At 55.5% G+C, this 57319-nt stretch carries 54 protein-coding genes, 1 tRNA gene, 1 other RNA gene and 2 pseudogenes (1 of these 58 cut by a window edge); 32 read left to right on the top strand and 26 right to left on the bottom strand.

Features of this window, described 5'->3' with window-relative positions; translation table 11 throughout:
* Both CMN55_RS07025 and CMN55_RS07020 read right to left on the bottom strand, forming a co-directional pair.
* Positions 1 to 1329 carry the 5' portion of an extracellular solute-binding protein gene (locus tag CMN55_RS07025; protein ID WP_293948861.1) on the bottom strand. Its footprint begins 522 nt before the window's first position, so the window shows 1329 of its 1851 coding nt (coding positions 1-1329); it begins with the start codon at positions 1327 to 1329; its stop codon lies beyond the left edge, outside the window.
* 248 nt (positions 1330 to 1577) lie between these two features.
* Complete coding sequence (locus tag CMN55_RS07020) at positions 1578 to 2228, bottom strand: c-type cytochrome (protein WP_293948859.1); 651 nt, start codon at positions 2226 to 2228, stop codon at positions 1578 to 1580.
* A 145-nt stretch (positions 2229 to 2373) separates the two neighbouring features.
* Here CMN55_RS07020 and CMN55_RS07015 point away from each other — a divergent pair, with 145 nt between their 5' ends.
* The 4 genes from CMN55_RS07015 to CMN55_RS07000 all read left to right on the top strand — a co-directional run bounded on the left by CMN55_RS07015 (position 2374) and on the right by CMN55_RS07000 (position 5738).
* Positions 2374 to 3120 (top strand): 3-deoxy-manno-octulosonate cytidylyltransferase, encoded by a 747-nt coding sequence (locus CMN55_RS07015; protein WP_293948858.1) that lies wholly within the window; start codon positions 2374 to 2376, stop codon positions 3118 to 3120.
* Between the two features lie 18 nt (positions 3121 to 3138).
* Positions 3139 to 3999 (top strand): prephenate dehydratase, encoded by an 861-nt coding sequence (locus CMN55_RS07010; protein WP_293948856.1) that lies wholly within the window; start codon positions 3139 to 3141, stop codon positions 3997 to 3999.
* A gap of 83 nt (positions 4000 to 4082) precedes the next feature.
* Entirely contained in the window at positions 4083 to 4661 is a 579-nt protein-coding gene (locus CMN55_RS07005; RefSeq protein ID WP_293948854.1) for a queuosine precursor transporter, read from the top strand.
* A gap of 219 nt (positions 4662 to 4880) precedes the next feature.
* Positions 4881 to 5738 (top strand): DMT family transporter, encoded by an 858-nt coding sequence (locus tag CMN55_RS07000; RefSeq protein WP_293948852.1) that lies wholly within the window; start codon positions 4881 to 4883, stop codon positions 5736 to 5738.
* On the opposite strand, the gene nudC is transcribed toward CMN55_RS07000, so the two are convergent.
* Complete coding sequence (nudC, locus tag CMN55_RS06995; protein WP_293948850.1) at positions 5735 to 6667, bottom strand: NAD(+) diphosphatase; 933 nt, start codon at positions 6665 to 6667, stop codon at positions 5735 to 5737. The two genes, CMN55_RS07000 and nudC, sit on opposite strands and share 4 nt — an antisense overlap.
* A 145-nt stretch (positions 6668 to 6812) precedes the next feature.
* Between nudC and ffs the strand changes: the two genes are divergently transcribed.
* The 4 genes from ffs (at position 6813) to recR (ending at position 9809) form a co-directional block, all read left to right on the top strand.
* Positions 6813 to 6908: signal recognition particle sRNA small type (gene ffs, locus CMN55_RS06990), an RNA gene on the top strand.
* A gap of 84 nt (positions 6909 to 6992) precedes the next feature.
* Positions 6993 to 8867: a DNA polymerase III subunit gamma/tau gene (locus tag CMN55_RS06985; RefSeq protein WP_293948848.1), complete on the top strand. Its 1875-nt coding sequence runs from the start codon at positions 6993 to 6995 to the stop codon at positions 8865 to 8867.
* The gene (locus tag CMN55_RS06980; protein ID WP_293948846.1) at positions 8864 to 9187 is read left to right on the top strand and encodes a YbaB/EbfC family nucleoid-associated protein; all 324 of its coding nucleotides are present in this window, start codon (positions 8864 to 8866) and stop codon (positions 9185 to 9187) included. The genes CMN55_RS06985 and CMN55_RS06980 overlap by 4 nt, the downstream gene beginning before the upstream one ends.
* Before the next feature lie 25 nt (positions 9188 to 9212).
* Entirely contained in the window at positions 9213 to 9809 is a 597-nt protein-coding gene (recR, locus tag CMN55_RS06975) for a recombination mediator RecR (protein ID WP_293948844.1), read from the top strand.
* On the opposite strand, the gene CMN55_RS06970 is transcribed toward recR, so the two are convergent.
* The gene (locus CMN55_RS06970; RefSeq protein ID WP_293948842.1) at positions 9806 to 10963 is read right to left on the bottom strand and encodes a DNA recombination protein RmuC; all 1158 of its coding nucleotides are present in this window, start codon (positions 10961 to 10963) and stop codon (positions 9806 to 9808) included. The genes recR and CMN55_RS06970 overlap by 4 nt on opposite strands.
* Before the next feature lie 108 nt (positions 10964 to 11071).
* On the opposite strand from CMN55_RS06970, the gene def reads away from it, so the two are divergent.
* Genes def through truA form a run of 3 tightly spaced genes read left to right on the top strand, consistent with a single transcriptional unit; the run spans position 11072 to position 13266 of the window.
* A complete protein-coding gene (gene def, locus CMN55_RS06965) occupies positions 11072 to 11593 on the top strand; it encodes a peptide deformylase (protein WP_293948841.1) in 522 nt (173 codons plus the stop codon).
* A gap of 18 nt (positions 11594 to 11611) precedes the next feature.
* Positions 11612 to 12526 (top strand): methionyl-tRNA formyltransferase, encoded by a 915-nt coding sequence (fmt, locus tag CMN55_RS06960; RefSeq protein WP_366932004.1) that lies wholly within the window; start codon positions 11612 to 11614, stop codon positions 12524 to 12526.
* On the top strand, positions 12526 to 13266 hold the full coding sequence (gene truA, locus CMN55_RS06955; RefSeq protein ID WP_293948839.1) for a tRNA pseudouridine(38-40) synthase TruA: 741 nt from the start codon (positions 12526 to 12528) through the stop codon (positions 13264 to 13266). Before fmt ends, truA begins: the two co-directional genes overlap by 1 nt.
* On the opposite strand, the gene CMN55_RS06950 is transcribed toward truA, so the two are convergent.
* The gene (locus CMN55_RS06950; protein WP_293948837.1) at positions 13263 to 13844 is read right to left on the bottom strand and encodes a hypothetical protein; all 582 of its coding nucleotides are present in this window, start codon (positions 13842 to 13844) and stop codon (positions 13263 to 13265) included. The two genes, truA and CMN55_RS06950, sit on opposite strands and share 4 nt — an antisense overlap.
* Positions 13844 to 15022, bottom strand: a complete 1179-nt coding sequence (gene dapE, locus CMN55_RS06945; RefSeq protein WP_293948835.1) for a succinyl-diaminopimelate desuccinylase — start codon at positions 15020 to 15022, stop codon at positions 13844 to 13846. The genes CMN55_RS06950 and dapE overlap by 1 nt, the downstream gene beginning before the upstream one ends.
* Positions 15023 to 15153: 131 nt before the next feature.
* Between dapE and CMN55_RS06940 the strand changes: the two genes are divergently transcribed.
* Complete coding sequence (locus CMN55_RS06940) at positions 15154 to 16035, top strand: DMT family transporter (RefSeq protein WP_293948833.1); 882 nt, start codon at positions 15154 to 15156, stop codon at positions 16033 to 16035.
* 51 nt (positions 16036 to 16086) lie between these two features.
* On the opposite strand, the gene dapD is transcribed toward CMN55_RS06940, so the two are convergent.
* Together dapD and CMN55_RS17110 are read right to left on the bottom strand one after the other, a co-directional pair.
* Positions 16087 to 16932 carry a 2,3,4,5-tetrahydropyridine-2,6-dicarboxylate N-succinyltransferase gene (gene dapD / locus CMN55_RS06935; RefSeq protein ID WP_293948831.1) on the bottom strand — a complete coding sequence of 282 codons (846 nt, stop codon included), beginning with the start codon at positions 16930 to 16932 and terminating at the stop codon, positions 16087 to 16089.
* A gap of 85 nt (positions 16933 to 17017) precedes the next feature.
* Entirely contained in the window at positions 17018 to 17710 is a 693-nt protein-coding gene (locus CMN55_RS17110; protein WP_366932003.1) for a pyrimidine 5'-nucleotidase, read from the bottom strand.
* A 144-nt stretch (positions 17711 to 17854) separates the two neighbouring features.
* Here CMN55_RS17110 and CMN55_RS17105 point away from each other — a divergent pair.
* A pseudogene (locus CMN55_RS17105) lies at positions 17855 to 19099 on the top strand (DUF2336 domain-containing protein).
* Between the two features lie 30 nt (positions 19100 to 19129).
* Here the strand turns inward: CMN55_RS17105 and argB are convergent.
* From argB to rpmH, 6 genes are read right to left on the bottom strand one after another with little or no spacing between them, the layout of a single operon-like run.
* On the bottom strand, positions 19130 to 20041 hold the full coding sequence (gene argB / locus CMN55_RS06930) for an acetylglutamate kinase (RefSeq protein ID WP_293948829.1): 912 nt from the start codon (positions 20039 to 20041) through the stop codon (positions 19130 to 19132).
* Positions 20042 to 20044: 3 nt separating this feature from the next.
* On the bottom strand, positions 20045 to 20707 hold the full coding sequence (gene yihA / locus CMN55_RS06925) for a ribosome biogenesis GTP-binding protein YihA/YsxC (RefSeq protein ID WP_293948827.1): 663 nt from the start codon (positions 20705 to 20707) through the stop codon (positions 20045 to 20047).
* 13 nt (positions 20708 to 20720) lie between these two features.
* Positions 20721 to 22466 carry a membrane protein insertase YidC gene (gene yidC, locus CMN55_RS06920; RefSeq protein ID WP_293948825.1) on the bottom strand — a complete coding sequence of 582 codons (1746 nt, stop codon included), beginning with the start codon at positions 22464 to 22466 and terminating at the stop codon, positions 20721 to 20723.
* Between the two features lie 16 nt (positions 22467 to 22482).
* Positions 22483 to 22767 (bottom strand): membrane protein insertion efficiency factor YidD, encoded by a 285-nt coding sequence (yidD, locus tag CMN55_RS06915; RefSeq protein ID WP_293948823.1) that lies wholly within the window; start codon positions 22765 to 22767, stop codon positions 22483 to 22485.
* Positions 22764 to 23138: a ribonuclease P protein component gene (gene rnpA, locus CMN55_RS06910; protein ID WP_293948821.1), complete on the bottom strand. Its 375-nt coding sequence runs from the start codon at positions 23136 to 23138 to the stop codon at positions 22764 to 22766. Before rnpA ends, yidD begins: the two co-directional genes overlap by 4 nt.
* Positions 23139 to 23141: 3 nt before the next feature.
* The gene (gene rpmH, locus CMN55_RS06905) at positions 23142 to 23276 is read right to left on the bottom strand and encodes a 50S ribosomal protein L34 (protein ID WP_293948819.1); all 135 of its coding nucleotides are present in this window, start codon (positions 23274 to 23276) and stop codon (positions 23142 to 23144) included.
* 265 nt (positions 23277 to 23541) lie between these two features.
* Here rpmH and CMN55_RS06900 point away from each other — a divergent pair, with 265 nt between their 5' ends.
* The 5 genes from CMN55_RS06900 to CMN55_RS06880 all read left to right on the top strand — a co-directional run bounded on the left by CMN55_RS06900 (position 23542) and on the right by CMN55_RS06880 (position 28622).
* Complete coding sequence (locus CMN55_RS06900) at positions 23542 to 24381, top strand: TVP38/TMEM64 family protein (RefSeq protein ID WP_293948817.1); 840 nt, start codon at positions 23542 to 23544, stop codon at positions 24379 to 24381.
* Between the two features lie 14 nt (positions 24382 to 24395).
* Positions 24396 to 25826 carry a dihydrolipoyl dehydrogenase family protein gene (locus CMN55_RS06895; RefSeq protein ID WP_293948815.1) on the top strand — a complete coding sequence of 477 codons (1431 nt, stop codon included), beginning with the start codon at positions 24396 to 24398 and terminating at the stop codon, positions 25824 to 25826.
* Positions 25827 to 25932: 106 nt separating this feature from the next.
* Entirely contained in the window at positions 25933 to 27303 is a 1371-nt protein-coding gene (locus CMN55_RS06890; RefSeq protein ID WP_293948813.1) for a sensor histidine kinase, read from the top strand.
* Positions 27304 to 27376: 73 nt separating this feature from the next.
* Positions 27377 to 27757 (top strand): hypothetical protein, encoded by a 381-nt coding sequence (locus CMN55_RS06885; RefSeq protein ID WP_293948811.1) that lies wholly within the window; start codon positions 27377 to 27379, stop codon positions 27755 to 27757.
* A 91-nt stretch (positions 27758 to 27848) separates the two neighbouring features.
* Entirely contained in the window at positions 27849 to 28622 is a 774-nt protein-coding gene (locus CMN55_RS06880; RefSeq protein ID WP_293948809.1) for a methyltransferase domain-containing protein, read from the top strand.
* Between the two features lie 3 nt (positions 28623 to 28625).
* On the opposite strand, the gene ggt is transcribed toward CMN55_RS06880, so the two are convergent.
* Positions 28626 to 30329, bottom strand: a complete 1704-nt coding sequence (gene ggt, locus CMN55_RS06875; protein ID WP_293948806.1) for a gamma-glutamyltransferase — start codon at positions 30327 to 30329, stop codon at positions 28626 to 28628.
* Positions 30330 to 30430: 101 nt separating this feature from the next.
* On the opposite strand from ggt, the gene CMN55_RS06870 reads away from it, so the two are divergent.
* Both CMN55_RS06870 and CMN55_RS06865 read left to right on the top strand, forming a co-directional pair.
* A complete protein-coding gene (locus CMN55_RS06870) occupies positions 30431 to 31417 on the top strand; it encodes a P1 family peptidase (RefSeq protein WP_293948805.1) in 987 nt (328 codons plus the stop codon).
* Positions 31418 to 31451: 34 nt separating this feature from the next.
* Complete coding sequence (locus CMN55_RS06865; protein ID WP_293948804.1) at positions 31452 to 32930, top strand: ABC transporter substrate-binding protein; 1479 nt, start codon at positions 31452 to 31454, stop codon at positions 32928 to 32930.
* Between the two features lie 124 nt (positions 32931 to 33054).
* Here the strand turns inward: CMN55_RS06865 and CMN55_RS06860 are convergent, their stop codons facing one another.
* Together CMN55_RS06860 and CMN55_RS06855 are read right to left on the bottom strand one after the other, a co-directional pair.
* Positions 33055 to 33783: a glutathione peroxidase gene (locus CMN55_RS06860; RefSeq protein WP_293948803.1), complete on the bottom strand. Its 729-nt coding sequence runs from the start codon at positions 33781 to 33783 to the stop codon at positions 33055 to 33057.
* Between the two features lie 218 nt (positions 33784 to 34001).
* Positions 34002 to 35192 carry a hypothetical protein gene (locus tag CMN55_RS06855; protein ID WP_293948801.1) on the bottom strand — a complete coding sequence of 397 codons (1191 nt, stop codon included), beginning with the start codon at positions 35190 to 35192 and terminating at the stop codon, positions 34002 to 34004.
* Between the two features lie 259 nt (positions 35193 to 35451).
* Between CMN55_RS06855 and CMN55_RS06850 the strand changes: the two genes are divergently transcribed.
* Positions 35452 to 35528: transfer RNA gene (locus tag CMN55_RS06850), tRNA-Arg, on the top strand.
* A 493-nt stretch (positions 35529 to 36021) separates the two neighbouring features.
* On the opposite strand, the pseudogene CMN55_RS17100 reads toward CMN55_RS06850, so the two are convergent.
* From CMN55_RS17100 to CMN55_RS06805, 9 genes and pseudogenes are all read right to left on the bottom strand, one after another.
* Positions 36022 to 37044: pseudogene (locus CMN55_RS17100) on the bottom strand (recombinase family protein); the annotation flags it as partial.
* 8 nt (positions 37045 to 37052) lie between these two features.
* A complete protein-coding gene (locus CMN55_RS06840; protein ID WP_293948799.1) occupies positions 37053 to 37313 on the bottom strand; it encodes a hypothetical protein in 261 nt (86 codons plus the stop codon).
* 530 nt (positions 37314 to 37843) lie between these two features.
* The gene (locus CMN55_RS06835) at positions 37844 to 38179 is read right to left on the bottom strand and encodes a hypothetical protein (protein WP_366931985.1); all 336 of its coding nucleotides are present in this window, start codon (positions 38177 to 38179) and stop codon (positions 37844 to 37846) included.
* Positions 38180 to 38189: 10 nt separating this feature from the next.
* Positions 38190 to 39797 (bottom strand): type IV secretory system conjugative DNA transfer family protein, encoded by a 1608-nt coding sequence (locus CMN55_RS06830; protein WP_293948797.1) that lies wholly within the window; start codon positions 39795 to 39797, stop codon positions 38190 to 38192.
* Positions 39798 to 39799: 2 nt separating this feature from the next.
* Complete coding sequence (locus CMN55_RS06825; protein ID WP_293948796.1) at positions 39800 to 40084, bottom strand: hypothetical protein; 285 nt, start codon at positions 40082 to 40084, stop codon at positions 39800 to 39802.
* Between the two features lie 2 nt (positions 40085 to 40086).
* A complete protein-coding gene (locus tag CMN55_RS06820) occupies positions 40087 to 40266 on the bottom strand; it encodes a hypothetical protein (RefSeq protein WP_293948795.1) in 180 nt (59 codons plus the stop codon).
* Positions 40267 to 40333: 67 nt separating this feature from the next.
* Positions 40334 to 40456: a hypothetical protein gene (locus CMN55_RS06815; protein WP_293948794.1), complete on the bottom strand. Its 123-nt coding sequence runs from the start codon at positions 40454 to 40456 to the stop codon at positions 40334 to 40336.
* A 20-nt stretch (positions 40457 to 40476) separates the two neighbouring features.
* Positions 40477 to 40764 (bottom strand): hypothetical protein, encoded by a 288-nt coding sequence (locus CMN55_RS06810; RefSeq protein WP_293948793.1) that lies wholly within the window; start codon positions 40762 to 40764, stop codon positions 40477 to 40479.
* Positions 40765 to 40888: 124 nt separating this feature from the next.
* Positions 40889 to 41329: a hypothetical protein gene (locus CMN55_RS06805; RefSeq protein WP_293948792.1), complete on the bottom strand. Its 441-nt coding sequence runs from the start codon at positions 41327 to 41329 to the stop codon at positions 40889 to 40891.
* Positions 41330 to 41448: 119 nt separating this feature from the next.
* On the opposite strand from CMN55_RS06805, the gene CMN55_RS06800 reads away from it, so the two are divergent.
* The 11 genes from CMN55_RS06800 to CMN55_RS06750 all read left to right on the top strand — a co-directional run bounded on the left by CMN55_RS06800 (position 41449) and on the right by CMN55_RS06750 (position 57288).
* The gene (locus CMN55_RS06800) at positions 41449 to 42585 is read left to right on the top strand and encodes a hypothetical protein (protein ID WP_293948791.1); all 1137 of its coding nucleotides are present in this window, start codon (positions 41449 to 41451) and stop codon (positions 42583 to 42585) included.
* The gene (locus CMN55_RS06795; RefSeq protein ID WP_293948790.1) at positions 42578 to 42931 is read left to right on the top strand and encodes an ankyrin repeat domain-containing protein; all 354 of its coding nucleotides are present in this window, start codon (positions 42578 to 42580) and stop codon (positions 42929 to 42931) included. The genes CMN55_RS06800 and CMN55_RS06795 overlap by 8 nt, the downstream gene beginning before the upstream one ends.
* Positions 42932 to 43465: 534 nt before the next feature.
* Positions 43466 to 43729, top strand: a complete 264-nt coding sequence (locus CMN55_RS06790; protein WP_293948789.1) for a hypothetical protein — start codon at positions 43466 to 43468, stop codon at positions 43727 to 43729.
* Positions 43716 to 46484 carry a class I SAM-dependent DNA methyltransferase gene (locus tag CMN55_RS06785; RefSeq protein ID WP_293948788.1) on the top strand — a complete coding sequence of 923 codons (2769 nt, stop codon included), beginning with the start codon at positions 43716 to 43718 and terminating at the stop codon, positions 46482 to 46484. The genes CMN55_RS06790 and CMN55_RS06785 overlap by 14 nt, the downstream gene beginning before the upstream one ends.
* Positions 46485 to 46487: 3 nt before the next feature.
* Complete coding sequence (locus tag CMN55_RS06780; RefSeq protein ID WP_008891778.1) at positions 46488 to 48539, top strand: pseudomurein-binding repeat-containing protein; 2052 nt, start codon at positions 46488 to 46490, stop codon at positions 48537 to 48539.
* A complete protein-coding gene (locus CMN55_RS06775) occupies positions 48532 to 49752 on the top strand; it encodes a GIY-YIG nuclease family protein (RefSeq protein ID WP_293948787.1) in 1221 nt (406 codons plus the stop codon). The genes CMN55_RS06780 and CMN55_RS06775 overlap by 8 nt, the downstream gene beginning before the upstream one ends.
* Positions 49745 to 50971 (top strand): antiviral reverse transcriptase Drt3a, encoded by a 1227-nt coding sequence (drt3a, locus tag CMN55_RS06770; RefSeq protein ID WP_293948786.1) that lies wholly within the window; start codon positions 49745 to 49747, stop codon positions 50969 to 50971. The genes CMN55_RS06775 and drt3a overlap by 8 nt, the downstream gene beginning before the upstream one ends.
* Before the next feature lie 52 nt (positions 50972 to 51023).
* A protein-coding gene (locus CMN55_RS06765) for an IS3 family transposase (RefSeq protein WP_293948785.1) occupies positions 51024 to 52171 on the top strand; the annotation gives its coding sequence in 2 pieces (ribosomal slippage) (positions 51024 to 51270 and positions 51270 to 52171; 1149 coding nt in all).
* A 155-nt stretch (positions 52172 to 52326) separates the two neighbouring features.
* Positions 52327 to 54459 (top strand): antiviral reverse transcriptase Drt3b, encoded by a 2133-nt coding sequence (gene drt3b, locus CMN55_RS06760; protein ID WP_293948784.1) that lies wholly within the window; start codon positions 52327 to 52329, stop codon positions 54457 to 54459.
* 188 nt (positions 54460 to 54647) lie between these two features.
* On the top strand, positions 54648 to 56057 hold the full coding sequence (locus tag CMN55_RS06755; protein ID WP_293948783.1) for a DUF2779 domain-containing protein: 1410 nt from the start codon (positions 54648 to 54650) through the stop codon (positions 56055 to 56057).
* Positions 56058 to 56388: 331 nt separating this feature from the next.
* Entirely contained in the window at positions 56389 to 57288 is a 900-nt protein-coding gene (locus CMN55_RS06750) for an ArdC family protein (RefSeq protein ID WP_293948782.1), read from the top strand.
* Positions 57289 to 57319 lie beyond the last annotated feature (31 nt).

Below are 57319 nucleotides of genomic sequence, written 5' to 3'. Positions count from 1 at the left end.
AAACTCAATCGTGAGCGGCTGCCCGCTGTGCGGGTTAATCAACTTTCCATTCTTTACATGCCATCCGGCGTCTTCGAGGATTTTCTTGGCGGTTTGCAGGGGTTCGCGATCCCGACCAGAACCATCCGTTACAGGCGCCTTATAGGCGGGCCCGAAAACACGCGGTGGCAACTGGTCGCGATAGGGTTCCAGTATGGCAAGCTCTTCCTCGGAAGGCTTTCCTTCGGCGGCCATAACGGAATTTTCAAAGTAACTGTTCGTCCGGCTGTATTGATCGAACATGATGTTCTTGTTCAGCCATTCAAAATCATAGGCATATCCCAAGGCTTCACGAAGGGCGGGATCCTGAAATTTTTCCCGCCGGAGATTGAAGGCATACCCCTGCATTCCGGCAGACCGTTCATTCGGAATTTCTTCAAGGACAACAAGCCCCTCCCGGACGGCCGGGAAATTATATCCGGTGGCCCAGTTCTTGGCGCTATTTTCCGAACGGTAATCATACTCCCCGGCGGCGAAAGCTTCGAGGCGGACGGATGAATCACGATAGTAATCATAGCGGATCGTATCGAAATTATAGCGCCCCTTGTTGATGGGCACATCGGTCCCCCAGTAATCGGGAACGCGTTCATAGGTGATATAGCGGTTGGCCTCAAAATCCTTTACGCGGTAGGGGCCGGACCCCAATATCGGTGTCAGGGTCGTTTCGTCAAATTTACGCGACTCAAAATGTTTTTTGGAAAGGACCGGCAGAAGCTGTCCGACGATTTGCGGCAATTCCCGGTTTGGCGGGCCGGAGAATATAAATTTGATGCGATGGTCGCCAATTTTCTCGGCCGATTGCACATTCGCATAGTAATATCGGAAAAGCGGTGCGCCCATTTCCTTGACCGCATCAAGGCTGAAAATCAGGTCTTCCGGCGTTATTGGCGTTCCATCATGGAAGCGGGCCTCGGGACGAAGATTGAAAATCGCGAAAGATAGATCCTCGGCAACTTCCACGCTTTCGGCGACGAGGCCATATTCCGCGCTGGGGTCGTCATAGGACTGGCTCATCAGGGTTTCAAATGTAAGCCCGATGCCGCTGGCAGATTGACCTCTGGCGATATAGGGGTTGAGATTATCAAATCCCCCTTCAGCAGACAGTCGGACACTTCCCCCCTTTGGGGCGTCAGGATTGGCATATTCAAGATGTGTGTAATCAGGGCCGTACTTTAGAGGTCCTGCCAGGGACAGCCCATGACTTTTGATGGTTTTGACATCCTCGGCAGTGGCGGGAAATGAGAGGCCCAGCAGCAGAATTGCAGTTGCGGCTGTTTTCAGAAAACCCATAAATGTCCTCACTGGATACCCCTTGTTGAACCTTAATGATCAAGATGGGCGGTTTGCCAGGGGACATCAAGAAAAAAAGCCGTGAACTGGCGGCTAGCTCTACATTTGTCTTGGTCCAGTTTAATGATTGGCCAAAAAAATAGGCAGGTCTGAGCGTGTGATCTTACGCAAAAAAAACACCGGATGTTTTACCATCCGGTGGGTATTGATTGTGGGCTCGGGTGCGCGTCTTGTCACCGGCCAGAATATCAGTTTGCGTCGCCCGCCGGTTTTTCTTCCGTTGCTGCTGGGGCTTCCGTCGCACCTTCTGTGTTAGTTTCAGCGCCTTCGCTTGCTTCAGCGGGCTTTTCTTCCTCGACAACAGGCAGGGGAGTATCGCTCTTGCCAAGGCTGCGGAGATAGAGAATCAGGTCGGCGCGCTCTTCCGGTTTTTTGATGCCGGGAAACGCCATTTTGGTGCCTTTGATATAATCGCTCGGCTTGGTCAGGAAATGGTTGAGATTTTCATATGTCCATTCGCCGCCTTTTTCATGAAGCGCGTTGGAATAGCTGAAGCCATCAACCGCGCCCTTCACGCGATCCAGAACGCCATAGAGATTGGGACCAATCTTGTTGGCGCCGCCTTCTTCAGCCGTATGGCAGGTGGCGCATTTTTTGAATGATTGCTTTCCGCTTTCAGCATCGGCAGAGGCCAGCAGGACGGCGAGGGACGGGCCCGTATCCTCTTCCTCGTCGGAGGCAACGTCCGTGGAGGTGATTGCGCTCGTATCAATCGCATAAGCGGGAGACTCTGGATATGTCGGATGGACCGCGAGCTTGGCGACCTCATTGACAACCAGCAAAATCAGAACGCCCGCCAGAACGGCGCCAATAATTTTGTTTAATTCGAAACTATTCATTGCTGCCCTCAGCTTTTTATATCCTTGCGGTACCTCTTACCAGCGACGATAAAAAATTGCGAGCGGAAATTAACTGCTTTCTCCTGCGGGGCGCAAGACGTATATACTCATTTTATTGTTAAAATTCGTCTTTTGGATCAAAATCATGGGATATGCACCGCAAAAACCGCTGATTGTCATTCCTGCCCGCATGGCGTCGAGCCGACTGCCGGGAAAGCCGCTGGCTGAGATTGGCGGCCTGCCGATGATTGTTCAGGTGCTCCGCCGGGCCGAGGAAGCGAATATCGGACCGGCCATAGTCGCTTGTGCTGAAAAGGAAATCGCCGATATCGTGGCGGCGGCGGGGGGAACGGCGATCCTGACGCGGCCGGATCATCCCTCCGGTTCCGACCGCGTGTTTGAGGCGGCGGAGATTTTTGATCCCGACGGGGCGTTTGATGCCATCGTCAATCTTCAGGGCGATCTTCCCGCACTTGATCCCACCGCTATTTCCGCCGTGTTCCAGCCGCTACAAAATGTCGCAGTCGATATTGCCACGCTCGTCGCCGAGATTACCGATCCGGATGAGCTTGCCGATGAAAACGCCGTCAAGGCCGTGGTGTCGCTGACAGAAGGGCAGGGGATTGGCCGGGCCCTGTGGTTCAGCCGGTTGAAAGCGCCCGGCGGGGCGGGCGCGCATTATCACCATATCGGACTGTATGCCTATCGCCGCGCGGCGCTCGCGAAGTTTGTGTCCCTGCCGCCTGCGCCGCTTGAACAGCGGGAGCGGCTTGAGCAGCTTCGTGCGCTTGAAGCGGGGATGAGAATTGACGCGGCCGTCGTTGACACGGTGCCGCTTGGCGTTGATACTCCCGAAGATCTGGCGCGTGTCCGCCGCATGTTTGTTTCCTAAGAATTTGAGAAGTTGAAGATGTCAGATATTGATCCCGACAATCGCATTGCCTTTCAGGGGGTTCCCGGGGCATATGGTCACCTGTCCTGCGCCACGGTTTATCCGGAGATGGAGGCGATTGCCTGTGATACTTTTGCGGATACCCTGGCGATGGTGCGCGACGGGGACGCGGCGCTTGCCATGATCCCGATCGAGAATTCCCTGGGCGGGCGGGTCGCTGACATTCACCATCTTCTGCCGGAATCCGGGCTTTATATCATTGGCGAGCATTTTCAGCCCGTGAAGCATCAGCTGCTTGGTGTTCCGGGGGCGACGCTTACCGATGTCAAATATGTACACAGCCATGAACAGGCACTGTCGCAATGCCGGGGACTGATCCATGATCTGAAGCTGGAGCCGATGATCCATGCGGACACCGCGGGATCGGCGAAGATGATTGCCGAACTCGGGGACAAGACACAGGCCTCCATCGCTTCCAGCCTGGCGGGAGAAATCTATGGATTGCAGGTCCTGCGGGACCGGGTGGAGGATCGCATCGGCAATACGACGCGCTTTGTCATCATGTCGGGGCAGCGTCAGGACCCGGACCCCAGAGCGGGAAGCTGTATGACCAGCTTCATTTTTCAGGTCCGCAGCCAGCCCGCGGCCCTTTACAAGGCGCTTGGCGGTTTTGCCACCAACGGCATCAACGTGACAAAGCTGGAAAGCTATATCACGGACGCGAGCTTTGAAGCCGCGCAATTCTATATTGATATCGAAGGGCATCCGGAGGAAGCCCGGGTAGCCCGTGCGATTGAGGAACTCCAGTTCTTTTCCGCCAAGCTCAAAATACTCGGTGTTTATCCAATGAACCCCTATCGGCGGCAGTATGGTGCCTGATTAGTCTTGATCAAGTCGATAGGATTGAATATAAGCGCTTGCATTTCCAGATGGGCGGATTGCCGGAATTGGAAGGGAAAGCAATGCTGAAAAACTATCTTGAGGCAGTGGCCTCCCTCAGTGGCGCCCAGAAGCTGTTTCTGCTGGCGGCGGTCGTCGCCATGGCGATTGTGGTAACGGCGTCAAACATTCTGGTCGAGATGCCCATCAACGACTGGCTGACCTGGGGCGCGCTGTCCTATCCGGTTGCCTTTCTTGTTACGGACATCACCAACCGCACTCTGGGCGTACGGGTCGCCCGTTATGTGGTTGTGGTTGGCTTTATTGCCGCAGTTATTATGTCCCTGCTGATTGCTGACTCCCGAATTGCCATTGCCTCCGGTTCGGCTTTTCTGGTTGCCCAGCTTCTTGATGTGACGATTTTTGATCGGTTGCGCCGACAAAGCTGGTGGAAGGCGCCGGTGATCTCCTCCGTCATTGCATCATTTGTGGATACGGTCATCTTCTTCTCGCTTGCCTTCGCCGGAACGGGCCTGCCGTGGCAGACTTGGGCAATGGGAGATTATGCCACCAAGCTGGTCATGGTGGTGGTTCTGATCCTGCCGTTCCGCGGTCTTATCCGCATTACCGATCCGCTAACGCTCGCGCCGCTGGCCCGTTAGGACATCGGACGCGGCGGGAGGAAACAGTCTTTCCCCTGACGCGGTCTTATGCTATCAGAAAAGAACCTATCTATGTGTGACTAGGGTTCCACCGCCTGCGGGTTCGGACCGAGCGTCATGTAAAGCCGAGAGCGGCAGACACCTTAAAGAATAAAAGGCTAGGGGGGATAGAGGGGTGTGCTTTTGCGCGCCTTTAACCTTGTCGATTGAGGTGTCTCTATGGATTTTGCCGCTATCTTTCTGATTCTTGCTGCCGCCGGTTGCCATGCGACCTGGAACTTCCTGATTAAAAAACTGAATGGCGGGCCGGAGCTGGTCTGGCTCTTTTCCTTCGTTACGTCCTTTCTTTATCTGCCGCTGGTGCTCGCGGTTATAGTTATTGAGCGCCCGGAATTTGGCTGGATTGAGTTCCTGTTTCTTGGGGGCAGCGGATTTCTCCATCTCGCCTATTTCCTGCTGTTGCAGCAGGGATACAGACATGGGGATCTGTCGGTTGTCTATCCAACGGCGCGCGCATCCGGTCCGCTGTTGTCCATAACATTCGCCGTTCTGATCCTGGGCGAGCATATGACCACGCAGATTCTGATGGGAGGCTTGGCCATCATCATCGGTGTGTTTTTTCTAACCGGCGGTTTCAGGGGGGGCGCGACGAACCTCAGGGCATCGCTTCTGTTCGGGCTGGCGACGGGCGTTCTGATCGGCAGCTATACGGCATGGGATGCCTATGCGGTCACGGCCCTGATGATTTCACCAGTAATTGTCGATTATGCCTCCGCCATTGTGCGCAGTGTTGCGCTGGCTCCCTATGCCGCCCTGCACAAGACCCGCGTCACCGGGCTCTGGCGGGATCATAAAGGATCCGTGATAGTGATCGCCCTTCTGAATTCGCTGGCCTATATCCTGTTTCTGATTGCAGTAACGCTGACACCGCTGGTTTATGCGGCGCCCGCGCGCGAGATCAGCGTGCTGCTTACCGTTATGCTGGGCACCTTGATCCTGAAAGAGGGGCGATTCCGCGACAGGATGATCTGGGCGGGGCTTATCCTGATGGGTATGGTGCTGCTCGCGACTGGTTAGTCCGCGGCGTCTTCCACCCAGGATTTTGCAAGCTGATGGGCAAGGGCTATGGGGCCGCCCATGCGAAGGCCGCTCGGCTTGCCGCTTTGCTGCATCATCATCCTGACATCGTCCTTGCTGAACCAATCGGCATCGGCGAGTTCTGTCCGGTCAATCACGATATCCTCATTCATTGCCTCGGCGAAACAGCCGATCATGAGGGAGGAGGGGAAGGGCCAGGGCTGACTCTGGTGATAACGGACATTTTTAACCCGAATGCCGGATTCTTCGAAAACTTCGCGGGCAACGGCCTGTTCGATGGTCTCTCCGGGCTCGATAAAACCGGCAAGGCAGGAAAAAAAGCCGGGCGGGAAGTTCGCTCCCCGGCCCATCAGGCATTTATCGCCGCGGGTGACCATCATGATGGCGACCGGATCCGTGCGGGGGAAATGCGATGCCTTGCAGTCGGGATCCTGGCAAATGCGTGAATAGCCCGCTTCCTGCGACCGGGTGGAGGCGCCGCATACGGCGCAAAAGCCATGCCGGTTATGCCAGTCGATCATGGATCTGGCCTGGGCCAGCGCGCCCGCTTCCCCAGGGCTTAGCTGCGGCGCGACTGAGCGCACATCAATGAACTTTCCCCATTCCGGGTTGGGGGGCTGCCGCGGGTTTTCCATTGCCGAGACATCAATGGCGAAATGACAGGTGTCGCCGTCATCGATGCCAAGGAAAACCATTTCCGCGCGATTCTCTATAAATTCGCGGACGTCCGCCTCCGGACGCCAGTCAATCGCCGCCATCCCCCGAAGGTTGATAAGAGCTTTCAACTGATGCAACGGAAGAAACCGGCTATTCGGATCTTTTATTTTTTGTTCTATCCAGTCCGGATCGTTCCGGACATGTGACGCGCGGTCGAGATTTCCACCGCCAAAGACAATCGGCTTATTCATGAATGCAGATTGTCATAAACTTTTGCGCCCCGCAATCTCCAAGACATTGCCCAGCCGTTAAAAAATTGCGAGGCGGGCGGCGCGGGATGAAAAAAATCACGAAAAGGGCTTGCTTCTCTCGCCTAACTGCATGATATAGGCGATGGAAGGCTGGCGATGGGCGTGCCTCTCGCCAACCCGGTCAGATCCGGAAGGAAGCAGCCGTAACGAGTTTCGGTGCGGGTTGTTGCCAGTCTTCTTCCTATTTCCCAAAATATGAGCTTAACGCTGAAATTAGCGCCGCTTTGGCTGGCGCTGGATAAAAGTTTTCTGCTATGATCCGGCCATGTCGATGGATCAAGCCAATACTCCCTACCGGGTTCTTGCCCGGAAGTACCGCCCTAAAAATTTCGATGAGCTGATCGGCCATGAGGCAATGGTGCGAACCCTTTCCAATGCGCTGGAAACGGGGCGGCTGGCCCATGCCTTTATCCTGACGGGAACGCGGGGGATCGGCAAGACAACGACGGCGCGCATTATTGCCCGCGGTCTGAACTGTATCGGTCCTGATGGGGATGGCGGCCCGACGGTGTCTCCCTGCGGTGTTTGCGCCAATTGCATCGCGATATCCGAAGACCGGCATCAGGATGTGCTGGAGATGGACGCGGCGAGCCGCACAGGCGTTGATGATATCCGGGAACTGATAGACGGGGTGCGCTATCTTCCGACCAGCGCGCGTTTCAAGATATATATCATTGACGAAGTGCATATGCTCTCGCGCAATGCGTTCAATGCCCTTTTGAAAACACTGGAAGAACCGCCGGAGCATGTGAAGTTCATCTTCGCAACAACGGAAATCCGCAAGATTCCGGTGACCGTTCTCTCCCGCTGCCAGCGGTTTGATCTCAAGCGCGTCGATGGGGAGACACTTGCTGCTTATTTCTCGACAATCGCCGAGAAAGAACAGGCACAGGTTGAGCCTGATGCGCTGGCGCTTATCGCCCGCGCGGCAGGCGGCTCAGTGCGGGACGGACTGTCCCTTCTCGATCAGGCTATTGCCCATGGGGATGGTGCGGTAACGGCTCTTCAGGTGCGCGACATGCTCGGGCTTGCCGACCGGACCCGCATCCTTGATCTTTTCACGCTCCTGATGGAAGGCAATATCAAGGAAGCGCTGGCGGTATTGCGCGGGCAGTATGACAGCGGCGCCGATCCGATTGTCATTATTCAGGACCTGCTGGAACTGACGCATTGGCTGACCTCGATGAAAGTCACGCCCGAAGCCGCGACCAATATCGCCTTGGCGGGGGGAGAGGTCAGGCGCGGAGAGGAACTGGCCGCGAAACTCTCCATGCCCGTGCTCGCCCGCAGCTGGCAGATGCTTCTGAAGGGGCTGGAGGAAGTCAGCCATGCACCTATGCCGCTTGCCGCGGCGGAAATGCTGCTTGTCCGCATGGCCTATGTCAGCGACCTGCCGACGCCCGGCGACATGGCGCGTCAGCTTGCCGATAATCCGGCGGCATCGGCGTCCGCTCAACCGACCGTCAATGGCGGCACGCCTTCCGGGGCTCGCGGCAGCACGGCGGGTTATGGCGCAACGGCATCCCGCGCTACTGCTGTGGCCCTGTCACGGGCAGAGGCCGCGCCCGAGTCGGGCAGAGAGGCGCGGGCACATCTGTCACTTGTCGCCAATAACGATCCTCAGCCGGACATCCGGCGAGAGGCGGAGGCTGATAGAGAGTCGAAGACCGAGGTTGCCGAAAGCGAGCCGGAAGCCGTCAAAGCGCCGCTGCAGTCCATGGAGGATGTGGTCAATTTGCTGATCGACCGGCAGGATATCAAGCTGAAAGCCGAGGTTCTGAATTTTGCCCGGCCTGTTTCCTTTGAGCAGGGCGTGATTGAATTCAGCCCGGCGCCGGGAGCCCAGCCGGACCTTGCCAGTCGGCTTGGCCGGCGCCTCAGAGAGATTACCGGGGAACTCTGGGATGTTCGCATGACCGCCCATGCCGAAGGGGCGGAAACGGTTGCGGAAAAACGCCAGAGTGACAGGGCGGCTGAAATTGCAGCGCTGGAGGCCCATCCGGTCGTGCGGAATATCAAGTCGCATTTTCCGGCAGCCATGATCCGGGAGGTCCGGCATCTTGGCCCTTCTCTTGACAGTATGCTTCCCGATGACATATCCGGTGAAGATGACATTGATGACGGAGATATTTTCGAATGAAAAACCTTGGCAACCTGATGAAGCAAGCCAAAGAAATGCAGGCCAAGATGGCCGAAATGCAGGCCGAACTGGAAAGTCATGAAGTGACGGGGGTCTCTGGTGCCGGAATGGTCAAGGTCACACTGAACTGCAAGGGCGAAATGCGCAAATTGAAGGTAGATACGTCGCTGGTCGATCCGGAAGACAAGGAAGTGATGGAAGACCTGATTGTCGCCGCCCATGCCGATGCGCGCAGCAAGGTGGATTCCTACACAGCCGAAAAAATGAAGGAAATGACCGGCGGATTGCAGCTTCCCCCCGGAATGCAGATGCCTTTCTGAAACGTCAGAACGTTATAGCCCTTCAATGAGCCAGTCCGAAATTGATCTGCTGATCCAGCTTCTCTCCCGTCTGCCGGGGCTTGGCCCCCGCTCGGCCCGGCGGGCAACCCTGCATCTGATCAGCCGCCGGGAAACCCTTCTGACGCCGCTGGCAACGGCGATGCAGGCGGCGGCCGACAAGGTGAGAATCTGCCAGACCTGCGGCAATCTTGACGTGACAGACCCATGCGGCATTTGCCGGAATGAGGAGCGGGAGAGGGGGTTGCTCTGCATTGTCGAGGATGTGTCGGACCTCTGGGCGCTGGAACGTTCCGCCGCATTCAAAGGATGTTATCATGTGCTGGGGGGCACATTGTCGGCGCTTGACGGGATCGGGCCAGAGGAACTGAATATTGAATCCCTGGTCCATCGTGTGAAGGAAGGCGGGATATCGGAGGTTATCCTTGCGCTGAATGCAACCGTGGAGGGGCAGACAACCGCGCATTATCTGTCGGACCGGCTCGCCGATTTAAATGTGCAGATTACCCGTCTTGCCCATGGGGTGCCCGTCGGCGGGGAGCTTGACTATCTTGATGACGGTACGCTGTCGGCGGCGCTGAAATCACGCCGCTCCATGAGTTAGGACTCCCGTTCCATCTGACGCGGGGCTTCCGGTGGAGCGGAGAGAAGATCACCTTCCACATCGCCAAGCTGTAATTCTTCTATCCTCTCGGCGCGGCTGCTGACTTTGCGGCTCGAAACCTTAATCTGCTCGATATCATTTCCCGCCTGAACGAAATGTTTTGACAGGTTGCCAACGCGCGCATCCAGCCGTTCGATGTCTTTCAACAGGATGCTGATTTCCTTCTGGATGACGCCTGCCTGCGCGCGCATCTGGCTGTCTTTCAGGACCGCGCGGACGGTATTGAGCGTCGCCATCAAGGTTGTCGGAGAAACAATCCAGACCCGCGATTTATAGGATTTTTCAAGGATCGCCGGAAATCCGGCATGCAGCTCCGCATAAACCGCTTCGGAGGGGAGAAACAGAAGTGCGGATTCCGCCGTCTCTCCCTCCAGAATATATTTCTCGCTGATATCCGCGATATGCTTCATCATGGCCGTACTGAAGGCGCGGGCGGCCTGTGTTTTTTCAGCCTCGCTTTCCGCCTGTCGCATCATATGAAAGCTCTCCAGCGGGAATTTCGCATCAACGACGATGGGTCCCGGCGGGTTCGGCAGTTTGATCAGGCAGTCCGCCCGTTTGTTATTGGGCAGTGTCACCTGAAACTCGTAAGCCGAGGGGGGCAGCGCCGATTTGACCAGATCATAGAGCTGGATTTCCCCGAACGCCCCGCGGGCCTGCTTGTTGGCGAGAATATCCTGCAATCCGACCACCTGTGTGGACAGTTCGGTCAGGTTGTTTTGTGCCTTGTCGATCACGGCGAGGCGAGCCTGCAATTCGGAAAGGCTCTGCCCGGTTTTCTCGGCAGACTGGTTCAGGCTGTCTCCCAGCCGTTTGGAAACTGAATCCAGCCGTTCGCTCAAAGTCCGGTTGATCTCCGCCCGGCTGGTGGCCGTGTCATTGGAAACCTGTCGGAGTTGGCCTTCAAGCTGCGCCTGACGGCTGAGAAGGTTTTCAGCGAGTCGGTTGAGGGTTTCACTGTTTGCCGAGGCCCTTTCCGCAAGCGTCTGCGCTTTCGACATTCGGAAGATCAGAACCAGAATAACGATAAAGAGCAGCCCGATAACAACAGCCAAGGCCATTTCGGGCTGAATTTTCTGGATAAACTCTTGCAAAACCGGCTCCTCCCCGGGGACCATTGGCCTTGACGAATGCAAATAGGCATAATACCTACTCATTTGTACGCCAAATGTACACCGTAACCTTATCACCAATGGAATGCCATGGCCCTTTTGCCTATATATACAGCGCCTGACCCGTTGCTGAAAACCATCTCGAAACCGGTTGCAACGGTGGATGCGGAGATCCGCAAACTGGTCGAGGATATGTTCGAGACCATGTATGCCGCGCCGGGCATCGGCCTCGCCGCCATTCAGGTGGGCGTGCCGAAGCGCCTGCTGGTCATGGATGTCGTCGGCAAGGGACGTGAGGATGAGGCGCCGCAGCCGCTGGCCCTGATCAACCCGGAAATCACCTGGGTGTCCGATCATGATGTGACCTATGAGGAGGGCTGCCTGTCCGTTCCCGAACATTATGCCGATGTGGTCCGCCCGGCCGAGGTGGAGGTAAGCTATCTGGATGTGGACGGGAATATGCAAACCCTTCGCGCCGATGGCCTGCTGGCAACCTGTGTTCAGCATGAGATGGACCATCTCGATGGTATATTGTTTCTTGATCATCTCTCAGCATTGAAACGCAACATGATCCTCCGAAAGCTGCTCAAGCAGAAAAAGCTGGCAAGCTGAGGGGGCGTCATGGCCGGATTGCGACTTGCCTTTATGGGGACGCCGGCCTTTTCGGCTCATATCCTGAAAGCCTTGATAGACTCTCAGCATGAGGTAATCTGTGTCTATTCCCAGCCGCCGCGCCCGGCGGGCCGGGGCAAGAAGCTGATGCCGTCTGCCGTTCACAAGCTGGCGGAGGAGGCGGGTATTCCCGTTCGCACCCCCTTGTCGCTTAAACCCGTCGATGTTCAGCAGGAATTTGCGGATCTCGGCCTCGATGCGGCGATTGTGGTTGCCTATGGCCTGATCCTGCCGCAAGCGGTGTTGGACGCGCCGGAATATGGTTGCCTCAATCTGCATGCGTCGCTTCTGCCACGCTGGCGGGGGGCGGCTCCGATCCAGCGGGCGATCATGGCGGGAGATGTTGAGACCGGCATTGCCGTCATGCAGATGGAGGCAGGGCTGGACACCGGGCCCGTGCTGGCAGAAACCCGCCTGCCCATAACGGAGGAGACAACGGCGGGCAGTTTGCATGACGAACTGGCGGCGGCGGCCGTGCCGCTCCTCCTCTCGACATTGGAACGGCTGGGTGATCCGGATTTAAAAGCGGTGCCGCAGTCAGACCGGGGCGTCACCTATGCGGAGAAAATCACCAAGGCAGAGGCGGCCATCGACTGGCCGCGCAGCGCGATTGAGCTGGATCGGCATATTCGTGGTCTTAACCCGGCCCCTGGGGCTTTCTTTGAATATCAGGGGCAGCGGATCAAGCTGCTGGCCGCCAAACCGGTTGAAGGGCGCGGGCAACCCGGTGAAGCGCTGGATGATCAACTCACCATCGCCTGCGGGGCGGGGGCCCTCCGCCTGATTACTTTGCAGCCTGCCGGGAAAGCGCCGATGAGCGCCGCCGCCTTTTTGAACGGCCGTCCCGTCCGCAAAGGGGACAGGCTGGCCTGATGCCCTTTTACCGTGTCACCATTGAATATGATGGCCGCGCTCTTGTCGGCTGGCAGCGGCAGAAAAATGGACCCTCCGTCCAGCAGCATATCGAAGAGGCAATCTTTGCCTTCTGCGGGGAAGAAGTGCGCATTCAGGGCGCCGGGCGCACCGATGCAGGCGTGCATGCATTGGGGCAGGTGGCGAATTTCGCCCTTGCCTCATACCGCAAGCCGGAGGTAGTGATGAATGCCCTTAATTTTCATCTGAAACCGGCGCCCGTCGCCATTCTTGATTGTGTGGAGGTGGATGAGGATTTCAGCGCCCGCTTTTCCGCGACCCGCCGGCATTATCTTTATCGCATCATCAATCGCCGGGCTCCGCTGACTGTAGATGCCGGACTCGCCTGGCATGTGAAACGGGATCTGGATACCGCGGCCATGGCGCGGGCGGCGTCCGTACTGGTTGGGCAGCATGATTTTACAACCTTCCGGGCCGCCGCCTGTCAGGCGAATTCGCCTTTACGTACTCTCGACAAACTTGAGGTTTCCCGGGCGGGGGAGTTGATAGAAGTGCGAACTTCTGCGCAATCCTTTCTGCATAATCAGGTGCGGGCCATGGTCGGCAGCCTGTCGCTGGTCGGCACAGGGCAGTGGACGGCGGGTGATCTTCAGGCGGCATTGGAGGCGCGGGATCGGCAGCGGGCGGGGCCCAACGCGCCGCCTTACGGGCTCTATCTCACACAGGTGGATTACAGCTAGAGCAGCGGTTCGGTAAACAGCCAGCCGGCAAAGAGTGACTGGACCAGAACAACCACGAGAAATTCAAGAAAGGCAAATCCGGCGGCAATCAGCCCGGTGGTGTTCAGCGTGACCTTCAGGATGTACCAGAGATAAGCATATGTCGCGATGATAAAGATGAGGTTGAGCAGGCTGCCAAATCCCGGCGGCAGGATACCGGCGGCAATAACCGTAACCGGCAGCCAGATCAGGATCAGCCCGAACTGGACCCAGTTATAGACAATGGCTAATGTGCCATAGTGTGCCCCGAGCCCCATGAAGCGCGTCAGTAGCCCCATGACGAAAAGATAGGTCCCCCAACTCACCCAAAGCGCAAGGCACAACAGCAATATGAAGGGAACGAAGGGGGTTGCGGTATCAAATGTCCGGTAATCGAACGCATTTTCAACAGCGAAAACCGGAGCCGCGAGCAGCATGGCGTAAAAGGAGCGATAAAACCCGTCCGTTGAAAGATTAAAGGCGGAAAGGGCATCCGGCGCGCGCTTTGCCAGAAGAAACGCGCCAGTGAGGGATGATCGGATTTCCTGAAGGCTGATCATCAGCGTTTCTGGAAATAGCTTTTCAGGATATCTGTATAGATATCCGCCAGCGCCTCAATATCGGCAAGGCTCGCCCGTTCGTCAATCTTATGCATGGTCTGGCTGATCAGCCCGAATTCGGCCACGGGGCAGAAGTCTTTTATGAAACGGGCGTCCGATGTCCCGCCCGTGGTTGACAGGACTGGCTTGATGCCAAGGCGCTTTTCAATTGCCGTCGAAATCAGGGCGCTGAATTCTCCTTCCGGCGTCAGGAAGGGTGCGGAGTTTTTCCGGCAGTCCAGTGAATAATGGCAGTTTCTTTCGATTGCGACTTTATCGAGGATATCGCGCACAGTGTCTTCCAGACTGTCGAGAGTATGTTCGGTATTGAAACGGATGTTGAATGTTGCCTGTGCGGTTCTGGGGATCACATTGGTGGCCGCATTGCCGACATCAATGGTGGTGAATTCCAGATTGCTTGGCTGGAAATGCTCGGTCCCTTCATCAAGGACATAAGAATCAAGCGCCGTCACCATGGCCGCAAGATGGGGAACGGGGTTGTCCGCCAGGTGCGGATAGGCGACATGCCCTTCCGTCCCGGTAACTGTCAGATATCCGGTGAAAGAGCCACGGCGGCCGATTTTGACCATCTCGCCCAGTTCGGACGGATTGGTCGGCTCGCCGACGATACAATGATCGATCACTTCACCCTTTTCAGACATCCAGTCCAGCACCTTACGGGTGCCGTTAATGGCCGGGCCTTCCTCATCGCCGGTAATCAGCAGACTGATGGAGCCGTTAAAATTTCCGCGGATTTCCGTGACAAAACGCTTTGCCGCAACGGCAAATGCGGCAACGGCGGCTTTCATGTCCGCAGCGCCGCGGCCCAAAATCATGCCGTCCCGGATCGTACCGTTAAAGGGATCGACGCTCCAGGCGTCCTTATCTCCGGCCGGGACCACATCCGTATGCCCTGCGAAACAGAAATTGGGAGCGGATGTGCCGAACCGGGCATAGAGATTTTCCACATCCGCCGTTCCCGCTTCGGAAAAGGTCAGGCGATGGCAGGTAAAACCGATTTCTTCGAGAGCGGCCTGCAACACATCAAGGGCACCTGCGTCAGCCGGGGTGACACTTGCGCAGCGCATCAGGGCCTGCGTCAGGGCGACGACATCGGAAATTTCTGTATTCTTGTCCATAGATGACCTTTACCGCCCGCCGGGCTGTGCGGTCAATGGGGAAAGGTGGGTGCGCGCGCATATTTGTCTTCATGATTGCCCTTTGGCGAAAGGCGGGATAATACTCGCTGGTTTGATTAGAAAGAAATCACATGCCGTTCGCCCCTTCGTTCAGTGCCGGGAATATTCGCGGGATCATGTTCATGATCGCCGGGATATTCTTTATGAGTTCCATGGATGCGGTTGCCAAGTTTCTGGTGCAGGCGGATTATTCCGTCCCACAGATGCTGGCAATTCGCGGCGCGGTCCTGATACCGCTGCTGATCGTGTGGATGATGATGCGTGGCGGGCCGGGTATTCTGCGTACGCGACAAATCGGAACGCATGGCATCCGGGTTGTTTTCGGCGTCCTCGCCCCGTTGCTTTTCTTCCTGTCGTTGAAGGAGTTGCCGCTTGCGGACGCGACGGTGATCTTTTTTATCTCACCCTTTGTCATGACGGCACTTTCCGTGCCCCTGTTCGGCGAGAAGGTGGGCATTCATCGCTGGAGTGCGATCATGCTGGGATTTATCGGGGTGCTGATCGTCATGCAACCGACCAGCGGCGTGCTCAAGATGGATGCGCTGATGGTCATCGGCGCCAGCCTTTGCTATAGCGGTGTCATGCTGACCGGACGGGTGCTGAGCAAGACAGAGACAACATTTACAATCATCTTTTACAGCAATCTGGGAGTATTGATTGCCACGGCCTGTCTGGCCGTCTTTTTCTGGCATCCTATACCGCTTCAGGATGTTGCGCTGGTCGCGCTAATGGCCCTGCTGTCGCTCGCCGGGAATATCTGTCTGGTGAAGTCATTTGCGCTGGGGGAAGTCGGGGTGATCACGCCCTTCGAATATACCGGAATCTTCTGGGCGGTGATGCTTGGCTATCTCATCTTCGGTGATTTTCCGGGCCTGCATGTCTGGCTTGGCGTTGTCATCATTGCCGGAAGCGGCCTTTACATGATCTATCGCGAAAACCGCAAGCGCGCATAAAAAACGGCGGGGAAGGACCCCGCCGTTTTCACGCTTCACACAGATCGGCGATCAATCGCGCAGCAATTCATTGATGGATGTTTTGGAGCGTGTCTGCGCATCCACGGTCTTGACGATGACGGCGCAGTAAAGGCTGGGCCCCGGCGTTCCATCTGGGAGGGGCTTGCCGGGGAGGGAGCCCGGCACCACCACCGAATAGGCGGGGACGCGGCCGATATGGACGTCGCCGGTTTCACGGTTGATGATCTTGGTGGAGGCGCTGATGAAAACCCCCATGGACAGGACGGAGCCTTCCTCGACAATCACGCCTTCCACCACTTCGGAGCGGGCGCCGATGAAACAGTTATCCTCGATGATGACCGGATCGGCCTGCAGGGGTTCCAGAACGCCGCCGATGCCGACGCCGCCGGAAAGATGCACATTCTTGCCGATCTGCGCGCAGGAACCGACAGTCACCCAGGTATCGACCATGGTGCCGCTGTCCACATAGGCGCCGAGATTGACGAANCTCGGCATCAGGACNACATTGGGGGCGATATAGGCGCTNTTGCGNACNACGCAGTTCGGCACNGCGCGAAAGCCTGCTTCGCGAAAGCGGTTCTCGCCCCAGCCNTCAAACTTGCTGGGCACCTTGTCCCACCAGCTCGCATTGCTGCCCGGTCCGCCCGGNACGAGTTCCATNTCATTNAGNCGGAANGANAGCAGGACNGCNTTNTTGGCCCANTGNTTGACNNNCCAGCCATCCTTGCCNTTTTCNGCAACNCGGAGGGANCCNTTGTCGAGCGCCTCAAGCGTGGCGTCAACGGCGTCACGAACCTCGCCNTTTGTCGANATGGANATCTGGTCCCGGTTTTCCCAGGCGGTNTCAACGACCGGCTGCAACTGCGCTACTGTCATGGTTNTCCCTGATATCTGGTCAATTTGCGTTCGCGAGAAGATACCCGGCTATCGCAGGATGTCAATCTGCGGGACGGCTAAATTTTCATGTGCCGNTGTTNCGNTCATCAAGCAGNCGNGTCAGCCAGTCNCCCAGATCGTCAGTCNNGTAGTGAATATGGGCGTCAACGCCGCCATCGGCGGACCAATAACGATCATTGGGAATCCACACTGTCTTCATTCCCATGTCATGCGCCGGAGCAAGNTTGACCGCCATATCCTCAAACAGGACCGCCCGNTCNGGNTTGATATCNAATTCTTTGACCAGCTTTTCATAAACCGGCTTGTGAGGNTTTGGAAGATAGTCCGCCGCNGCAATATCAAAGATATGNTGGAAATGANGGTCNATGCCGAGCTGGGTNGAGACATTCTTGGCATGAAACAGNGAACCATTGGTNAAGATGATCCGNTTGCCCGGCAGCNTTTCNAGCGCNGCGCCAAGTTCCGGTGCGGCGGCNAGGTCGGANACATCAATATCATGNACATATTCAAGAAAGTCNGTCGGGTTGATCCTGTGAACCTGCATCAGGCCCCGCAGGGTCGTGCCATGTTCATGAAAATAGCTTTTCTGGAGCTTCTTTGCNTCAAGCAGATCAATCTGGAGCAATGTCGANATAAANTCGCCCATCTTCNTGTCGATNCTGGCGAACAGATTGGTCGCGGAGGGATAGAGGGTGTTGTCCAGATCGAAGATCCAGCTATCGATATTTTCNAAATCCTGCCAGCGGGGTGATGTCATCATGNCCNGACTGTGCCGCCATGAGGCGTCTGCGGCAAGCTGAAAACGANAAAATCCTGTCAGAATCTATTAATANCCTGTTAAGNTTGGATTCTCTATGATGNNGAAGCTAAACGAATTNATAATCTGTCGGGTGTTGCAATCATGACAGNGCATTCCAAACGGAATACGGATATCTCTCTNCGATATGAGGAAAACAAGGCGCGGGCGCTCAGCANCGAACTGNCCGTGCGNNCCGAGNTGGCNGCCNGTCAGGANACAGAGCCGGAAATCCTCTATTATCTGACGGAAGANGANGCGGATGACGTGCGNAGGAATCTTGCCAGNAATCCGTCAACGCCGACACAGGCCNATCTTATCCTGGCAACGGATGAGGANCTGGANGTGCGGATNGANCTTGCGCGCAAGATCTGNCGGCTGCTTCCCGANATCTCCGGCGAACAGGCCGNNATTCTGTTGCANCGNACGATNGAAGTCATCGAGATTCTGGCAAGGGATCAGACAAGCGCCGTNCGGGCGATTGTTGCCGAAACCCTGAAAGANACNATACGGGCGCCGCAAAATGTCGTNCTCAGNCTGGCGCAGGATGTCGANGAAATNGTNGCNAGCCCGATNNTGGAATATTCCCCGCTTCTCTCNGACAATGACNTGCTGGAAATCATGGCCAGCGGAATAGCCGCNGGCGCCCTGCCGGCGATTGCGNGGCGTCAGGATATCGGTGAAGAAGTTGCNGATGCNGTCGTTGCGCAGCTTGAANTNCCGGCAATCTCNGCNTTGCTCGCCAATCCTTCCGCTAAAATCCGTGAAGACACNCTCGATAAAATCATCGATCAGGCNGAAANNGCNGNNCCNCTNCATGAACCGCTGGTCATGCGGCTTAACCTGTCANTGCGCGCCATGCGGCGGATTGCCGGNTTTGTNGCTTTCTCCCTGGTTGAGGCNCTNGCGCAGCGCCACAATCTGTCGGANGAAANNGAAANGGANNTGAAAGCCATTGTCCGCAGCCGGATTGATGAAACCCGTGAGTTTACGGGAATTCCGGATGAAAANGGGCGNNTGTCGGCGGAAAGGCTNTTCGCTGAAGNCGCGCTTGGGGAAGAGGCCNTCAGTGATGCCGTGGAGGCAAAGGATCAGGAATTTGTNGCNGCGGCNCTGTCGCTTCGCAGNAANTTNAGTCCANAAAANGTNGCAACAATGCTCGCNTCNCGTAANGGCAAGGTGATCATNTCGCTTTGCTGGAANGCGGNNNTGNGTATGCGGCTTGCCTTCAGAATCCAGACAACNATCGCCCATGTGGCGCGTAAGGANATCGTCAACGCCCGTAACGGGATCGAATATCCCTTCACGCCCAAGGAAATGGACTGGCAGCTTTCCTTNTATGACGAATGAGNNCGCGCCAGATGCCGCGCGCGCGGCGCNTTAATCCTCGACGTCGGTGATCATGGTGCCAACCCCATGCTCCGTGAAGGTTTCAAGNAGCAGAACATGCGGTATGCGGCCATCCAGAATGGTTGCCGATTCCACNCCTTCCTCCAACGCATAGAGACAGGTNTCCAGCTTGGGGATCATGCCGCCAGCGATGGTGCCATCCTTCTGTAATTTCAATACTTCNGACGGNCTNAGCCGNTTGATCAGCTTCTTGTTTTTATCCAGAACACCCTCGACATCCGTCATCATGATCAGCTTGGTCGCCCCGATGGCGGCGGCGATATGNCCGGCCGCNGTGTCCGCATTGATATTGTAGGTCTGGCCGTTCGGNCCGACCCCGATGGGNGCNATAACGGGAATAACGTTGTTTTCCTCGAANCTTTCCAGAATTTCNGGNTTNATGCGGGTTGGCTCGCCGACAAACCCNAGATCCAGGATGCGTTCAATATTGCTGTCGGGATCGCGTTTTGTGCGGGTCAGCTTTTGNGCTTCGATCAGCTTGCCATCTTTNCCCGACAGGCCNATGGCAAGCCCGCCNGCGGAGTTGATGGAGGTTACNATNTTNTTGTTCAGCGATCCGGACAGGACCATNTCGGCGATTTCCACCGTNTGCTGGTCGGTCACCCTGAGCCCGTCGATAAAGGAACTGTTGATTTGCAGCCGTTGCAGCATGCTGCCGATCTGCGGCCCGCCGCCATGGACGATAACAGGATTGATGCCCACCTGTTTCAGCAGGGCGACATCGCGGGCAAACATATGTGACAGCTCTTCATCACCCATGGCATGGCCGCCATACTTGATGACGAATGTCTGGCCGTTGAAACGGTGCATATAGGGCAGGGCTTCCGAGAGGGTTCGCGCCTTGGCAAGCTGTTCCTCTACCGTCAGGGAATTTTCACTCATCGTTTAACCCGCCTCCTCCGCCAATGCTGCAAGCTCCGCACGGAGCATCTCTATGCCGTATCCCTTTGCGGAGCTTGTTGCCAGTATTTCCGGATGCGATGCCGGGCGTTTGGCAAGTTCCTCCCCGATTTTTGTTGTCAGTGATTCCACGTCACTTTTATTGCCCTTGTCAACCTTCGTCAGGATGATCTGATAGCTGACCGCGGCGGTATCCAGCATATCCATCACCTCGCGGTCGGAGGATTTGAGGCCGTGCCGCGAATCCACCAGCAGCAGCACCCGGCGCAATGCCGCCCGTCCGCGCAGATAACTGTTCACAAGATCCGTCCAGATATCAATTTTTTCTTTCGAAGCCTTGGCGTAGCCATGACCGGGCAAGTCAACGAGATAGAGCCTGCCGCCGAGGTCGAAAAAATTTATCTGCTGCGTCCGTCCCGGCGTATTGGAGGTGCGGGCAAGGGTGTTGCGGTTTGTGAGCGCATTGATCAGGCTGGATTTCCCGACATTGGAACGCCCGGCAAAGGCGACTTCGGTAATGCCGGGCGGTGGCAGCATGTCAAAACTCGCCGCGCCCGCAATGAACCGGCATTCCCTGGCGAAAAGCAGCCGCCCGGCTTCGATAAACCGGGCATGGCCTTCATCGGCTGGGTCTGTCGGGGCTGTCATGGATGCGCCCTTGTCAGCTCTTGTCCCCGGAAACGGAGACGCCCATCCGCTTCATGATCAGCCACTGCTGTGCCATGCTGAGAATGTTGTTCCATGTCCAGTAGATGACAAGGCCTGCCGGAAAGCTTGCCAGCAGATAGGTGAAGAAGAAAGGCATGAAGAGGAAAATCTTCGCCTGCACCGGATCGGCCGGCTGCGGGTTCAGCTTCTGTTGCAGGAACATGCTGACACCCATCAGGATCGGCAGGAAGCCAATCATCAGGAATTGCGGCGGATCCCAGGGGATAAGGCCGAACAGGTTGAAGACGGTCGTCGGATCGGGCGCCGCCAGGTCCTTGATATAGCCGAAGAAAGGTTGGTGGCGCATCAGCAGGGTAACGAACAGCACCTTGTAGAGCGCGAAGAAAATGGGGATCTGCAACAGGATCGGCAGACAGCCCGCCGCCGGGTTCGCCTTTTCCTTTTTATACAGCGCCATCATTTCCTGATTGAGCTTCTGCTTGTCATCGCCATACTTGTCGCGAAGCTTCAGCATTTCCGGCTGCAGCTTTTTCATCTTGCTCATCGACACATAGGATTTATGGGCGAGGGGGAGCAGGATAACCTTGATGATGACGGTCAGCGCCATGATGGCAAGGCCGAGGTTGCCGATCAGCTTGTCCAGAAACTCAAGGGCGAAATAGATCGGCTTGGTCAGGAAATAGAACCAGCCCCAGTCAATGGCGAGATCGAAGCGGGAAATCTTATACTGTTCTTCATAGGCATCGAGAACGGAGACTTCCTTGGCGCCCGCGAAAATCCTGTTGGTTACACCGGCCGTTTCACCGGCGGCAATGGTCACGCCCTGCTGGTTCAGGAAGTCCGTCTGATAACGGGCGCCCTGCGGGGCATAGGACATGCGCGCCTTGATATTGGCGTTCTGATCGGGGACGAGGGCGGTCAGCCAGAATTTGTCGGTTATGCCCAGCCAGCCCCCGGTCGAGGTGAAGTTTTGCGCTTTGCCATCTTCAAGATCGTCATAATCCACTTCTTCCAGCGTGTCGTTGAAGACGCCGACCGGTCCTTCATGCAGGATGTAGAAACCTGTCGTATCAGGCGTACCGTGCCGGGAAATCAGGCCGTAAGGATAAAGGGTAACCGGGTTTCCGCTGTTATTTTCGACCGTCTGTTCAATGGCGAACATGTAATGTTCATCAATTGAAATGGTGCGATGAAAGATCAGCCCTTCACCATTGTCCCAGGTCAGCTTCAGCGGTTTTTCCGGGGTCAGCTCCTCGGCCTCCGTGCTCCAGAGGGTCTGCGCGTTGGGTAGAGCCACGGTTGTGCCAGGAGCCGGGCTCCAGCCGAATTCGGCATAATAGGGGCGCGGGCTGCCGGCCGGGGACAGCAGCTTGATTTCGGGGCTTGTCGGATCAACAGTCTCCCGGTAGTCGATCAGGGTGAGATCATCGAGCCGTGCGCCGGTCAGCGAAACCGATCCATGCAGTGTCGGGGTGTATATCCGCACCCGATCAGCTTTTTGCAGGCTTTGTTCCCGGCTCATGGTGTTTTGCGTAGCCGGAAGCTGAGCATTGGGTATGGCCGCATCGCCGCCAGAGGCGGAGGGGACAGGTGTCGACCCGTCAGCGGCGCCGGACTGGGCCTGTTCCGCCTGTTGCTGCTCCTGTTCTATCTGCGGACCTTCGACAAAATACTGAAACCCGAAAATGATCAGGAAACAAAGAACAATCGCGAGGATCAGGTTTTTCTGGTCTGACATGGTTACAGTCCCAATGTTAATCAGTATGGGCGCGGGATGTCAGGTCTACCGCGCCATGATGACAGTTTTTATGCTTTTCGGGGACGGGATCAAAGCCCTGCCCGCCGAAAGGGTGGCATCGCGCGATCCGTCGCAGCGTCAGCCAGCTTCCCTTCATCGGGCCATGTGTCGCCAGCGCCTCAATAGCATAGGATGAACAGCTTGGATAGTAACGGCAACTCGCCGGTAGCAGGGGCGAGATGACATATTGGTACGCCTTGATCGGCAGCATCAGCAGGAAGACAGCGGCTTTGATGATCACGCTGTCCCCCGGTCTGTTGCTGTGCTCGCGCCGACTTTCTCCAGCGCCCGTCTCAGATCGAATGTCAGATCGGTAAAATCCCGCCCGAGAGAGCCCTGGCGGCCAATCAGTACGAAGTCCCATCCGCTTTGGGCATGATGCGGGATAACCTGATCCGCCGCCGCGCGAAGGCGACGCTTTATCCGGTTGCGGACAACCGCATTGCCCACCTTTTTGGTCACGGTAAAGCCGACGCGCGAAACATCTGCTTCACTCGTTTGTGCGCCACGGGCGGCCTGCAGCACCATACCCGGTGCTGCCCATTTGCGACGAACAGAGGCAACACGGAGGAATTCCGCGCGTTTTTTCAACCGCTCGACGCCAATCGGCATGATTTAGGCTGACAGGCTCTTGCGGCCTTTTGCCCGGCGATTGGCAAGAACCCGGCGACCACCGACCGTTGCCCGGCGTGCACGAAACCCATGGCGGCGCGTGCGAACAAGTTTGCTCGGTTGATATGTACGTTTCAAGAGACTTCTCCGTCGATCATCCGCGCAGTCTCGCGCGAAGGGAAAACAAGCCCCGCTGTATAAGGTCTCTCCCCCATGAAGTCAATGCAGGAGATGAATTTTGCGCCTATCTGTCGCAGGGTCGAGGTCAAATCGGCTCACGTTCGCTTGAGGCCGGATTTACCCGGCTATCACCGGGCGTCAAGATCGGATAAGTTACGCATTATAAATTAAAGCAATATTCCGCCGGATCTCCGTTGCCATCTTCATTCACAGGGACATATTCATGGCAGGTTTCAACAGGGGAAAAGCCGATAGTGACGAAGGGAATGATTCGTCTAAATCGCCCCTGTCCGGGAATGGGGCGCGCGCGCCTAAAAAATTCAGCTTTGGGCGGCTGATCCCGTTATGCGCCGTTCTGGCCGCCATCGCGGCTTTTTTCATCTTTGACCTTGATAGCTATCTGACATTTCGCGCGCTCAGTGATCATCGCGACCGGCTGCTGCATTTTGTTGCCGATAACTATGTCATTGCGGCGTTGCTGTATATGGCGCTTTATGTAGTGGTTGTGGCGCTTTCATTGCCGGGCGGCCTTCTCATGACGGTAACGGGGGGCTTTCTGTTCGGCTGGATCGCGGCCGGCGCCATGACCGTCTTTGCCGCGACGGCCGGTGCAACGCTGATATTCATGATTGCCGCAACCTCGCTGGGGGCGCCGCTGCGTGAAAAGGCCGGACCATGGCTGAAAAAGCTTGAAGACGGCTTTGCCGAAAATGCCATGAGTTATATGCTGTTCCTGCGCCTTGTCCCGTTATTTCCCTTCTGGCTGGTCAATATCGCGCCGGCGTTTCTGGGGGTTGGTCTCGGGACCTATATCATCGGGACGCTGGTCGGCATCATTCCCGGAACATTCGCCTTTGCGTATCTCGGGGGGAGTCTTGATAGTATTATACGGGAGCAGCAATCCGTCTATCAGGCCTGTCTCGACGCGGACCGGGCGGACTGTGTGCTGGATTTTCAGATTTCCTCGCTGGTGACGGGGGAGATTCTCGTCGCGCTCGCCGCCCTCGGGGCTATCGCGCTGCTACCGGTCGTCCTCAAAAAGTTCCGCAGGCCCCGGCAATAGGAGAAAAGGTCGCCATGGGAAGAAAGATCAAAGCGGATATCTGTGTGATCGGTGCGGGATCGGGCGGCTTGTCCGTCGCGGCCGGGGCCAGCCAGATGGGCGCTAAAACCGTCCTTGTTGAGGCTGCGAAAATGGGCGGTGATTGTCTCAATTATGGCTGCGTCCCGTCCAAGGCGCTGCTGGCGGCGGCGAAAAAAACCGCCGAGGCGCAGAATGCCGGGCCTTTCGGAATCAGGATCGCGCCACCGACCGTGGATTTTCCGAAAGTCATGGATCACGTCGCTGCGGTCATTGCCGCGATTGCTCCTCATGATTCGGTGGAGCGGTTTGAAGGCCTGGGCGTTACGGTAATTGAGGGGCAGGGAAGCTTCGTCTCAGAACGCGAGCTTGCCGTCGGGGCGGATCGCATTACTGCACGCCGGTTTGTCATTGCCACCGGTTCCCATGCCGTGATCCCGCCCATTCCGGGGCTTGCCGATATCAGCTACCTCACCAATGAGACCCTGTTCGATCTGCCGGAACTCCCCTCTCACCTGATCATAATCGGCGGCGGGCCGATTGGGCTTGAAATGGCGCAGGCTTTTGTGCGTCTGGGCTCACGGATCACGGTGCTGGAGGCCGCAACGGCGCTCGCGCGGGATGATCCGGAGTTGACGGCAGTTGTTCTTGCAGCCCTCCGGCGGGAAGGGGGGGATATCCGGGAGGGGGCGCGCGTCTCGTCAGTGCAGCAGGACGCGGGCGGAGAATTGCGCGTTACGCTGGAGGGGACGGATGGAAAAGAAGTGCTGGCCGGATCGCATCTGCTGGTCGCGACCGGCAGAGGGGCGACAGTTGCGGGTCTTAACCTGGAAGTGGCGGGCATCGAATATTCGCGCTCCGGAATAAAAACCGATGCCAGGTTACGGACGACAAACAAAAAGATTTTTGCCATTGGCGATGTGGCGGGGGGTCCGCAGTTTACCCATGCGGCGGGGTATCAGGCAGGCATCGTGATCCGCAACGCCCTGTTCCGGCTGCCAGCGAAGGCGAGTTACGAGGCGCTGCCGCATGTCACCTATACCGATCCGGAACTTGCCAGCGTCGGTCTGACCGAAGATCAGGCGCGCGAACGTCATGGCGATAAAATCAGGGTTCTGACCTGCCCGTTCAGCGACATTGACCGCGCCCGGACCGACCGGCTGGAGACAGGACTGATCAAGGTCGTCACCGGCCGTAGGGGGCGTATCCTTGGCGCGGGCATCGTCGGAACGCATGCCGGGGAACTCATTCATCCCTGGGTGCTGGCCATTTCCGGCGGTCTGAAAATTTCCGCCATGGCGAGCTATATCGCGCCTTACCCCACGCTTGGCGAAATTGGCAAGCGGGCAGCTGGCTCCTATTACACGCCCGGTCTGTTCAGCCCGCGCACCCGGGCACTTGTCCGCTTTCTGTCTCTCTTCGGCTAAATGGAAACGGATGTTTCCGGACCTCCTCTTCAGGTAGAGGTATCATTAAGTTGATGCGGGCCGATGTTTTGATTTATCGTTGGTAATGGCATTCTGGGATAAAATATTGGCGCCTTTTCGCAGCCTCTCGGCACGGTTGCTGGTGTTGACGCTGCTGTTCGTTATGCTGGCGGAAATTCTGATCTTTGTGCCCTCCATTGCCTTTTTCCGTCTCAATTATCTTGAAAAAAAGGTCGATTTTGCCCACCTCGCCACCCTTTCCCTGCTGGCGTCGCCGGATAATATGGTATCCGAGGAATTGCGTGAGGAGCTGCTGTTCCGCGTTGGCGCCCGCAGCGTTGTCCTGCATGGCGCGAATACCCGCCTGCTGATCCTGCGCGAGAATATGCCCTATATCATCGACGCGGAGTATAACCTGGCGGAGGACAACCCCTTCGGCCTGATTGAGGATGCCTTTGCAAGCCTGATCCGCGGGCCGGGCCGGATTATCCGGATCCTGAGCCCGATTGAGAATGAACCCAATTCCCAGCTGGAAGTCGTGATTGATGAGGCGCCGCTGATTCGGGAAATGTATAAATATGCCTGGAATATTTTCTGGGTTTCGCTGCTGATTTCGACCCTGACGGCCATTCTTGTCTATTTCGCCCTGCACTGGCTGATGGTCCGGCCGATGCGCCGCTTGAGCGAGAGTATGATCAGCTTTCGCCGGGCACCGGAAGATGTGCGCACCGCTTTTCTTCCCTCCGGGCGGAGCGATGAAATCGGCATTGCAGAGCGGGAGCTTGAGATCATGCAGACCCGCCTTCGCGCCGCGTTGAAGCAGAAGCAGCATCTGGTCGCCTTGGGAACGGCGGTTACCAAGATCAGCCATGATCTGCGGAACATTCTGTCCACGTCGCAGATCGTCAGCGACAGCCTGGCCCGGATCGAGGATCCGAAAGTGCAGAAAATCGTTCCGCGTTTGATGACCAGTATTGACCGGGCGATTGACCTTTGCACGCAAACCCTCAAATTCGGCCGGGCGGATGAGCGGGAGCCACGCAAGGAACGGTTTCTGCTGGAACCGCTGGTCAATGAGGTGAAGGCCTCGGTGGGTTTGCGCGAGAGCGAGAGCATTGACTGGAGAAACAGAATACCGTCGGGCATGATGCTCAATGCGGATCGTGAGCAGTTCTACCGCATTCTTCTTAACCTCAGCCGCAATGCCGTTCAGGCGATGGAGGGGAAGGGGACGCTTGAAATACACGCGCTCAGGGCCGGATCGCGCACCCTGATCCGGATTATGGATACCGGGCCGGGACTCCCTGAAAAAGCGAAAGCGCATTTGTTCGAGCCCTTTTCCGGATCGGCGCGGGCCGGGGGGACGGGGCTTGGGCTTTCCATCGTGCGCGAACTTGTCATCGCGCATGGCGGGGAAATCACGCTGGAACGGACGGGGCCATCCGGCACCATTTTTTGCATTGATCTGCCCGATTAACACAATTTAAACGGCGTCAAAATAATCTGTTTGCGGTTCAATTGTTTATTTCCGCCTGACAGGGACTTTATATATGGGGAAATCTCGCTTATGGACAGTCGTCCTGCTACTGGCCTTTGCGATATCGACAGGGGGCTGTTCCAGCGACATGTTCAAATCGGCGGATCAGAAGGTCGCCGGTGCGTTCGGTGAAACCTGTTCCTTCACGCATCTGTCAAAGGGCAAGGAGTTCTGCCCCGAGGTGGAGGGTGAGGCCGTGGTTCAGGCACCACTCTATTGTTACCGGTCGCTTGGTACGGTGGATTGCTACAGTGAGCCGAACCCCTATCTGAATGAACGCTCGCCCAGGGTCCGGAAAGTCCCGCCGCTCGCCTCCATGGGCGCGCCTTATGTCAGCGCGTCGGAATATCAGCGTCTGAAGGCCGAGGAAATTGACTGGAAGACAGAGGACTGATTTGCCTCTTTATCGGTTTTTCAGGAAACCATCGTGAAATCCTCTCATAAAGTTGCTACCTTATGCACAGGCAGAAAAGGAGCAGCGCACAATGACATGGAACCCGGAACAATATAATCTGTTCTCTGATCATCGGCTGCGCCCGGCGTTCGATCTGTTATCGCAGGTGCCGCTGAATGCCCCGACATTCATCTATGACCTTGGCTGCGGCACGGGTCATATCACATCCCTTCTCTCGCAGCACTGGAACGAGGCAATCGTCACGGGCGTTGATAATTCCGCGGAAATGCTGGCGAAGGCACGGGCGGATCATCCGTCCCTTGAATGGAAGCAGCAGGATATCGGCAGCTTCAGCCCGACCAGCAAAGCCAATCTGATTTTCAGCAATGCCGCCCTGCAATGGCTGGATAATCATGAGATCCTGTTTCCAAAACTGCTGACGCAGCTTCGTCCGGGCGGGGTTCTGGCGGTGCAGATGCCGAATAACTTCAACGCCCCGTCCCATGAAAATCTCTACGATCTCGCGCGCTCCCCCGAATGGTATGATCGCCTTGGCTCCCTTGTCCGCCCCGCGCCCGTGCACAAGATCGACTGGTATTTCGAACTGCTCTCGCCGCTGGTCGAGAAAATCAATATCTGGGAGACAACCTATTTTCAGGTGTTGAAGGGAAAGGATGCGGTGCTGGAATGGACGCGGGGCACGGCGTTGCGGCCGTTTCTTGCCGCGCTTAAGCCCGAGGAAGCGGCGATTTTCGAAAGTCAGTATGCGGAGCGCCTGCTGCAGGCCTACCCGATGCGGCAGGATGGCGCGACCATTTATCCTTTCTCCCGCCTCTTTATTGTCGTTCAGGTGGCGGGCGGATAGGCCTTATCTGTCGAGAACGACGCCTTCACGTCGCGGATCCGCGCCGCCGGTCACGCCGTCCGGCGTGATGCGAATGGCGTGCAGCCCGCTGTTGAGGGGGCGGACATTGACTTTATATCCCATCTCTTCGAGCGCGGATTGCAAATCGGCGACGGGGGTGTCTTTCTCCAGTTCCAGGGCGCCATTGCGGTTGATAAAATGCGGCATGTCAATGGCGGCGCCGATATCCATCTTCCAGTCGAGCGCGGCGATCAGCGTTTTCAGAACATAGCCGATGATCCGCCCGCCGCCGGGAGAGCCGATGACCATTTCCAGATTGCCGTCGGCGTCAAAGACCATCGTGGGTGACATGGAGCTGCGCGGGCGTTTGCCGGGCTCAACGCGGTTGGCGACGGGGCCGTCTTCCGTTCTCGGGTGAAAGGAGAAGTCCGTCAGCTGGTTATTGAGGATGAAGCCTCCTGTCATCAGGCGGGAGCCGAAGGCATTCTCCACCGATGTGGTCATGGAAACGGCGTTGCCGAAACTGTCGAGGATGCTGAAATGGCTGGTGGAGGGGAGCTCGATGGCATCGTCGATCCCGAGAGACCCCTGCCTTTCCAGCGGTGTGCCGGCCGCAAAGGGGAGAGGCGATTCGCCCGGCTGGATCAGCGCGGCGCGCTGTTTGATATAGCCGGGCGCCAGCAATGCCGTGACCGGGACATCCACGAAATCCGCATCTGCGAGGTATTTCCCCCGGTCGGCGAATGCAAGCGCACTGGCCTGTGCAATCAGGTCAATGGCTTCGGCGCTGGCCGGGGGCAGAGCGCCGATATTCTGCCCCTCCAGCAGCCGGAGCATTTGCAGCAGCGTAACGCCGCCGGAGGTGGGCGGCCCCATGCCGCAGACTTGATAGGCGTGATAGGGGGCGCAGACCGGATCGCGCTTGACGGCGCGGTAGCTTGCGAGATCATCGAGAGAGAGAAGGCCGGGGTTTTCCGCATCCTGCTGCACGGTATCGACAATCGCCGCGGCAATATCCCCCTGATAAAAGGCCGCGGCACCTTCTTCCGCGATAACCGTGAATGTATCCGCAAGTGCGGGGTTTTTAAGCCGGGTTTCGACCGCTTTGGCCTTGCCTTCCCCGTCATAAAAGTAAGCGCGGGCGGCGGATTTTGTTTTGAGATGCTCATCCCGGTCGAGCAGGAAATAAAGCCGCGGCGAGATCAGAAAGCCATCCCGGGCCAGCCGGATTGCGGGCTCAAACAGCTCGCGCCACTCAAGTTTGCCGTGATCGCGATGGGCCATCTCCAGCAGGGCGAGGACGCCCGGCGCCCCGACGGAACCACCGCCGACGACGGCCTCATAAAATTTCTTCGCCTCCCCCTCCGCGGTCAGGAAATGATCTTCCCGGATGCTGGCCGGGGCGGTCTCCCGGCCATCATATGTTTCCAGTTTTTTATCAGCCGCATCGAAATGCAGCATAAACGCGCCGCCGCCAATGCCGGAGGATTGCGGCTCCACCAGCGTCAGGACCATCTGCGTTGCGATTGCCGCATCGACGGCGCTGCCGCCGCGCGCAAGGATATCACGCCCCGCCTCGGCCGCCAGCGGGTTGGCGGCCGCGATCATGAATGTCCCCGTCTCCGCCGCCACGGGGGCTTTGTGCAGGGCAACAAACAGGATCACGACCGGTAACAGCAGGCGGGGGGAGATATATCTGTTTCCCATAAAACAATCCTTTTCCTGTTTTTGCGGCAGGTGCGAAGATAAGTTGACCCGCTGGCATGCCAAGGCTAACGTTTCGGAAATAAACATAAAAGATGAAACACATGAGCAAGCCCGGCGCCAGAAATCTTATCACAGATGTGGACGGCATAAAAATCGGCAATGCCGAAGATGCGGAGGTTATGACCGGGGTGACCGCGGTCGTGCCGGATGCGCCTGCGGTTGCCGGGGTGGATGTGCGCGGCGGCGGTCCCGGCACGCGGGAGACGGAAGTTCTCAATCCCGATTGCCTGGTGGATCGGGTGGATGCCATCGTTTTAAGCGGCGGGTCCGTCTATGGGCTGGAGGCGGCCTCCGGCGCGATCATGGCGCTGGCGCGTCAGGGACGGGGGTTTGAGACCCGCAGCGTGCGTGTGCCGATTGTCCCCTCCGCCATTCTGTTTGATCTGGTCAATGCGGGGAACAAGGACTGGGGCGACATGCCGCCCTATCGTGAGCTGGGCAAGCAGGCGGTTGATACTGTTCGTGAGGATTTCGATCTTGGCAATATCGGGGCGGGCTACGGCGCCATGGCGGGCAAGCTGAAGGGTGGCCTTGGCAGCGCCTCGCTCGTTACGGAGGATGGCCTTCAGGTGGGTGCGGTCATCGCCGTCAATCCGGTCGGCAGCGTTCTCATTCCCGGCACCCGGCATTTCTGGGCCTGGCCGTTTGAGCAGCAGGGGGAGTTCGGCGGGTTCGGAGCGCCGGACTTGCGCGGGGATCTGCCGCTCGACATGCCCGCAGAATCACGCCTTGCGGAAAATACGACCATTGGCGTTGTGGCGACCAATGTCGCCCTTACGAAATCAGACATGCAGCGCATCGCGATTATGGCCCATGACGGCTTCGCCCGCGCAATTAGGCCTGTACATACCCCCTTTGACGGCGATAGTATTTTTGCATTGTCGACAGAGAAGAAAGAACTGTCGGGGCCGCGGCCCTATATCATAGCCAAGATCGGCGCAATGGCCGCAGATTGTGTTGCCCGTTCGGTTGCCCGCGCTGTCTATCACGCCAGAAGTCTGGGCGGGCTACCGGGATTTATGTCGTAACCTTTCAAAGCTTCATTTTAGGGAGAAAGAGTCTATGAAGAGAATGTTTATCGCCGCCGCTGTTGCGGGTGCCATTCTGGCTCCGTTTTCGGCCATGGCTGCAAAGGACAGCGTTGTCTTTGCCCAGCAACTGGAGCCCCCGGGGCTTGATCCGCGCACCGGCGCCGCCGCTGCGATTTCACTGACAACCCTTTACAATGTCTATGAGGGGCTGACCCGGATTGACGGCGACGGCATGGTGCAGCCGCTGCTCGCCAAAAGCTGGACGATCAGCGACGATGGCCTGACCTATACCTTCAAGCTGGAAGAGGGCGTTAAATTCCATGACGGCGCAGATTTTGACAGCTCCGACGTGAAATATACCTTTGAAGCGAACAAGGCCGAAGGCAGCCAGAACAAGCGCAAAGACCGCTTCGAGGTGATGGAAAGCATCGAGACGCCCGACGCCAATACGGTTGTCATCACGCTGAAGGAGCGCCGCCCCGATCTGCTGGAGCAGCTTGGCGAATCCACGGCTGTCATCGTTGATCCGGCGACCGACGCAAATAACGCAACGGCCCCTGTCGGCACAGGCCCCTACAAGTTTGAAAGCTGGACCAAGGGCGATAATCTGAAGCTGACCGCCGCGGACACCTATCGCGACAAGGACAACCTGCCGATCAAGGAAGTGACGATCCGTTTCATCGGGGATGGCACGGCGCGTCTTGCGGCGCTGCTGTCGGGCGATGTGGATGCAACGGATGTCCCGCCGGAGCTGCTGTCCAATGATGCGCTGAAAGATGGTTACAATGTCATCATCGGCAATACGAACGGCGAGGTGATCGTCAGCACCAATAATGCCAATCCGGCCCTTTCCAAGCTGAAGGTGCGTCAGGCGATTGCCCATGCCATCAACCGGCAGGAAGTAATTGATGGCGCGATGTTCGGATATGGCACGCCGATCGGGACGCATTTCGCCCCGCATCATCCCGATTATGTCGATCTGACCGGCACCTATCCGTTTGATCCGGAGCTGTCCAAAAAGCTGCTGGCCGAAGCCGGATATCCGGATGGTCTTGAGCTGTCATTCAAGCTGCCTCCCGTTGAAAACTACGCCCGTCAGGGTGGCCAGATTATCGCGGCCCAGCTTGAAAAAGCCGGTTTCAAGATCAATATCGAGAATGTTGATTGGCCGAAATGGCTCGATGAAGTCTACAAGAACAAGAATTATGACCTCTCCATCGTCGCGCATGTGGAGCCGATGGATATCGGCATCTATACCCGCGACAACTATTATTTCAACTACAAGAATCCGAAGTTGAATGAAACTGTTGCGGCGGCCGAATCTGCGGCGTCCCCGGAAGAGCGGACGAAGCTGTTGCAGGAAGCACAGAAGATCCTCGCCGAGGATGCGGTGAACGGGTATGTCTTCCAGCTTCCGCGGATTATCGTGGCCCGTCAGGGGCTGAACGGCGTCTGGAAGGACCTGCCGCTGTTCGCAACCGATGTGGCCCGCATGAGCTGGAGCGACTGATCCGTCGCTTCTGATATCATAGGCAAACAAAAAACCCGCTGGTGAAAACCAGCGGGTTTCTTTCTGAAGGATCGAGACGACAATCGTCCTTCATCGCGGGAACGGACCCCGCGGGCCGTCTGCATCAGGCGGCGAGGTATTTCTCCAGATCGTCGGCGCTGCCGATCTTCTGGCCATCAATGAAAACCTGCGGCGCGGTCAGGGCGCCCGCAACGGCGCGGAGCGAACGGAATGTCGCACCGGAGCCAAGTACAATTTCCTCATACTGCAGGCCTGCTTTTTCCAGCAGCCCCTTGGCGCGGGCGCAATGGCCACAGCCGGGCTTGGTGAAGACAGTGACGGCCTTCGGCTTGGCGGCCGACGGATTGATGTGGTTGAGCATCGTGTCGGCGTCGGAAACCTCGAACGGGTCGCCTTCAACGTCGGGCTCGATAAACATTTTCTCAACAACGCTGTCATTGACCAGCATGGAATAGCGCCAGCTCCGCTTGCCGAAACCGAGGTTTTCCTTACCCACAAGCATGCCCATGCCTTCGGTAAACTCGCCGCTTCCATCCGGAACAAAGGTGATGTTTTCCGCTTTCTGGTCCTTTTTCCATTCATTCATGACGAAGGTGTCATTGACGGACAGGCAGACAATGCGGTCAACGCCGCTGGCCTTGAAAACCGGCGCCAGTTCGTTATAGCGGGGCAGATGGGATGAAGAACAGGTCGGTGTAAAGGCGCCGGGAAGGGCGAAAACAATGACCTTCTGGCCTTTGAACAGTTCATCCGTGGTCAGATCACACCATGCGTCCCCTACGCGGGTTTTAAAGGTGACGTTCGGGACTTTCTGGCCTTCCATATTTTTCATCTCTAACAGCTCCAATGAATTTGTGATTAACGATGCCCTACATATAATTGCCTGAATATTTTGTGCAAGTAATTTTTAGAATTATTTTAACTGAAAAAGGAAAGAGGCGGGATGGATAAAATTATCCCTTTTCCGGCAATATGTTAGCGGTCGAAGGTGGCCGTCCCGCCGTTTACATTGGCGATGATATTTCGCAGGAGTCGTCTTCGGTGGTTGGATCAGCGAAGATAGATATGCACTTCGTTAGAGGCGACATTGGCGTTCGCCGTGCTGGACAGCGCCACGCGAGAGGCCGGAAGCCCCATATCCGTCAGAGAGCGCAACACCCGCTCGGCATTGCGGGCGGCGCGCGCCTGATTGCCGGCAAGATCGCCAGAGAGAGGGGCGATGGAGACGACATCGAAGCTGGATTGCGGCCGTTCCTGCAAGGCCCGGCTGATGGCGTCATACAGCGCGTTTTCATAGGCCACGTCATCCCGGTCGAAGCGGATAATGACAAGCGCCTGCCGCCCGTCCCTTGCGGGCTGGTCAAGCTTGGCTGTTTCAAGGCCTTTGCGCGTGCTGGCGCTGCTGCCGAGAAAGCCGCCATTCTTGATGGCAATCGACGTGTTGGTGAGATTCATCCGCTCCGTCCCCACATAGGCGGTCTGGCGGTTGATATCATTGGTCAGTTGCGACAGCAGCCGGTTGGCCAGCACCGACGTGCGGCTTGTCTCATCTTCCAGGATGGTGAGCTGACGGTGGTCTTCCTCGATCGCGCCGCTGAGATCAAAAGCGGACTGCACCGATTCGAGCAGGAAGCCGACTTCACCCGCATCCTCCGCGACGGTATTGGCCAGGCTGTTCATCCGGGAGACATCCGCGGCGATGCGTTCCAGATCCTTTTGCGCCTCGTTCCACTGATTGATCAGAATGGGGTTGCCTTTGGTTGTACCAATTTGCAGGCGCTGGTTAATGGCGGCCATGGTGCCGTGGTAGCGCTGTGACGTGGTGGTGGTGGACGCCTCGATGGTTTCATACTCGCTGCTGCCCTGATCTATCCGCGCTTGCAGGGCACGAAGATTGCCCCGCAATGTTTCGACCCGCTGGCCGACAACCGTCCCCGTTGCAGGCGCCGAGGTGACGGGCGGCAGATCGAACCGTCCGGCGACGCTGCTGGCGGGCGCCGGGGCGGCCGCGTCTGCCGACGCGCCGGAAGCGCTCGAAATCGGGCCGGAGGGTTTCATGGCGCGGATGTCTTCCGGCGATAGCTTCGCCGCGGCGTCTGCTTTTTCTGCCTCACTCGCCACCGTTTGCGACGGCGCCGGATCACCGGTGAGCGGAGGAAGCAACGTTTCATCTATAAAGGAGCAACTCGCAAGAAGGAGAGCGGCGCTGATGGCAACGGGGCGGGTAAGGTTGAATACCATGGTTGTAAAACACTCTTTGTTTCTATGCGCGCAATATCCCGAAGCGGCAGGGAAATCCCCCATCCGGGCCGGGCGGTTACGGGTAACCGGAAATCAGGGCCGATAGTATCCAATGTACAGCGTGGCGACAAGAACCGATTTCGCGGCAACTTTTTACGCAAATGCGGTTTAATCGCTTGCAATGCCCCCCCCTTTTGATTAATTTCCCGATCCGCAGGCGGCCGCAAGCAACAAGTTGCCCCGCCATCAACGAGAGTAAGCACCGGTAGCTCAGCTGGATAGAGCACCAGACTACGAATCTGGGGGTCGGGAGTTCGAATCTTCCCCGGTGCGCCATTTCCAAATTTCCACTGCAAATATCCCCTAACATCTTGAATGGTAAGGATATTTCTGGTGTTCGAAAACCGCTTTCGCGGTCATACGCCAGTTGGTCCGCAAAGGCCAGTTTGAGGACCGTTTGACGGTGCTCAATGCTGCCGTTTTCCCAAATATTCCAAGGGTTTGCCAGAAACGTCATCGAGTGTTCGAACGTCTCCTCATAGGTAGCCAGCGGTGTGCCGCATTTTTCGATCCGCTCGCGGATAATCATGCGATCCGTTTCTAGATCACCGATGCGCTTCTCATAGGCTCGGATAACGGATTCGCTGTCAGCTTCCACAAGCCGATCCATAAGCTGAGCGATCTTGCGCTCGATCTGCGAAAGCTCGGCCTTCACCGACTTGCCTTGTTCTTTCATCGTCTTGGCACGCTGATCCCACAGGTCACGGAACAAAGACGAAGCCCACTCGAAAAGCTCTGCTGATGGCCTCAGCGCCTTTAGAAGCGCTTCAAACTCTTCTTCAACAAGCTCGCGGCGGATCGACTTGCCCTTCGCTGCACAGTCCTTCTGGCGGCAGAGATAGTAAGGGTAGTGAGCGGCCTTCCCCTTTGACCAGTTCGCAGTAAGGGGCGTCCCGCAGCAGCCGCATAGGACGAAACCGCGAAGCGGGAAATCTTGGCTTATGTCTTTGCGCGCAGGTACGCGGGCGGTGCCGTTCAAACGATTCTGAATGGTCTTGAATGTTTCAAGACTGATAAGGCCCTCGTGCTTTGCAGGACGGAATGAGACATCCCATTTCGGAAGCTCCAAGTAGCCCGCGTAGAGCGGCTGCGTCAGAAAATCATTGACCCGTTGGTTCGTGACCTCGCCGCGCGGTGTCTTCGGAAACTCGGGTTGTGCTTCGAGGAAACGTTTCACTTCAGCCTGCGTCGAGAAACGCTCGCAGGCGTAACCCTCCAAAGCCTCTCTCAGGATTGATGCGCAGGGCTCGTCGGGAAGCAGGACCTTCCCTTGTCCACTGACACGCTCGTATTTGTATCCAACGGGGGCATGGAAGACCCAGTAACCGTTGAGCGCGCGCGCTCGCATGCGGTTTAGAGTTTGTTCGCCGTTCTTCTGGCGCTGGTGCTGAGAAACGCTTGCGAGCAGGTTTTCAATGAGCTGGCTGTCACTGTCTTCGCCGAATTCAAGCGTCGGGGATTCAAGGATGCCGCCCGCTTTGCTGATCGCTGCACGAAGTTCGAGATGGGCTTGTATGCCACGGGCGAGGCGGCTGATATCGTCGATGATCACAACATGCGGCTGGCGTCGGTTCTGACGTAGGAAAGACAGCATAGCTTGCATGCCTGGGCGATTGATCAGGCCGCCGGAGGCGTCATCAGTAAACACCTGAACGACGTCATGGCCACGGAAGGATGCATACTCTCGGCACCGTGTTTCCTGAGAGTGCAAGCCAGTGCCGCGCGTGGTCTGCTTGGTGTCTGACACACGACAATAAATTACGGCTTTGCTGCTTCCATTCTTGCCTTTCATCGAATCCTTCATCCTTCCGTCAGCGGCGCTGCGGTTTCTTCTTCGCCACGTTGTTTTTGCTTTGTTCTCAGCTTATCACACTGAGCCTTTGGGAGAAGGACTTTCTTACCTTCTGGTTTCGTTCCCAACTGAGCAGGATGGACTCCCCAAGCGGCATCTATGAATGCATTCATGATCGCCGAAACTCTGTGGATAACATCATCGGCTTGCTCTTTAGAGTAACCAAGCTTCGTCACAGCATCGCGATGCTTTTTGATAATATCTTTCATGAGGGCAAATTCCCCTCCCTTCAGCAATGCACTGCATGCTGATCAGTTTCATTTCCTTTTTGGACAATAAATTAGCTCTTTACCCCATCAGGGGTGATTAGCGCCGATATTTCTGCGCGAGCTGAATATATACTTTAATTGTACCTTACCTGTGTCCTGAAACGCAAACTCAGCAAGGGTTTCGGGCAAAAGAAGGCCCGATCCTATTGCTCGGGATCGGGCCATATCAAAGAGGGATATTCTTTCCTAATTCCGCTATCGTTCGTTCTTAAATCGCGCTTTCGCGTATCCGCTGAGCCGCGCAAACGTGTGCTGAGCTTCCAGCCTACTTTGAGCGCTGGCGAGTGCGTTTCGCAGCCTTGCTATGCGAGAGTGCCTCTCTTCATTGCCTTGTCGTCTCACCTCGTTTCCAAGGTGGCCGTCAAGATCAAGGGTAGCGGCGCACACGGGCTTGCTGCTCTCGCGCAATCGCCGCAACAGCTCCTGCTTGGTGCAGATCGATGAATGAGCATCTCTCGACGACATCCGTGCTATCGCTCTCGATTGTCGCGGCTTCTTTTACGGCTTCCGCTCCGCGCTTCCGCCAGCCTGTCGCCGTTGCTTTGTTCGTTGCGCCTTTGCGCAAGGCGCTCTTCTTGGCGAAGCGCTCGCGACTGCTGATAGGCCTCCTGTGCCAGGGCGGAGACTTTCAGAAGGTCGGCCCCTGAAAACGCGTTCGTGTCACGCAGATCGCCCGACTTCTCGTCGCGGTAGGTGCGGCTGAAAGACGTGGTGAAGTAGTCGCCATTCTCGCCAGCGTTCCGCCATGTCGTTGCTTTGACTGACCCATCGCGGATTGTAAATTCAGGTTTGTCGCTCACAATCATTCTCCTTTCTCTATGAAGGGCGAAAGCCTTCGACGTAGGACCACATGCCGTCCGAATATTGCGGGTAGTGCGAGAATTGCTGCGGCACGCGCTCAACGATGACCCTCGCACAACGGCGACCCCATCTTGAGGGGGTAAGCACGGAATCGTGGGGCGGATGAAACGGATTGGGCAGGAAGCGCCCAGCAAAGTCTGACCGTTCGTAGTAGGGATGCTTTTCGGCGAAGATGGGTTTAAGGCTCTTGCCCGAAATGAAGAGTATTTGCCTGTCTTCTGGCATCGAAAGGATTTCTTCTGGCATCATGAGTGCGCGCGCCTGTTTGGTGCGATGCTCTTCGCCATAGGCGTGATATTTCATGTCGGCGTAGGCCGAGAACGGATCGCCGCCATTCATGATGCTCATGGCGGCATTCATCTTTTGCCGTTTGGAGTCCGCCTGTCTCAGGCTGTCGTCATATTCGAGCGTTTCGGTGCCCAGCATTGAGGACACCATCTGCGCTGTCTGGTAGTCGCGCACGCCGAAGAACTGGCGTAATGCGGATGAACCCATGAAACCCTGAAGGGCGGGTGCGCCGAAGTTACGAACGATCTGGCCGACATCCTGAAACAACGCCCAGACCTGAACGCCAGCGCCGCGACCAAAGGTGAAGGCGCGTAGCAGGGCTTCAAAGTTTCCGAGCTGGCCCGCCTCATCGATGATCATCGTGACGCGTGGGGCGGAAGGTGCTCGCGACTTGTAGAGCATCTGCACGGTGAACATTGTGCGCAGGATCGGAGACCACAGACCTACGTATTCTATGGGAACGTTGATCGCCCAACTCGTTGGCTGGCCCGAATTGCAGGTATCCGCCAACGAGGCATCGGCCCCGTCCAGCGCGGCCTGAAGCATCGGATCATCAAGGAAGTTCAGGTGCGCGTAGATTTCGCCGAGAATGCTTCCGAACTCTTTCTCGCTTTCCTGTTGCTTTGCCAGCATCTCGCCAGCAGTTCGTCTGACGCTGTCCATCGAGGAGCCGAGCATGGCTTCGAGACAGTCTGCCCAGGCATTCGAGTCAGCCTCGATCCAGTTGATGACGCGGTAGAGCGCCGGGAAGCTGACCTTGCCGTCCCGTTCGACCAGCATTTTGATGATGTTCTCGATCCACTCGCGGGCGCGCAGCTCGAAGTAACGACCGTTCGATGCGCCGCTTGTGGGGATCAGGCTTTCGGCGATGAACTTGCAGTCCGCATGGAAGTGCGGATCGTTCAGGCGAAGGATATCGAGCGGGTTCATGCGATGCTGCGGGAGGCCACGCATGCCCGTCGGGTTCCAGCAATAAAGGTAGCTCCGATTGAGAGCGAAGTTCACCATCGTAACGGCGGCGATCTCGCCGCGCGGGTCGAGGATGAAATTTCGGTTGCCTGCATTGCGGGCCACCGCAAGCGCGAGGAGATCGCGCATTTTGCCTGAGCCTGCGCCTGCGACCGTGATAATCGGCGCGTCGGTTTCGAGGCAGATCGATTTGTTCGCGCTATAGCCGATCTGTAGACCGCGAGCGCTTAGCAGTCCGGCCCGCCTGAGTTCGCTCTCGTCAGACCAAGATGCTGATCCGAACCGATACTCTTCATTGCTCATCATGATTACTTTCCTTTGAAAATACGGTCATGTGTCGCCATGACTTTTGTCTTTTCGGGAATCGTGAGGACGTGCGTGCCCGCATCGGGATGGAAGCACTTGATGAAGTGTGAGCGGATTTCACGGGGCTTCACGGTCGGATGAAACGCGTTGATCATCCGTATCCAGACACAGACCTTGACGTCTGAGGGAATGTCCGACTTGGAGGATGTTGGCGCGAAGAGAAGTTTGAAGCGCTCAAATATTGGCTTCATTTCCGGCTCAACAAAATCAATCTGAATAGTGTTCATTGTTATTTGTTCGTTCCCAGAAGAAGAGAAAATATCCACAGGATCGGTGCCAGCATGATGATTGCGCCCAGCACTTCCAGAAACGGATGGAGCTTCCTTTCGAGTTCATCCAGAAAGGCCTTCTTGCTGTCCTGAAAGTCCTCGTAGGCACGGAAGATTCGGGTGATCAGATCGTCTTGCACAGGGGTTCTCCTCGTTGCCTGAGCTTTGTTTCCAAAGCTCAGGCATTGATCCAACTGGGGTACTCTTTCAGCCGCCGAGCGAGCCGAGGATCGCGAGGATCACAAAGACCCAAAATGCGACGCCGACGACGGCTCCCCAATCGGTTTCCTTCTTGTAGATGCCGCCGACGCGGCGATGCTTCGTGAACATTGTCGAACTCCTTTCGTGGTTCACAGGAAGCGGGTCGCGAGTGCGAGCCCGCCCATCACCAGCGCCGTCGATATCGATGCGCGGGAGATGAAGAAGACCAGGGCGGCACAAACACCGCCCCAGACGAGGGCCGTCACATCTTCGAAGCCGTAGCCATAGTGACGAGCCGCAAAGGCCTGCACCCAGCCGATTGATTTGCTGTAGAGAGGTGGCGCGCCCAAAAAGGTGACGAGCAGCGCCAATGTGTTTGCGAGGCCTTGGATGGACGACATGAAGATCGACCGGCCTGCATCTTGATGCTTTTTCATAAATGACATTCGTAGACCTTGATGTTGCCGTCGAACTTGATTGCCGACGATTGCATCCTGCCAAAGTCCGAATGCTGATCAGGGGGAGTAAATCGATTTTCTTGTATAGTTCATCAGCACGCCCTCAGTTCTGAGCTGACGGAGGTCTATTGTCGTTCGCCGCCCGCACTCCCCACAACTCTGCTTCGAACGCGAAGCGTGTTGAGAGGATCGTTCCCAGGAGTCTGATGCGCTCGCGACTTTCTTCTCGCAGTCTGGGGCGAACTCCGTCAGGCACGGGTGTACAGGCCCAGTCGCGAAACCATTCACGTATGCTGTCCGTCTCGAACTCTTCGGTGTTCAGAAACACCTCGTTGCCGTTCGAGACGATCCGCCCTCTATAGTCCCTGTACAGGTTCAACAGATAGTCGAGGAAGTGGTCTGCACTGATCTCCAAACTCGCAGCAAAGTTACGCAGGTCGCGTAGGTATTCTGGGTTTTCCAGTTGCGCATCACGAACAAGCTGGCGTGTGCTGTTTTTGCAGTAGCCCAAGGTAAGGCAATGCACGCAAAGGGAATACTTCATGATCTTCGCTCCTGTCACTTCAGCCCGTGTGGTCATCGCTGCGTTCGATTGACGACGGGGCGGGTTCCGCCGAGACTGTCGGAAGGCATATTTCAGACGAACCCTCCGGCAGACACGGTATGTGTGACGATAGTGAAACGAATGATCAGAACTTGCAGGGCAATGTGTTGCCGCTGTTTCCAAGAGATGTGTTCAACAATAGCGGCAAGGAATTTGCCGCAAATCGAGAACCAGAACCTGATAATACTTTGGAGATGCGCACCGTTAGATATTATCCAGATGCTCAGAAGGAATACGCTCGTAATTTGCTCCGACGCTTGATGTCGGAAAAGGCGCTTTCCCCACAAGCTCTGCGCGATGAAATTATGGAGCGCGAAGACGCTGCGTTAATTGAGGCTTCAGGCTGGAAGCCGCAACGGAAGAACGCCGCTCCCCCACGGGAGGACCGTTTGCTTTCTCGTGCCGATCTGAAAAACTGGCTTGGGGAAAACGCAACGCACCAAATAGGCGATGATAAGTTCTACTTTGTAGATCGGTTCATCGAGACAAAGATTCCTGTGGAGCAACGTCAGGCGCTCGATGCTTCGATCAGGGATTCGAAGCGTCAATATCAGCTTCAAGCGTTTCGTGACTTCGCAAGCCATAGCAAAACTACGGATACAGCATGGCAGCGGGCCGAAATATCAAACTCAGTATGGCTTTGCATTCGAGATGATTTTCACACCAGTAAGGATGATCCAACGCTGGGCTACCATTTTCTTCTCTTGATCGAGGAGTTCAAGCAGGGTGTAGCGCCCATCACGCTGGTCTTCGGGAGTAGAGCTTACGCCGATCAACTTATCGATCATGAGATTGCCGACGGTGATACTTTGCCTGCGGAATTATTGAAGCGATATGATTGGCAAAGAGACAAGCTCAGCACGTTTGTTACGGGATATGCGTTTCAAACGTCCTGCTACATCGAAGACCTCGATGACGAACTCGATGCCATGAACTGGTCATTCAGCATCGTTGCTCGTCGAGATCATCGTACTATTAAGGAGTCCCTACCACTCGTTTTCGAGCAGCCGATAAAGGGTATTTATCTCATACTTTGGTCTCAGCCTTTTCGCAAAGGGGAGACGCCTCGCATGTCTAGTGGTGAAATTGGTATGTTCAACCATCATCAAATCCAAAACGAAGAGCACTCGATAATACGCACAGATATCGACCCCTCGGAGATCGCAAAGTTTGTAAGGGGATACAGTTTTGGGTAAAATAAAAGATGTAATGCCGAACGATAAATCGGGCACAGAACATGTGCCGCCAGATATATTTCGTGCTGCTGAAAACAATGATCTAGAGGAGTTGGCGTTTGCGCTGCAAAGCGGACAACGATTAGACCATCAGCGAGAGCCAGATAAGATGACGCCCGTGCACGTGGCGGCGGCGTTGGGCCACGCTGACTTCGTTCGGGTATCCATGGAGATACATCCCCAAGTCGCATGGATACGAGATGAGATGGACCGACGACCCATCGAACACGCAAATGCCCGCAATGATCAGGTTATCGCGGGGTATCTGAAGGAGGCGATGTTTCAGCCCCCAGAGAACGCCCTCTGAGCAACAGCCCCTAGCACGCCACAAAATCACTCTTTCCGCATCGACCAAATCGAAACACCTTTTTTCCCAATTTTATCAATAAGTCCGACCCGCAAGATGTGCGGTGTACTACACCGCAATCTTGGCAAGGGAGCCCGCTGCGCGCTCCCGTTGCATCCCTCCGGCCTTGGCTCTTCCTGGGCATTGAACCCATCCAGAGCCATCAGAACGTTTCGCCGTTCCATCACTCGCGGGAGACTTCGCTCTCCCTGCACCCATCGATCAAAGGGGCTATCGCGCCCCTTGTGAAATCCACTCGTCAGGGTAATAGCCCCCGACACCTGCCAATCGGGGGAGCGTTCCTGCTCCCACCGATACCCCCATGACCATTTCATGGAGACCAACCCTGCGCGGTTTGGATGCCGATCAAGTCTGTCGCGCCCCGATACCTACGACCAAGAGTCTCCCCGTGCTCTTTGGATACATGGGCCAACCTTGCGCAAGTTGGATGGGCGTCACCGTTTCGCCACTGGATTTCGACCAAGGGGAGCGCCCTTGGATGCGGCGATGGTCTGTGGAGGAATCCTCGAAATACCGTTGGCACATTGTGTATCCAACGGCTACACTCATCGCATGAAAGACTCAGGACTGCGCATCAGGGTCGAGCGTCAGCTCCGCGAGAAGTTCCTTGAACTTTGCCGCGAGCAGGACAGGCCCGCATCCCAAGTGATCCGAGAGTTCATGCGTGAGTATATCGAGCGCAACGAGCAGACCATAGCCAACGATAAAAACAAAGGACGAAACCTTGAACGCCGTTGAGATCGAAGAGGCCATATCCAAGCTTGCCGAGCAGCCGTTCGACGCGGAAGAGTTTCCCTTCGCGTTCTTGGAGGCGTTCGGCAACAAGACCACGACGATCAAACGCCTACGTTCCGGCACGTCCAACAAGTCGGATGTTGGCGGCGTTCTTCAGACCAACAACATCCACCTCATGGTTGCTGAAAATGGCGCGGTCGTAGAAGCCCTTGCGGCGCTCAAGGCCAGTCCTGCGACGACAAAAGCCCGCGCAAAATTCATTCTCGCCACCGATGGGAAGGACTTTCAGGCTGAAGACCTGAACAGCGGCGAGGTCATCGTCTGCAACTACCCCGACTTCCCCGACCATTTTGGCTTTTTCCTTCCGCTCGCGGGCATCAGCACAGTCAAACAAATCCGTGAAAGCGCCTTCGACATCAAGGCGACGGGTCGTCTGAACCGTCTCTATATCGAATTGCTGAAGGACAACCCTGAATGGGGCACGGCGGATCGCCGCCACGACATGAACCACTTCATGGCGCGGCTGATCTTTTGCTTTTTCGCGGAAGACACTGACATCTTCACTGAGGCTGATCAGTTCACGGCCACCATCGAACGGATGAGCGAGAAAGACAGCTCAAATACGCATGAAATCATCAGCGAGCTGTTCCGATCCATGAACACAAAAGTTGCTGACCGTGAGAAGGAAGGTATCGCTCGCTGGGCCAACAGCTTCCCCTACGTGAACGGCGGGCTCTTCTCAGAGAGCGTTGACGTCCCACGCTTCAGCAAGATCGCACGGTCCTACCTCCTTCATATTGGCAATCTCGACTGGAAGAAGATCAATCCTGACATCTTCGGATCGATGATCCAGGCCGTCGCCGACGACGAAGAGCGCGGCGCTCTAGGCATGCACTACACCAGCGTTCCGAACATCTTGAAGGTCCTCAATCCGCTGTTTCTCGACGATCTACGCGAGAAACTTGAAGAGGCGGGCGACAATGCCCGCAAGCTGCTCAATCTTCGCAACCGCATGGCCAAGATCAGGGTTTTCGATCCCGCCTGCGGATCGGGCAACTTCCTTGTCATCGCGTACAAGGAAATGCGCGCCATCGAGGCCGAGATCAACGAAAGACGCAACGAGACGGATCGACGATCCGAAATCCCGCTGACAAATTTTAGAGGGATTGAACTCCGTGATTTCCCAGCCGAGATTGCCCGCCTCGCGCTCATAATCGCTGAATATCAGTGCGACGTGCTTTACCGCGGGCAACGTGAAGCCCTTCGTGACTTCCTCCCACTCGACGCCATGAACTGGATAACATGCGGAAACGCCTTGCGGCTAGACTGGCTTAGCATTTGCCCACCGACTGGGACTGGGGTGAAGCACCATGCCGACGACTTGTTTATGTCACCCATCGATCAAGCCGAGATCGACTTCGAGAATGAAGGTGGAGAGACCTACATTTGCGGAAACCCGCCGTTCAAGGGGACGCGCAAACAAAAGCCGCATGAAAAAGAAGACCTGCAACAGGTATTTGGTGGACTTACATCGAAATGGAAGAACGTTGACTATGTAGGAGCGTGGCTTATGAAAGCCGCACTCTTCAACGACGTATGCCATGCACCATTCTCGTTCGTGGCTACCAACAGCATATGCCAAGGTCAGCAAGTCCCTATAACATGGGATTTGCTTCTGAAGAGAGGGTTTCGTATCCGCTTCGCTCATACATCCTTCACATGGTCAAACCTCGCGGCCAACAAGGCGGGTGTCACGGTTGTCGTGACGGGCGTTGACCGCGAAGCGGGTGGACCGCGATGGATTTATTCCGGCGAGAACCGCCGCGAAGTAGCAAACATTAACCCCTACCTTACCGAGCATAATATTTCTGTTGTCCCAGCTTCCAGAAGGCCGATCTTTTCTAAGGTCGCGATGGATTATGGCGTCTACTATTCAAAGTCAGGTGGTTTGATTCTCGACTCAAAGGATAAGGACACGTTGCGGCAAGAAGGGCTGCCGCTTCATTTTGTTCGGCGCTTCCTTGGATCAACTGAGTTCATCAATGGCAAAGAACGGTTTTGCTTGTGGATTGACGACAACGAGTTGGAAGAGGTCTCTAAATATGTTGGTGTCCGGCAAAGGATTGAAAGTGTCCGGCGCGACAGGTTGGAAACGGATGACAAGGCTGTGAATAAGCTCGCGGCCAAACCTCATCAATTCCGAGAACGGAAGGGAGATGACGCATCAAAAATATTCGTTCCCATAGTATCTTCCGAAAATCGCGAGTACTTTCCGGCTGGCCTAGCTGATGCAACAGTTGTTCCGACTAACAAGGCATTCTTTATTTCTAATGGCCCTCTTTGGGCACTTTCAGTAATCTCTTCAAAGCTGCATTTGTCATGGATTGATACGATCTGCGGGCGTCTGCGTACTGACTATTCATACTCTAATACGCTTGGGTGGAACACGTTCCCACTTCCATCACTGACAGAGAAAAACAAAGCCGACCTGGCGCGCTGCGCGGAGGACATCCTTTTGGCGCGAGAGGCGCATTTCCCTGCAACCATCGCCGACCTTTACGAAGTGAAGGATGGTGAAGCCATGATGCCACCTGATCTGCGCGCCGCCCATGATCGCAATGATGAAGTGCTCGAACGCGTCTATATAGGCCGTCGTTTCAGGAACGATACTGAGCGTTTGGAAAAGTTGTTCGAACTCTACACAAAGATGACGACAGCAAATGATTTGAAAAGAACGAATACTCGAATGAAGGCATAACCAATGAGCAGCGAGAAAACCGCCCCCTCCGTATCAGTCACCTACGCCCAGAATGGCAATTCGACCAAATCGAATGAGTTGGGCATGCGACCGATGCAGGAACGCGCCTATGAGAAGCGCGGCGAGCAGTATCTGCTGATCAAGTCACCGCCCGCATCGGGCAAGAGCCGTGCGCTGATGTTCGTAGCGCTGGACAAACTGCACAATCAGGGCCTGCGCAAGGCCATCATCACCGTCCCAGAGAAATCCATCGGGTCGAGCTTTGCCGACGAGCCGCTATCCAAGTTCGGCTTCTGGACCGACTGGCATGTCGAGCCGAAATGGAACCTTTGCAACGCGCCAGGGTCGGACGGCAGCAAGGCCGACTCGGTTGGCTCCTTCCTAAAGGGTGATGATCGAGTTCTGGTATGTCCGCACGCGACGTTCCGAAACGCCATTGAGAAGTTCGGCATTGAGGCTTTTGATGACTGTCTGATCGCCGTGGATGAATTCCACCACGTTTCCGCAAACCCTGAGAACAAGCTTGGCGCGCAACTCACCGAGTTGATCGGACGGGACAAGGTTCATGTCGTTGCGATGACGGGCTCGTATTTCCGAGGCGACGCCGAGCCTGTTCTGATGCCGCATGACGAGGCCAGGTTTGATACGGTTACCTACACCTATTATGAGCAGCTAAACGGCTACAAGTATCTGAAGCAGCTCGATATCGGCTATTTCTTCTACTCGGGTGCGTATGCGGATGACATCCTCAAGGTTCTCGATCCGAACGAGAAGACCATCATCCACATCCCGAGTGTCAATTCCCGCGAGAGCACTAAGGACAAGCACCGCGAAGTCGAGCACATCATCGACGAGTTGGGCGACTGGCAAGGTACGGACCCTGCGACGGGCTTCCAGTTGGTCAAGACATCGGACGGACGCATCCTGCGGATCGCCGATCTGGTCGATGACGAAGCCGCCAAGCGCGACAAGGTTTCAGCTGCGCTGAAAGACCCCGCCCAGAAGAACAACCGCGACCACATAGACATCATCATTGCGCTTGGCATGGCCAAAGAGGGCTTTGACTGGGTTTGGTGCGAGCATGCCCTGACGGTCGGATATCGCGCTAGCCTGACCGAGATCGTTCAAATCATTGGGCGAGCGACCCGCGACGCCCCTGGAAAGAGCCGCGCCCGCTTCACCAACCTGATTGCCGAACCGGACGCATCGGAAGATGCCGTTACCGAAGCGGTGAACGATACGCTCAAGGCCATCGCCGCAAGCCTGTTAATGGAGCAGGTTCTCGCCCCTCGCTTCAACTTTACCCCGAAACGCGCAGACAGTGGACCTGTCGAGGGCTTCGACTATGGTGAAGGCGGTTACAAAGAAGGCGAATGCAATGTCGGCTTCAACGAAGAGAGCGGCCAGTTCCAGATCGAGATCAAGGGGCTCACTGAGCCAAAGAGCGAAGAAGCCGAGCGCATCTGTCAGGAGGACCTGAACGAGGTGATCGCCGCCTTCGTGCAGGACAAACCGACGGTCGAACGGGGAATGTTCGACGAAGAGCTTGTGCCCGAAGAGCTGACGCAGGTCCGCATGGGCAAGATCATCAAAGACAAATACCCCGAGCTGGATGACGAAGATCAGGAAGCTGTCCGCCAGCACGCCATCGCCGCTCTCAATCTGACCCAGAAAGCCAAAGAAGCAGCACTCAAGGAAGACGACGGCGAAGACAAAGCCAACACGGCTCTGATCGATGGAGTACGGAAGTTCGCGATGGATGTTCGTGAACTCGACATCGACCTGATCGACCGCATCAATCCATTCAGTGAAGCCTACGCGATCCTCGCCAAGACGATGAGCGAGGAAAGTCTGAAACAGGTTGCGGCCATCATCTCCGCGAAAAAGGTGCAGCTAACGCCTGAAGAAGCGCGTGATCTGGCCAAGCGGGCGCTGAAGTTCAAACAGGAGCGCGGCAGGCTGCCGTCGATCACCTCGCCCGATGCGTGGGAGAAGCGCATGGCCGAAGGTGTAGCCTATCTGGCTCGCATGAAATCCGAGGCTGCTGATGGCTAAGCAGTTCACTGAAGAAGACGATGCGCTGCTTGCCGAACTCGGGGTCGAGGTCGAGGCCAAGAAGGTCGCTGCGAGAACGCCGCAGGAAGAACGTGTCATCGCGGGGTTTGAAGAAATCCAACGCTTCGTCGAAGAGCACGGTCATCCACCGCAGCACGGCGAAGATAAGAACATCTTCGAACGGCTCTACGCGGTTCGTCTTGATCGGTTGAGAGAGCTTGGCGAGTTCAGGCAGCTCCTAGAGCCGATTGACAAAGACGGTCTGCTGGACGCTAGCGGTCCAGTCGCCACGTCCATCGACGACGACATTGATGACGAAGCGCTTCTGGCCGAACTCGGCGTCGAGGCGGAAACTTCGGACATCACCGAACTACGTCATGTGAGGTCCAGCGCTGAAAAGAAGGCGGCGGAAGAGATCGCCAATCGCCAGAAGTGTGAAGACTTCGAACGGTTCAAGCCGTTGTTCGAGCAGGTTCAGAACGAAATTGATACAGGCATGCGAACGACACGGCCCTTTGAACGCAAGGCCGAGATCGCGCCAGGACGCTTTTTTATCGTAGGCGGACAAAAAGCCTATGTTGCAGAAATGGACGAAGCGTTCCTGACGGCGCAAGGCATGACCGATGCCCGTTTGCGCGTGATCTTCGACAACGGCACCGAGAGCAATATGCTCATGCGCTCCCTACAGAGAGCGCTTCATAAGGATGATGCAGGCCGTCGAATTACGGACTCCTCGGCAGGACCGCTCTTCGCCGACCATACGGCTGACGGCGATGAGGCGAGCGGCACGATCTACGTCCTCCGCAGCAAGTCCGATCTTCCGATTGTGAAGGAGCATCGCAACGTGCTCCACAAGATCGGCGTAACAAGTGGAAAGGTCGAGCGGCGCATCGCCAATGCAAAGATAGACGCCACGTTCTTGCTGGCTGATGTCGAGGTTGTTGCGACCTATGAACTCTACAACATCAACCGAACGAAGCTCGAAAACCTGATTCACCGCATCTTCGATCCGGCCCGTCTCGACATCGAGATCAAGGATCGCTTTGGCAATCCTGTTGTCCCTCGCGAGTGGTTTCTTGTCCCGTTCAATGTGGTCGATGAAGCCGTCGAGCGGATCAAAGACGGTAGCATCAAGGACTACGTGTACGATCCGCAGCAAGCGCGCCTGACTCCCCGAACAGAAAAGTCGCGGAGCAAAACCAACGATGCTTGATCAGTCATTCTCAGCAGAAAACTTTAGAAAAATCTTTGATATCGAGAACCGAAAGGGAAACTATCTCGAAGGTGAATTTTTTCCAGAAATTGAAAGCAAAAGCCAGGAAGTGCAATCATGCATTGGCGAGCTTCGCTCTCTCAAAACTGAAAAAGACAATCACACTCCTGAAGAATATGAGACCGCACGCATCAGTCTTTCGGATAAATTGGAAACACTGCGAAAAGAACGTGAGGAGATGCTCCACGCAAAGCTTGAAGAAGTAAGCTCGAACGTATGTGCAAATGACTTTTCTTTTGGCATTCGGGAGGTTGACATCGGCAGGCCCAAGAAAGTTTTTGTGGCCGAACGAAGTGCTGAGACACACTTCGCGCTCAAGCAAATTCAGCACAACATAAGACGTCTCTATAAGGTTAAACAGGCCAATAGGCATGAAATCATCTGCCAGTTGCGGGAATTGCTCGCGGATGCGATGCCAAAGTACATTGTTCGTACGGACATATCATCATTCTACGAAAGCATTCCGCGAGACATCCTTCTTGGAAAACTGCGAAATGATCCACTTCTGACTTTGCAATCAAAGAAGATAATTCGTCGAATTCTATACGAGTATAGTCAGATTACAGGACGGGATGCAGGACTTCCTCGCGGCATTGGTATAAGCGCCTATCTGGCAGAACTGTATATGCGCGATATCGACAGCAGTATCCGCAACCATCCTGGGGTGCTGTACTATGCACGATACGTGGACGACATAGTTATCATTTTTTGTCTCCCGCCCAACGTGGGAACAAGAATTTTTCGACAGCTAGTCGGGCGCTCGTTCAGACGGATGGGGCTTAAGAGGAATCGCGCCAAGACTCAGATACTGAAGGTGGCATCCAAAGCGCCTTATCAACTGACATACCTTGGCTACAGATTTGAGGTTGGACCTAAGGCTCCAAATGACCCCGTGGAGGTCGACTTGAGAATGTCCGTCGAGAAGATCGCTCGATACAAGAAGAGAATGGATTTGACATTCGATGCTTACTCCAAGAGCGCGACTTCTTCAGAGCCACGCGCTAGACGGCTACTCGAACGTCGGGTGCGCTTTCTTACGGGTAACACACGGCTTGTGAACAACAAGAAAAACGTCGTTTCAGGTATCTACTTCTCGAATCCACTTTTAAACACAGTCGAGGATCTTGATGATCTGGATGCGTATCTTCAGACTGAATAGCCCCTAGATTTGTAGACACTTTGTCCGTTAGAAATGAGGCAAGGAGAAGATTATGGGCAAGAGCAATTTCACGGAAGAATTCAAACTGGATGCAATCAAGCAGGTAACCGAACGGGGATATGCTGTTGCAGATGTATCGAAGCGTTTAGGTGTCAGCACACATTCTCTTTATGGCTGGATGAAGCGTTATTCCACACCTCCTGGCAGTGCTGAGCAGGACAATCAATCCGCCGAGATAAGGCGACTAAAGCAGGAACTGGCGCGCGTCACTGAGGAGCGTGACATCCTAAAAAAAGCCACCGCGTATTTCGCCAGGGATGCAAAATGAGATACGCGTTCATCGAAGTGCATCGTCCGGTATTCACTGTCCGTGCGATGTGCCGGATGCTTCGTGTTCATCCGAGTGGCTTCTATGCCTGGCTGAAGCGGCCGTTCTGCACGCGGGTTATCGAGGACAAACGTCAGACGGAACTGCTCAAGGATGCGTGGCAGGACAGCGGCAAGGTCTATGGATACCGCAAACTGCACGATGACCTCAGAGATCAAGGCGAGACATGCTGTCCAAACCGGGTGGCAAGGCTGGCCAGAATGGCAGGTATCAAGGCTCAGATCGGCTACAAACGCCGCCCTGGCAAGTATGGCGGCAAGCCTTCAACTGCAGTCGATAATACCCTGGATCGGCAGTTTGATGTCGCAGCACCAGATAGCACATGGGTCACTGACATCACCTACATCAAAACCTATGAAGGGTTTTCCTATCTGGCCGTGGTGATTGATTTATATTCCCGTAAAGTCGTTGGATGGTCGATGCAGAGCCGTCAAACGACGGATCTGGTCCTGCAGGCCGTACTGATGGCGGTGTGGCGCAGGAAGCCAAAGGAAAAGGTCCTGATCCATTCAGACCAGGGGTCGCAATTCACCAGCATCGACTGGGCTTCGTTTATGAAGCAACATAATCTGCAACACAGCATGAGCCGACGGGGAAACTGTCATGACAATGCTGTCGCTGAAAACTTCTTTAGCCTGCTAAAGCGAGAGCGTATTCGGCGCAGAACCTATAAGACCAGAGAGGAGGCAAGATCAGACGTATTCGACTACATCGAGATGTTCTATAATCCAAAACGCAAACACACTAGCAATGGGATGCTGTCACCCACCGAGTTCGAAAGACAGCAAAAACTGAAACCCCAGGGTGTCTAGAAAACACGGGGCTATTCAGACGAAGATTGCATCATTGCCACCTGGTCGCTTGAAGAATCGCTTAGCAAGTCAGTCGTTCAAATACGGATATCAGACAAAACGGTATAGTAAATTCTCGGCCCGCAACCTCTTTGACATTGTGGAGGTTTGGAAACATGCCTCCTAAAAAGATTCTCCTGCCATATAAAAAGGAACGCAGCCTACTTTCGGATGTTCTGCCGTATGAGATTCCGGTCTCGTTTTCGAACCGTCACCTGTACGCATTCATCTTGCGCCATCGAATTCAGAAGAATGACAACAAGGAGATTGTTTGGCTCAAAGGAACGCCCGCATTGGATCGCCTTGTATGTATGCTTTTCTGCCTTCCAAACAATCCTCATCGACTATCTGATGTCAAACGATTGGTTGGCGAGAACTTATTAGATTTTAGAAGATATCAACTAAATGACAGCGGCATCCCAAAGCCAAATAGAATGCCGAGACCAGAGGGATTCCTAGTTCCCTTTTGCTACAAGATTAATCACAAAGAAGCTGAGTTCAGAGAGCTTTGCATACCGCACCCCCGTAGCCAGCTACTCGTCTCAGAATTCTATGACCGATGCAAAGAGGCAATACTCTACTACACTTCCTTGAGCCCGTTTTCGATCCGGGCACCGTCAAAAGTTGCTAAATTCACATTTCACAACGACAAACTTCATAAGGAGAGATTGTCAGTAGAACCATCTAAGATCGAAGTGATAGATAGTGAGTATGAAAGTCTTCGCTCATTCTTCGTGTATCGTGAGTACAGTAATATCTATAAGTTCTACGAATCTTACCGCTACCACCGATGCGAAAAGAAATACAATAACCTGATCAAACTCGATGTTTCCAAGTGCTTCGATAGCATCTATACGCACTCAATTGGTTGGGCAACCATTGGGAAAGACGCTCAAAAGGAAGCCTTGGCAGAGAGCGGTGGTTCCTTCCCAGATCGGTTCGATAGACTGATGCAGCGTATGAATATGGGTGAGACCAATGGGATCATAATTGGTCCAGAGTTCTCCCGAATTTTCGCTGAGATCATACTTCAAAGCATCGACCGTGAGGTTGAACACACTCTACGGAGTGGAGGCTCACGGCTAGAGCACCAAGTCGACTATGAAGTGTTTCGGTATGTGGATGACTATTTTGTGTTCTATAACCGAGACGAGGATAGGACGCGTATCGTTGACGAGCTCCAACATGCTTTGCGGCGCTACAAACTTTCTTTGAATTCTGCGAAAGCGGTTGTCTACGAGAAGCCTATCATCACAGAAATTACTATGGCTAAACAGCAGATCGCCCAGCTTCTAGAAAAAAGGATAAATTTTAATCTAGATGAGGTCGTCGATGAGAATGGTGAAGTACAGGAGGTTAATGGTAGCGTTTTCGTCAATTCCAATGCATTGATTACGTCATTCAAGACAATCATCAAGACTTGCGCTGTAGAGTATAAAGACATGCTCAACTATACGCTTTCGATTGTTGAGAGGAAGAGCCGTAGTCTTGTCGAAGACTACATGAAGGTGGACACAGACAATCGCTCACCCAGGCAGATGGCAAACGCCATTACAAATATCGTAGAATTTTTATTTTTCATATATGCTGTATCGCCAAGGGTTAATACAACTATTCGGCTTTGCCGAATTCTTGAAGTATTCAATTCATTCTTGAGGCAGGGGCATTTCGACCGCGCGCAAGTTCAAATTGTTCACAAGCTCATTTATGACAACATCTGCTTCATACTGAAAAAGAACAAGTCATCGGAGCATGTTCAGGTTGAGACTTTGTATTTGCTTATCGCTTTAACCGCATTGGGCCGTGATTATTGGCTGGAGCAAGGAGTGTTGTCCGAGTACCTAGGCATCGATTTGGCTTCCGTCGGAGGAAGAGGAGCTACGGGGGACTCGTTAAACTATTTTTCGATCACTGTGTCGCTCTTTTATATGCGCGATAAGGTGCGGTACAATGAGTTGCGTGAGCATGTGGTGGACACCGCAATCAAGCGTATTCGTGATCGTTCTGAGACCTGTCACAAAGACTCAGAGCTAGTCTTGCTGCTGTTCGACCTGATCTCCTGCCCGTACGTACCGTCCGACAAGAAAGAGGAGGCGCTCAAGATATTTGGGGTCTCTGATCCAGCACTTGCCGCTGATATGATTGGATACTCCGACGATGCTTCTAAGCCTCAGCGGTGGTTCACAAATTGGCTGGAGTTCGACTTCGCCAAAGAGCTGGACGCCAAGCGAAGTCAAGAGGTATACTAAGCACACGCGCTTCGTCAGGCAGTTAATGGCTGTATGCAGCTACACACACATGCGCGGCGGGGAGGCTGAATTCAAACCGGGCTCTTTGCACAAAGGGTGGTCTTGGCGTGCCACCCCTATTTCTCGAAGGCACCAGGAAGCTACACGCTCCGCTTTATTCCTGCGGTGCAATCGAGCAGGATCAAGTGATGCGTGTTACGAAGACAGATTTCATACACTATCTTAACTGCCCGAAGTCATTTTGGGTTCTGAAGAGACAACCCGACCAGTATCCACCTGGGGACTTTAGCCTGTTTCTACAAAAGATCACTCGGGAGGGCTTTGAGGTTGAGGAATGCGTCCGTAGCTTCTTCAAGAACAGCGGACGTGACGTGACTTTCCAGAAAGTGTTCGAGACCAGCGAAGGTTTATACGCTCGCGCCGATGTCATCGAACGCTCGGCGTCTGGTGAAAAAATCCTTTACGAGGTCAAATCCTCCACGAGCGTCAAGACTGACCAGTCAGCCAACCATCTCAAGGACGCTTGTTTTCAGAAGATTTGTGCTGAGCGTGCGGGAGAAAATATTGATCGGGTTTTCATCGTACATCTCAACGCGAGCTATAAGCGCGATGGTCCAATCGAACCTGAAAAGTTGCTTACGTTTATTGATGTTACCGAGCAGGTTGTCGATCTTGAACGCGAGACAGCCTTGGAAATCGATCAAGCTTTGGTGCTTTCCAAGAAAGAGTTTATTGATCGAGACGGGTGTCCCTGTCTGTATAAGTCTCGGGGCAAACAATGCGATACATTTCGTATCTTCAATCCACTTGTACCACGCCATTCGATCTACAGTATTCCTCGACTCAGTGCCAAGCTTAGGACTGAGTTTGTGTCACGCGGCATTTTCGATCTTCGGGATGTCCCAGATGATTGCGATCTATCGGAGGGTCAGCTTTTGGTCGTCCAGTCGGCGAAACGTGGCAAGCCGATTATCAAGGTCCCAGAGATAAGGTCATTTCTTAGTAAAATTGAATTTCCTGTGTACTTCTTCGATTTTGAGACTTACGCTTCAGCTGTACCGCTGATTGATGGCGCTAGCCCGCATCGGCAATTCCCTGTGCAGTACTCACTTCACGTTCTTGAAGCCAATGGAGTTCTAGTTCATCGCGATTTTTTGGAGCGGGAAGCGCGTTTACCGCTAGAGCTTATTGAACGAATGCAAGACGATATCGGTCCCGAGGGAAGTGTTGTGTCCTGGCACGCTTCATTTGAGAAGACAAGGAACAGAGAGCTAGCCGTAGATTTTCCGCAAAAGGCAGCATTTTTAGACGCGCTAAATGCGCGAATGATTGACTTAGAAGATGTCTTCAAATCGGATTACGTTGATATTGAATTTGATGGTTCGACTTCGATCAAGAAGGTGTTGCCCATTCTTTGTCCAGAGCTGAAGTATGACGATCTGGACGTTCAAGATGGAACGTCGGCCATGGAGGCGTGGCAGCGTATGGTTTCTGCTGAGTCCGATGAAGCAGAATCTATTGCTCAAGCGCTTCTGCGATACTGTGAGCGAGATACGCTTGCGATGGTGGAAATCTACAAGTTTCTTTCAGCGCTATAGTCTCATGGCATTGGGCGCATCCTGACGGCCCAGGCTCTCGTGAACCAAGCCAGCAAGCTGTCTCGGCCATTCGGCTTCGATCCCTTGCGCATCATCTGACAGCCCTCGCGGGCTGACCTCCTCCTTTTCGTTTCGAGGGCCTGCGGCCCCGTCCTCCGTCAAGACCAAGCCCTTCGCTATGGCTTCGGGCGAAAGCCATGGCCCGTGGCTCGGCTGCGCCTGCGCCCGCACCTCTTCCATGGCTTTCGGTCTGGACGGCCGTCCCCCCGCTCATCGGCGCGGGCCTAGTCCGGTTGCATGCGCAACCGACTACCCAAGAAAGGGGACAAAGATGAAAACCGACATTTATGAAAGGGTTACCAACAAGATCATTGCCGACCTTGAGCAAGGCGAGCTGACATGGCTGAAGCCATGGAGCGCGGGCAACATGGAAGGCAAAATCACCAAGCCGCTCCGCCATAACGGCGTGCCCTATAGCGGCATCAATATCCTGATGCTTTGGGGTGCGAGCATCGAGGCAGGCTTTCTGTCTCCGTACTGGATGACCTTCAAACAGGCGAAAGAGCTGGGCGCGCATGTTCGCAAGGGCGAGCGCGGCAATCTGGTTGTCTATGCGAACACGATCACCAAAACGGAAGAGCAGGACGACGGCAGCGAGGAGGAGCGCAAGATTCCCTTTATGAAGGGATACAGCGTTTTCAACGTCGAGCAGATCGAGGGCTTGCCCGAGCACTACTACACCAAGCCTAAAGCGATCATCGATCCCGCGCGGCGCATTCAGCATGCAGAGGAATTCTTTACAAGCACGGGCGCTGATATCCGCCACGGCGGCAACTCGGCGCATTACAGCGGCGGCAGTGACCATGTGCAAATGCCGTACTTCGAAACCTTCAGAAGCCCGCAAAGCTACTATGCAACCTTGGCGCATGAGCTGACCCACTGGACCAAACACCCCAAGCGCCTTTACCGCGAATTTGGCCGCAAGCGTTGGGGCGATGAAGGCTATGCCCGAGAAGAGCTTGTCGCCGAACTCGGCGCAGCATTCCTCTGCGCTGATCTTGAACTCGCACCCGAACCGCGCGCCGATCATGCGGCCTATATTCAGAGCTGGCTCAAGGTTCTGCAAAACGACAAACGGGCGATCTTCAGCGCCGCAGCACATGCCCAGCGTGCCGCAGATTTCCTGCATGGGCTTCAGCCTGTCGTCGAAGAGATAAGCGACGTCGCGTGACCATCGGGGAAAAATCGCGGCTGGCCTTCGG

It is taken from the genome of Sneathiella sp. (genome assembly GCF_002694385.1).
In the GTDB taxonomy this organism is placed as follows: Bacteria; Pseudomonadota; Alphaproteobacteria; order Sneathiellales; family Sneathiellaceae; genus Sneathiella.
This window is presented reverse-complemented; position numbering and strand designations above follow the sequence as displayed.

What these genes read in the sequence shown, in the direction of transcription:
- yihA (WP_293948827.1), bottom strand. Translation starts at nt 20,707, where the DNA reads ATGACAGCCCCGACAGACCCAGCCGATGAAGGCCATGCCCGGTTTATC.
- CMN55_RS07015 (WP_293948858.1), top strand. Translation starts at nt 2,374, where the DNA reads ATGGGATATGCACCGCAAAAACCGCTGATTGTCATTCCTGCCCGCATG.
- CMN55_RS06880 (WP_293948809.1), top strand. Translation starts at nt 27,849, where the DNA reads ATGACATGGAACCCGGAACAATATAATCTGTTCTCTGATCATCGGCTG.
- truA (WP_293948839.1), top strand. Translation starts at nt 12,526, where the DNA reads ATGCCCTTTTACCGTGTCACCATTGAATATGATGGCCGCGCTCTTGTC.
- CMN55_RS06950 (WP_293948837.1), bottom strand. Translation starts at nt 13,844, where the DNA reads ATGATCAGCCTTCAGGAAATCCGATCATCCCTCACTGGCGCGTTTCTT.
- CMN55_RS07010 (WP_293948856.1), top strand. Translation starts at nt 3,139, where the DNA reads ATGTCAGATATTGATCCCGACAATCGCATTGCCTTTCAGGGGGTTCCC.
- CMN55_RS06895 (WP_293948815.1), top strand. Translation starts at nt 24,396, where the DNA reads ATGGGAAGAAAGATCAAAGCGGATATCTGTGTGATCGGTGCGGGATCG.
- drt3b (WP_293948784.1), top strand. Translation starts at nt 52,327, where the DNA reads ATGCCTCCTAAAAAGATTCTCCTGCCATATAAAAAGGAACGCAGCCTA.
- CMN55_RS06860 (WP_293948803.1), bottom strand. Translation starts at nt 33,783, where the DNA reads ATGAAAAATATGGAAGGCCAGAAAGTCCCGAACGTCACCTTTAAAACC.
- recR (WP_293948844.1), top strand. Translation starts at nt 9,213, where the DNA reads ATGAGCCAGTCCGAAATTGATCTGCTGATCCAGCTTCTCTCCCGTCTG.
- CMN55_RS06775 (WP_293948787.1), top strand. Translation starts at nt 48,532, where the DNA reads ATGGCTAAGCAGTTCACTGAAGAAGACGATGCGCTGCTTGCCGAACTC.
- CMN55_RS06835 (WP_366931985.1), bottom strand. Translation starts at nt 38,179, where the DNA reads ATGATTGTGAGCGACAAACCTGAATTTACAATCCGCGATGGGTCAGTC.
- drt3a (WP_293948786.1), top strand. Translation starts at nt 49,745, where the DNA reads ATGCTTGATCAGTCATTCTCAGCAGAAAACTTTAGAAAAATCTTTGAT.
- CMN55_RS06985 (WP_293948848.1), top strand. Translation starts at nt 6,993, where the DNA reads ATGTCGATGGATCAAGCCAATACTCCCTACCGGGTTCTTGCCCGGAAG.
- nudC (WP_293948850.1), bottom strand. Translation starts at nt 6,667, where the DNA reads ATGAATAAGCCGATTGTCTTTGGCGGTGGAAATCTCGACCGCGCGTCA.
- CMN55_RS06825 (WP_293948796.1), bottom strand. Translation starts at nt 40,084, where the DNA reads ATGAACACTATTCAGATTGATTTTGTTGAGCCGGAAATGAAGCCAATA.
- rnpA (WP_293948821.1), bottom strand. Translation starts at nt 23,138, where the DNA reads ATGCCGATTGGCGTCGAGCGGTTGAAAAAACGCGCGGAATTCCTCCGT.
- yidC (WP_293948825.1), bottom strand. Translation starts at nt 22,466, where the DNA reads ATGTCAGACCAGAAAAACCTGATCCTCGCGATTGTTCTTTGTTTCCTG.
- CMN55_RS06870 (WP_293948805.1), top strand. Translation starts at nt 30,431, where the DNA reads ATGAGCAAGCCCGGCGCCAGAAATCTTATCACAGATGTGGACGGCATA.
- CMN55_RS06900 (WP_293948817.1), top strand. Translation starts at nt 23,542, where the DNA reads ATGGCAGGTTTCAACAGGGGAAAAGCCGATAGTGACGAAGGGAATGAT.
- CMN55_RS07020 (WP_293948859.1), bottom strand. Translation starts at nt 2,228, where the DNA reads ATGAATAGTTTCGAATTAAACAAAATTATTGGCGCCGTTCTGGCGGGC.
- ggt (WP_293948806.1), bottom strand. Translation starts at nt 30,329, where the DNA reads ATGGGAAACAGATATATCTCCCCCCGCCTGCTGTTACCGGTCGTGATC.
- CMN55_RS07005 (WP_293948854.1), top strand. Translation starts at nt 4,083, where the DNA reads ATGCTGAAAAACTATCTTGAGGCAGTGGCCTCCCTCAGTGGCGCCCAG.
- def (WP_293948841.1), top strand. Translation starts at nt 11,072, where the DNA reads ATGGCCCTTTTGCCTATATATACAGCGCCTGACCCGTTGCTGAAAACC.
- CMN55_RS06780 (WP_008891778.1), top strand. Translation starts at nt 46,488, where the DNA reads ATGAGCAGCGAGAAAACCGCCCCCTCCGTATCAGTCACCTACGCCCAG.
- CMN55_RS06815 (WP_293948794.1), bottom strand. Translation starts at nt 40,456, where the DNA reads ATGTTCACGAAGCATCGCCGCGTCGGCGGCATCTACAAGAAGGAAACC.
- CMN55_RS06750 (WP_293948782.1), top strand. Translation starts at nt 56,389, where the DNA reads ATGAAAACCGACATTTATGAAAGGGTTACCAACAAGATCATTGCCGAC.
- dapE (WP_293948835.1), bottom strand. Translation starts at nt 15,022, where the DNA reads ATGGACAAGAATACAGAAATTTCCGATGTCGTCGCCCTGACGCAGGCC.
- CMN55_RS06885 (WP_293948811.1), top strand. Translation starts at nt 27,377, where the DNA reads ATGGGGAAATCTCGCTTATGGACAGTCGTCCTGCTACTGGCCTTTGCG.
- CMN55_RS06810 (WP_293948793.1), bottom strand. Translation starts at nt 40,764, where the DNA reads ATGAAAAAGCATCAAGATGCAGGCCGGTCGATCTTCATGTCGTCCATC.
- CMN55_RS06980 (WP_293948846.1), top strand. Translation starts at nt 8,864, where the DNA reads ATGAAAAACCTTGGCAACCTGATGAAGCAAGCCAAAGAAATGCAGGCC.
- CMN55_RS07000 (WP_293948852.1), top strand. Translation starts at nt 4,881, where the DNA reads ATGGATTTTGCCGCTATCTTTCTGATTCTTGCTGCCGCCGGTTGCCAT.
- CMN55_RS06940 (WP_293948833.1), top strand. Translation starts at nt 15,154, where the DNA reads ATGCCGTTCGCCCCTTCGTTCAGTGCCGGGAATATTCGCGGGATCATG.
- CMN55_RS06800 (WP_293948791.1), top strand. Translation starts at nt 41,449, where the DNA reads ATGTGTGACGATAGTGAAACGAATGATCAGAACTTGCAGGGCAATGTG.
- CMN55_RS06855 (WP_293948801.1), bottom strand. Translation starts at nt 35,192, where the DNA reads ATGGTATTCAACCTTACCCGCCCCGTTGCCATCAGCGCCGCTCTCCTT.
- CMN55_RS06865 (WP_293948804.1), top strand. Translation starts at nt 31,452, where the DNA reads ATGAAGAGAATGTTTATCGCCGCCGCTGTTGCGGGTGCCATTCTGGCT.
- CMN55_RS06755 (WP_293948783.1), top strand. Translation starts at nt 54,648, where the DNA reads ATGCGTGTTACGAAGACAGATTTCATACACTATCTTAACTGCCCGAAG.
- CMN55_RS06805 (WP_293948792.1), bottom strand. Translation starts at nt 41,329, where the DNA reads ATGAAGTATTCCCTTTGCGTGCATTGCCTTACCTTGGGCTACTGCAAA.
- CMN55_RS06830 (WP_293948797.1), bottom strand. Translation starts at nt 39,797, where the DNA reads ATGATGAGCAATGAAGAGTATCGGTTCGGATCAGCATCTTGGTCTGAC.
- CMN55_RS06840 (WP_293948799.1), bottom strand. Translation starts at nt 37,313, where the DNA reads ATGAAAGATATTATCAAAAAGCATCGCGATGCTGTGACGAAGCTTGGT.